Here is a 42,599-nt window from a genome sequence, read left to right as displayed (position 1 = left end):
CCGGGCGCACCGGGGGGGGCGGCGGCGGGCGGGCCCCCGGCCCCCCCCCCGGGGCGCGGCGCGGGGGGGCCCGCCCGGGCGCCCCCCCCCCGGGGGCCCCCCCGCGCGGCAGTCCTTCGCGACCCGGGGGCGGCAGAAGTACATCAGAGCACGCGCGTACCACGGCACAAGCGCATCAGGGCACACGCGCATCAGAGCCCTCATTGATTCACCCGCGCCGCACCCGATCGATCCCGTCGAATTCCTGCACAACCGCCCCAGGCGTCAGGGGAATCACTCGGCTATTCCCCGCGGAAACCCGGCCGGGTGGCCAGGGGGATCGGGGTGTCACAGTTTCGGCCAAAGAATTCACACCCGTCATCAGGTGTTCCGGGCGTGGCCGGGAGTCACACCAGCGATTTTGCGGTTCCGATTCCGGGGAGAGTTGCTTTCCGTTCAATCGCCAGGGGTTGCGAGCGGGTGACCCGCCGTGAAGACTGTTCCGCGTTCGTCGTTCCGAGCGTTCGGGCCGTCAAGGTATTGCCCGGTCCTCGCGACGGTCGTGGCAGGTTCCGCACGGTGGCTGCGGGGAGGGATCGCAGGGGGGATAGGCATGCCGGGCGCAACGATCGCGCAGGTCAGGGCCGTCGGAGCGGCCGACTGGAGCGTTCGGGATTCCTGTCCGGCCCCGCCTGCGGGGTGAGGTCATTCGGCGGTCGGCCGTTCGCCGCCCACCGTTCCCGCTCACCGTTCCCCCGTTCGCCGTTCCGGGGCGGCGTGGAATTCGGGTCGCATTCGCACCGTCCGGTCGGGGAGCGCCGAGGCGGCCGGGAACGGTTCCCCTCGGGCGGGTGCGGCGCCCTGCCGGGAGCGGTCGGGGATTCCCGTTCACACCCAGCCGGCCGTCATCGGCAGACTTCCGTCGATTCCCGTTGTTCCCGCGAGTCTTGAGTCGAGGAGCGCAGGTGGCAGGAAATTTCACGGTGTGCTCCACAGTAATCCGGAATTCATCCGCGGACGCTTGCCGCGCCCGCATCTGAGAACCAGTCAACGGGAGCGTCCGCCCATGCCGTACCCCAGCTCCGCGCCCGTCCGCGAGCGCGCGCCGTTCCTCTTACGCCGCTTACAGCGCGAACTGCAGCACCGGCTCGACACGCTCGCGCGCACCCACCGGGTGCCCGGCGCCCAGGTGGTGCTGGACACCGGCTCGGAGGTCGTGGCCCTGCACACCGGTGTGGCCGACGCCGCCACCGGTGCGCCCTTCGCCGGGGACACCGTCGTGCCGGTGGGGTCGCTCACCAAGCCCTACACGGCCGCCCTGGTGATGCTCCTGGCCGACGACGGCGACCTCGACCTCGACGACCGGGTCGCCGATCACCTGCCTGAGCTCCGCCGGATGCCAGCAGTAACGATTCGCCAACTCCTCAGCCACACCGGCGGACTGCCCACCGGGCCGGACTCCGACGCCGCCGCCCGGACCACCGCGGCGCACTACCTGTCGTCCGTGTGCACGGCCGGGGACGCGCTCTTCCCGCCCGGGACGGACTTCTCCTACTCCAACGCCGGCTACATCGCCGCCGGGCGCCTGGTGGAGACGGTGACCGGGATGCCCTGGCACGAGGCCGTGGCCGCCCTGCTGCTCGAACCGCTCGGCACCGTGCCCGTGTTCGTCGACGCGAGCGCACCCGCACGCCCGGTCGCCGCCGGACACGCGCTCAACGCCGCGACCGGCCGGGCCCGGCCGGTCCGGCAGAACCTGGCCCCGCTGGAGGCCCCGGCCGGAGCCCTGCTGGCGAGCGCCGCGGACCTCGCCGCGCTCGGCGGCGCCCTGGTCGGCCGGGCCAAGGCCCTGCCCCCCGCCGTCGCCGAGGAGATGCGCCGCCCGCAGCCCGGCGCCCGGCCGGGTGCGCTCGCGGACGGCTGGGGCCCGGGGCTCGCCCTCTACCAGCAGGACGGCCGGCTGTGGTGCGGCCACGACGGCAACGCCATGGGGACCTCCTGCCACCTGCGGGCCGACCCGGACAGCGGCGTGGTGGTCGCCTTCGCGGGCAACTCCGGCACCGCCACCGCGCTCTGGCGCGAGCTCGCGGCCGATCTGGCCGAGCTGGCGGGTGTCCGGGTGCCCGCCGCGATCGCGCCCGTGGGCGCGGGCGAGCCCGCCCCCCTGCCCGAGTGCGCGGGCACCTACCGCAACGGTTCGATCCGGTACCGCGTCGAGCCCGCGGGCGACGGATCGTCCACGCTCTCCGTGGACGGCGACCTGCCGCTGCCCCTGCGCTGTTTCGCCGACCTCTCCTACGACCTGCTCGCCCCCGACACCGGCCGCCCCGAGCCGGGCGGGCGCTTCCACCGCGATCCCGCCACGGGCGTGATCGACCGGGTGCAGGTGTCCGGGCGCACGGCGCGTCGCGCCGACCCCGCCTGAGGCGCCCGGCCTCGTCCTGGCCGCCTGCGGCCCTCCCGCCGGCGTCGCTCCACCGGGCTCACCCCCGGCTCGTTCCGTTCCCCCGGCCCGGTTCCCCGGGCCCGAGGGCCGGCCCCCGCCTGCCCCGGCGCCCGCATCGCCTCCTCCCCGTCCGGAAGGACCTTCCGCCATGACCGACCGGCCTGCCCAGCCCGTGCGTTCGTCCGCTCCGCCGCAGGCCGGCGACACCCCTGGCGCCCCGGGGACCGGTGCCGCCCGGGGGACCGATGCCGCCCCGCCGCCGGCGCACCGGACGCTCGACGCGCTGTTCGCCGCCCAGGTGGCCCGCGCGCCGCACGCGCCCGCGGTGACGGACGGCCGGCGCAGCTGGACGTACCGGGAACTGGCCGACCGGGTCGAGCGCCTGGCCCGCGACCTCGCACGGCGCGGTGCCGGGACAGACCGGACGGTGGCGCTGGTCCTGCCGCGCTCGATGGAACTGGTCGCGGCGGAGCTGGCCGTCGCCCGGACGGGCGCCGCCTTCCTGCCCGTGGATCCGGCCTACCCCGCCGGGAGACGGGCGCTGATGCTCGCCGACGCCGCCCCCGCTGTCGTCCTGGACGATCCGGCCCGGGTCCGCGCGCTGCTGGAGACGGACCGGGCCGGCGCCACGGACCGGGCCGACACCGGTCTGGCGGGCCCGACCGGTACCGCGCTGCCGGGCCCGAGCGGCATCGACCACGCGGCGTACGTGATCTACACCTCGGGCTCCACCGGGACGCCCAAGGGGGTGGTCGTCACCCACCGGGGCATCGGCGGCTTCGCGGAGGCGGCCCGCGCGCACTACGCGGTGCGCCCCGGCGACCGGGTGCTGCAGTTCTCCTCGCCCAGCTTCGACGCCTCCGTCCTCGAACTGTTCATCTCCGTCCTGGCCGGTGCCACGCTGGTGATCCCCCCGCACGGCCCCTGGCTGGGCGAGGAACTCGCCGCCGTGCTCGACGAGCACCGCATCACCCACGCCCTCATCCCGCCGGCCGCCCTGGCCACTGTGCCCGGCGGCGCGGGCCGCCACCTGCGCACGCTGATCGTCGGAGCCGAGGCCTGCCCCGCCGACCTGGTCGACCGCTGGGCGCCCGGCCGGCGCATGATCAACTCCTACGGCCCGACCGAGGCGACCATCGTCGCCACCTGGACCGGCCCGCTGACCGCCGGCAGCGGCGCACCCCCCATCGGCGGCGCGCTGCCGCACACCCGGGCGTACGTGCTCGACGCGGCCATGCGGCCCCAACCACCTGGCGTAGACGGCGAGTTGTACGTCGGCGGCGAGGGCGTGGCCCGCGGCTACCTGGGCCGCCCCGGCCTGACCGCCGGGCGCTTCGTCGCCGACCCCTTCGGCCAGCCCGGCGCCCGGCTCTACCGCACCGGCGACCGGGCCCGGTGGACGGCCGACGGGGAGCTGGAGTTCCTCGGCCGGCTCGACCGGCAGGTGAAGATCCGCGGCTTCCGGATCGAGCCGGGGGAGATCGAGGCCGCCCTGCGGGCGCACCCCGCCGTCGACCAGGCCGTCGTCGTGGTCCGGGAGGACGAACCGGGCCGCGAACGCCTGGTCGGCTACGCCACGCCCGCCGAACCGGAGCACGCCCCGGATCCGGCGGAGCTGCGCGCGGCACTGGCCGCCACCCTGCCGGCCCACCTGGTGCCGTCCGCCGTCGTCGTCCTGGCCGCGCTGCCGCTCACCCCGCAGCACAAGATCGACCAGCAGGCGCTGCCCGCGCCCGCCCGCCCCGCAGCGGCCGGACCCGTCGCCCCGCGCACCGGGCGCGAACGCGCCCTGGCCGCCATCTGGGCCGAGGTCCTCGGCCTCGACGCGGTGGGCGCGACGGACGACTTCTTCGACCTGGGCGGCGACTCGATCCTCGCCGCCCGGACCCTGGCCCGGGTCGCCGAGCGGCTGGGCGTCCGGCTCACGCTCCGGGACGTCTTCACCGCGCGGACCGTCGCCGCCCTGGCCCCGCTGGTGGACGAGCGGCACACCGCCGCGCCGCCGGACCCGATCCCGCCCGCCCCGCGCGAGGAGCCGCTGCCGCTGTCCAGCGCCCAGCGCCGCCTGTGGTTCCTCGACGACCTCACCGTCGGGGGGACGGAGTACAACACCGGCGTCGCCCTGCGGCTGCACGGAACGACGGACCCGGAGGCCCTGCGCCGGGCCCTGGGCCGACTCGCCGCCCGCCACGACTCGCTGCGCACCACCTTCGCCACCGTCGACGGGCAGCTCGTGCAGTGCGTCGCGGCGGCGGGCACCCTGCCGCTGCGCACCGCGGACGTCGGCGACCGGCCGGCCGGGGAGCGCGCCGAAGCGGCCGAACGGCTGCTGACCGAGGAGCTGAACCGGCCCTACGACCTGACGGACGGCCCGCTCGCCCGGGCGCTGCTCGTCCGGCTCGCCGCCGACGAGCACCTGCTGCTGCTGGCGCAGCACCACATCATCACCGACGGCTGGTCGGTGGGCGTCCTCACCCGCGAACTGGCCGCGCTCTACCGGGCGGAGGTCTCCGGCGAACCGGACGCGCTCGCCGCCCCCGCCCTCCAGTACCCCGACTTCGCGCGCTGGGAGCAGCGCCGGCGGACCGAGGGCGCCGGGGCGGAGGACGCGCCGGACCTCGCCTACTGGAAGCGGAACCTGGCGGAGCTGCAACCCCTGCAACTGCCCACCGACCGGCCCCGGCCCGCCCAGCGCACGACGAACGGCGCGGCGCACCGCCACCGCCTCCCGGCCGAACTGGTGGCCCGGCTGCGGCACCTCGCCGCGGGCCGCGGCACGACGCTGTTCACCCTGTTCGCGGGGGCGTCCGCGCTGCTGTTCTCGCGCTACTCCGGCCAGCGGGACGTGGCGTTCGGCACCGTCACCACCGGGCGCGACCGGCGGGAGCTGGAGGAGGTGACCGGCTTCTTCGTCAACACCGTGGTGCTGCGCGGCGACGTGGACGAGCGGGCCACCGTCGACCGGTTCGTGGAGAGCGTGCGCACCACCCTGCTGGACGCCTTCGCCCACGCGGCGGTGCCCTTCGACCGGGTGGTCGAGGAACTGGCCCCGCCCCGGGACCCGAGCCGCACCCCGCTGGTCCAGGTCATGGTCGTCCAGCAGAGCCCCACCACCCCGCCGCCCGCCGGAGGCCTGCGCTTCGAGGACCACCCGCTGCCCCGCCCGGCCGCCCGGTTCGACCTGGTGCTGGAGTTCACCCCGGAGGACACCGACGGTTGCGCGCTGACGGTGGAGTACAACACGGACCTGTTCGACGCCCGGACGGTGGCCCGGATGGCGCGCCACCTGCACCGCCTGCTGGCGGGCATGGCGGACGGCCCGCAGCGCATCCTCGCCGAACTGCCCATGCTCTCCGAGGAGGAGCAGCGCACGCTGCTCGACTCCTGGAACCCGCCCGCGCGCGGCGCCCGCGACCTCCCGGACACCGTGCTGCCCGTGCTGCCAGTGCTGCCCGCGCTGTTCGAGGCGCAGGCGGCCCGCACGCCCGGGCGGACCGCCGTCGGCTGCGGCCCGGTGCGGCGGGACTACGCGGAGGTCAACCGGCGGGCCAACCGCCTCGCCCGGCTGCTGGTCGCCCGGGGCGCGGGCCCCGAGCGGCTGGTCGCGCTGTGCCTGCCGCGCTCCGCCGACCTGCCGTCGGTGCTGTGGGCGGTGCTCAAGTCGGGTGCGGCGTACCTGCCGGTGGACCCGGGCTACCCGGCCGAGCGGATCCGCTTCATGCTGGCGGACGCCGGGCCCACGCTGGTCCTCGCCACCCGGGAGACGGCGGCCGCGCTGCCCGAGGGGTGGCCCGTCCTGCTGCTGGAGGACGGCGCCGGCCTGGTCGCCGACGCCGACCCGGAGGACGCTGATTCGGCGGACGCCGATCTCACGGACGCCGACCGCCTCCGGCCGCTGCTGCCGGAGCACCCCGCCTACGTCATCTACACCTCGGGGTCGACCGGCCGCCCCAAGGGCGTCGTGATCACCCACCGCAGCGTCGTCGCCCTCGCCCGCTGGGCGGCCGAGCGGTTCGGGCCCGGCGGGCTGGACCACGTGCTCGCCGCCACCTCGCTCAACTTCGACGTGTCGGTCTTCGAGCTGCTCTGCCCGCTGCTGGCGGGCGGCAGCGTCGAGGTGGTCGCCGACCTCGCCGCCCTCGCCGAGGAGCCGGCCCCGCGCCGCGTCGGCCTGGTCAGCGGCGTGCCCTCGGTGATCTCCCGACTGCTCGCCGGGGGCGCCGCCCCGGTCGACGCGGGCACCGTCGTGCTGGCCGGCGAGGCCCTCTCCGCCCAGGCGGTGGGCGACCTGCGGCGCGTCCTGCCCGGCAGCGCGATCGCCAACATCTACGGCCCCACCGAGGCCACCGTCTACGCCACCGCCTGGTTCGCCGGTGACCGGCTGCCGGAGCAGGCGCCGCCGATCGGCAGGCCGCTCGCGCTGACCCGGACGTACGTCCTGGACCCCGGGCTGCGCCCGCAACCGCCGGGCGTGGTCGGCGAGTTGTACCTCGGGGGCGGCGGCCTGGCGCGCGGCTATCTGGGCCGCCCCGGGCTGACCGCCGCCCGGTTCGTCGCCGACCCGTACGGCGCGCCGGGGGAGCGGATGTACCGCACCGGAGACCGGGTGCGGTGGAACGCCGACGGCGAGCTGGAGTACCTCGGCCGGATCGACCAGCAGGTCAAGGTGCGCGGCTTCCGGATCGAACTGGGCGAGGTGGAGGAGGCGCTGCGGCGCTGCGAGGGCGTGGCGGAGGCGGCCGCCACCGTCGCCGACGGCGAGGGCAACCGGCGCCTGGTCGGCTACGTGGTCCCCGTCCCGGGCGGCCGGGTGGAGCCCGAGGCCGTGCGCCGGGCGCTCGGCCTGGCCCTGCCCGACTACCTGGTGCCCTCGGTCGTCGTGCCGCTGCCCGCGCTGCCGCTCAACCCCAACGGCAAGCTCGACCGGAGCCGGCTGCCCGACCCGGGGCCGGCCGTGCCCGCCGTACGCCACGTCGCCCCCCGCACCCCCGCCGAACAGGCGCTCGCCACCATCTGGGCGGAGGTGCTGCGGCTGGAGCGGGTCGGCGCGGACGACAACTTCTTCGACCTCGGCGGCGACTCCATCCTCGGCATCCAGGTGGTGGCCCGCTCCCGGCAGGTGGGGCTGGCGGTGACCTCCGGGGACCTCTACCGGCACCAGACGGTCGCCGCGCTGGCCCGGTGCGCGGACGACGCCGAACGGCCGGCGGTGACCGCCCGGGTGGCCGCCACCGGGGCGGGCGTCCTGACCCCGATCCAGCGCTGGTGGCTCGACCGGGCCGCCGGGCGCGCCGGGCACTTCAACCAGGCGCTCTCCCTCCTGCTGGGCGCCGACGTGGACCGGGCGGCGCTGGAGGACGCCCTGAACGACGTGGTCGCCCACCACGACGCGCTGCGCTCGGCCTTCACGGCCGAGGCCGGAGAGCCCGACGCCAGCGAGCCCGATGTCGGCGAGCCCGAGGTCGGCGAGCCCGGTACCGGCCCCGGCGTGCGCTGGCGGATCGACGACCGGGCGCCCCGGATCCGCCTGGGCCGGCACACCGGCCCGGACGGCGACACCCCGCACTTCGGCCCCTTCGACCTGGGCGGCGGCGACGGCCCGCTGCTGCGCGCCGTGCTGCACGAGCGCGGTGCGGGGCTGCCGCCGGTCCTGCACCTGGCCGTCCACCACCTGGTCGTCGACGGGGTCTCCTGGCGGGTGCTGGCGGAGGACCTCGACGCGGCCTACCGCGCCCGCCGCGACGGCCGGGACGGGGCGGCGGCCCTGCCGGCGAAGTCCTCGCCGCTGCGGCAGTGGGGGCAGCGGCTCGGCGCGTACGCGGCGGCCGGCGGCTTCGAGGACGAGACGGAGTACTGGGCGCGGGCCGTCCCCGCGCAGGACGGTGACGCCCCGGCGGACCCGTTCCCGGCCGACCTCGCCGGGGCCGACACCCACGCCTCGGCCCGCTCCGTCACCGTGCGCCTCGACGCCGCCGACACCGCCGCCCTCCTGCGCACCCTGCCCGACACCTACCGCACCCAGGCCAACGACGTGCTGCTGAGCGCCCTCGGCCGGGCCCTGTGCGGGGCGAGCGGGCTGGAGCGGGTCGTGGTGGACGTCGAGGGGCACGGGCGCGAGGAGCTGTTCGCCGACCTCGACCTGAGCCGCACGGTCGGCTGGTTCACCACCCGGCACCCCGTCGCGCTGGCCGTGCCCGCCGGGGCCGACTGGGACGGCGTCCTCAAGCGGGTCAAGGAGCAGCTGCGCGCCGTCCCCCGACGGGGTCTCGGTTTCGACGCCCTGCGCCACCTGGGGCGCCCCGGCACGGCCCCCGACGCCCCGGCCGCGCGGATCAGCTTCAACTACCTCGGCCGGATGTCCTTCCCGCAGGACGCGGCCGGGCTCTACCGCGGCACGTTCCGGCCCCTGGAACTGGACGCCGACCCGCACGTCGAGCGCCCGCACGCCCTGGAGGTGGTCGGCCGGCTCGACGGCGACGCGCTGGAGTTCAGCTGGTTCTACTCCGGTGCCGTGCACCGGCGCGACACCGTCGAGGCCCTGGCCCGGCGCTTCGCCGCCGAGCTGGCCGACCTCGCGCGGTACGCGGCCCGCCCGGGCGCCGCCGGGCGCACCCCGTCCGACTTCCCGCTGGCCCGGCTCGACCAGGCGGCCGTGGACCTGATCACCGGCGACGACCCGGGCGCGGTGGAGGACGTCCTCCCGCTGACGCCGACCCAGTCCGGGATGCTCTTCCACGGCCTCGCCGAGGAGGACAGCGGCGCCTACTTCCAGCAGCTCGACTTCGTCCTGGACGGCGTGCCCGACCCGGGGCGGCTCGCCGCCGCCTGGCAGTGGGTCACCGACCGCACCCCGGTGCTGCGCTCCCACGTCCGCTGGCAGGAGGTGCCCGAGCCGCTGCTGGTGGTGCGGCGACGGGCGGCCGTGCCGGTCACCCACCTGGACTGGCGCGAGCTGCCCGAGCCCGAGCGCGGGGGCCGGCTGGCCGAGCTCCTGGACCGCGACCGGGCCCGCGGCCTGGACCTGGCCCGGGCCCCGCTCCAGCGCCTGCTGCTCATCCGCCTCTCCGACACCCGGGTGCGCGTGCTGTGGTCCTTCCACCACCTCGTCCTGGACGGCTGGAGCCTCTTCCAGGTGCTGTCCGACGTGTTCGCCGTGCACGCCGCGCTGGCCCGCTCCGGGCCGGAGGCGGGAGAAGTCCCGTCCGGCACCCTGCCATCCGGCACCGAGCCCTTCGGCACCGTCCCGTACGGCACCGTCCCGTACGGCACCGTCCCGTACGGCACCGTCCCGTACGGCACCGTCCCGTACGGCACGGTGCCGGAGCGCCGGCCCTACCGCGACTTCGTGGCCTGGCTGCGCGAGCGCGACCCGGCGGAGGCCGAGCGGCACTGGCGCGGGCGCCTGGCCGGGCTGGCCGAGCCGACGCCGCTGCCGTACGACCGCGAGCCGCGCCAGAGCCACCGCGCGGAATCCACCCGGGCCGTGCTGTTCACCCTGCCCGCCGCCGGGACCCGGGCGCTGGAAGGCCTCGCGCGCGGCTCCGGCCTGACCCTGAACACCCTGGTCCAGGGCGCCTGGGCGATCCTGCTGGGCCGTCAGGCGAACCGGGACGAGGTGGTGTTCGGCACCACCTCGTCCGGGCGGCCGCCCGAGCTGCCCGGCGTCGAGACGATGACCGGCCTGTTCATCACCACCCTGCCCACCCGGACGGCCGTGCCCGCCGACGGCACCCTGCTCGACTGGCTCCGCACGCTGCAACGGGAGCAGGGCGAGGACCGGCGCCACGGCTTCGTCCCGCTCACCCGCCTGCGGGCCGCCACCGTCCTCCCCGAGCAGACCGCCCTGTTCGACAGCATCGTCGTCTTCGAGAACTACCCGGTCGAGGACGACGCGGCCGCCGCGCACGGCCTGCGCCTGCGCGACCTGGACGGCATCGAGACCACCAACTACCCGCTCGCCCTGCTGGCCTATCCGGGGCCGGAGCTGGCCCTGCGGCTGTGCTACGACCCGCGGCTGTTCGACGAGGCCACCGTCCGGCGGATGGCCGGGCAGCTCACGGCTGTCCTGACGGGACTGCCCGGGAGCGCCGGGGGCCCGCCCGCGCGCGTGCCGCTGCTGACCGCCGGGGAGCGCCGACGGATCCTCGTCGACTGGAACGCCACCGCCGTCGGACGGACCGAGCGCGACATCGCGGACCTGTTCGCCGAGCAGGTGCGCCGCCGCCCGGACGCCGTCGCCGTGGAGGCGGGCCACGAGCGCCTCGGCTACCGCGACCTCGACGCCCGCGCCGCCGCCCTGGCCGGCCGGTTGGCCGCGCTCGGCGTCGGCGCCGAACGCCCGGTCGGCGTGCTCATGGACCGCTCCGTCGACCTGGTCGTCGCCCAGCTGGCGCTGGTCCGGACCGGCGGGGTCTACGTGCCGCTGGACGGCAGGGCGCCGCGCGAGCGGCTGCACCTGATGCTGGCCGAGGCCGGCGCGGACCTGCTGCTCACCGACGCGCACGGGGACCGGATGGCCCGCGAACTGCGGCCGGACGGGCAAGTGCTTCGCGTCGACGGGCAGACCTTCGCGGCCCGGCCGGGCCCGGCCCCGGCGCTCCACCCCGACAACGTCCAGTACCTGATGTTCACCTCGGGCTCCACCGGCACCCCCAAGGGCGTCGCGGTGCGCCGGCGCGACGTCGCCGCGCTCGCCCTGGACCGCGCCTTCACCGGCCACGACCGGGTGCTCGTGCACTCCCCGCACGCCTTCGACGCCGCCACCTACGAGCTGTGGGTGCCGCTGCTGCGCGGCGGCACCGCCGTGCTGGCCCCGCCGGAGGACCTGGACGCCGCCGCCGTCCGCCGCGCCGTCACCGAGCAGGGCGTGCAGTGCCTGTGGCTGACCGCCGGCCTGTTCCGGCTCCTCGCCCAGGAGGACCCGGGCTGCCTGCGCGGCGCCCGGGAGGTGTGGACCGGCGGTGAGGCGGTGCCCGGCGCGGTCGTGCGCCGGGTCCTGGAGGCCTGCCCCGACCTCACCGTGGTCGACGGCTACGGCCCGACCGAGACCACCACCTTCGCCACCCGCCGGGCCTTCCGCCCCGGTGACCGGCTGCCCGCCGTGCTGCCGATCGGACGCCCGCTGGACGACACCCGGGTGTACGTGCTGGACGGCGCCCTCCAGCCGCAACCGCCCGGCATCACCGGCGAGTTGTACATCGCCGGCGCCGGCGTCGCGCGCGGCTACGCGGGCCGGCCCGGCGAGACCGCCGCCCGCTACCTCGCCGACCCCTTCGGGCCGCCCGGCGGCCGGATGTACCGCACCGGCGACACCGCCCGGTGGAGCGAGGACGGTGAACTGCACTTCGTGGGCCGCGCGGACGACCAGATCAAGATCCGCGGCTTCCGCATCGAACCCGCCGAGATCGAGGCACGGCTCACCGCCCACCCGGCCGTCGCCGAGGCCGTCGTCTCGCTCCACGAGGACGCGGGGCGCAGGCGGCTGGCCGCCCACCTGGTGCCGGCCGGCGGCGCCGAGCCGCCCTCCGCCACGGCGCTGCGCGCCCACCTGGCGGCCGACCTGCCCGACTACATGCTGCCCGCGGCCTTCGTCACGGTCTCCGAACTGCCGCTGACGGCCAACGGCAAGGTGGACCGCCGGCGGCTGCCCGCCCCCGACTGGTCGGCGGCGGGCGACCGCGCCCACCGCGCCCCGACCACCGACACCGAACGCGTCCTCACCGCGATCTGGGCGGAACTGCTGGGCGTGGAGCGGGTCGGGGTCGACGACGACTTCTTCCTGCTCGGCGGCGACTCGATCCTGAGCATCCAGGTCGTCTCCCGCGCCCGCGCCGCCGGTCTCGCGCTGTCCCCCCGCGACCTGTTCCGGCACCCCACCGTCGCCGCGCTGGCCGCCGTCGCCGGCACCGCCGCCACCGTCGCCGGGACCGAACCGGTCAGCGGCGAGGTGGGCCTGACGCCCATCCAGCACTGGTTCCTCGACCCGCACCCGCCGTACGCCGCGTCCTTCGACCAGTCCGTCGTGGTGGAGGCGCCGGCCGAGGTCGACCCGCAGGCCCTGCGCCGCGCCCTGACCGCCCTGTGGGCCCACCACGACGCCCTGCGCTCCCGCTTCACCACCGGGGCGGACGGCGCCTGGCAGCAGCACTGCGCCCCCGCGGACGCCGCCGCGCCCGAGCTGCTGGAGGTCGTCGACCTCGGCGCCCTGGACCGGGCGGCGGCCGAGGCCGCCGAGGCGCGGGCCACCGAGGCCGCGCACGCCGCGTTCCGGCTGGACACCCTCCCGCTGCTCACCGCCCGCCTGTTCACCACCGACGGCACCCGGCCCGCCCGGCTGCTGCTGGCCGTCCACCACCTGGTCGTCGACGGCGTCTCCTGGCGGATCCTGCTGGAGGACCTGGAGACCGCCTACCGGCAGGCCGTGGAGGGCCGGCCGCTGCGCCTGCCCGCCCGCACCACCTCCGTGCGGGAGTGGACCCGCCGCCTGCGCGAGCACACCGCGGCCGGCGGCTTCGCGGGCCGGCGCGCCCACTGGGCGGCGGCCGCCCGGCACTGCGCGGCCGCGCTGCCGGTGGACGGCGACGGCGGCAACACCGCCGCCGACCTGCGCGCCGTCACCGTCCGGCTGGACCGCGAGCGCACCGGGGACCTGCTGCGCAAGGTCCCCGGGGTCTACCGCACCCGGATCGACGACGTCCTGCTCACCGCCCTGGGCCGGGTGCTCGCCGAGTGGACCGGACGGCGCACCGTCGCGATCGGCCTGGAGGGGCACGGCCGCGAGGACCAGCTGTTCGAGGACGTCGACCTGTCCCGCACGGTCGGCTGGTTCACCTCGCTCTTCCCCGTCGCCCTCGACGTCCCGGACGGGGACTGGGGCACCGCGCTGAAGGCCGTCAAGGAGCAGCTGCGGGCGGTGCCGGAGCGCGGCCTCGGCTACGGCGCGCTGCGCCACCTCGCCCGGGACGAACAGCTCGCCGACGCCCCGGCCCCCGGGATCAGCTTCAACTACCTGGGCCGCTTCGACTGGTCCGCCGACGGCGCCGCCCTGGTCCGCGCCGTCCCCGGCGGCCTCGGCGGCGCGGAGGCGCCCGGCACCGAGCGCCCGCACCTGCTGGACGTCGTCGCCCGGGTCGAGGGCGACCGGCTGGAGATCGGCTGGTACTACAGCGCCGGCCGGCACCACGAACGGACCGTCACCGCGCTCGCGGACGCCATGCTGCGCGCCCTGGAGGACCTCGTCGCGCACTGCGCCGAGCCCGGCGCCGGCGGCCGCACCCCCGCCGACTTCCCGCTGGCCCGGCTGGACCAGGCGGCGGTGGACCGGATCGCCGGGGACGGCCGCTCCGTCGCGGACGTGTACCCGCTGACGGCGATGCAGGCGGGCATGCTCTTCCACAGCCTGCTGGACCCGGACGCCCACACCTACGTCAACCAGGTCCAACTGGTCCTCTCCGGCGTCACCGACCCGCACGCCCTGGCCGCCGCCTGGCAGCAGACCGTGGACGCCAACGCGGTGCTGCGCACCCGGCTCGCCTGGCAGGACACCGCCGAGCCGCTCCAGGTCGTCCAGCACCGGGCCGCCGTCCCGGTGACCCACCACGACTGGACCGGCCGCCCGGCCGACCGGATCGAGCGGGACACCGCCCGGCTGCTCGCCGAGGACCGCGCGGCCGGCCTCGACCTGGCCGCCGCGCCGCTGATGCGGCTGACCCTGGTCCGGCTGTCGCCGACCCGGGTGCGGGTGGTGTGGACCTTCCACCACGTCCTGCTCGACGGGTGGAGCGCGGCCCAGGTCTTCGACGAGGTGTGCGAGCGCTACGCCGCCCTGGCCGCCGGGCGCCGGCCGAACCCGGTCGTGCGCGCCCCCTTCGCCGACTACCTGCGCTGGCTGTCCGGGCAGGACCCGGCGCGGGTCGAGCGGTACTGGCGCGACACCCTGGCCGGGTTCCCCGCCCCCACCGAACTGCCCCGCGACCGGCGCCCGGCCGAGGCGCACCGCGCCTCCTCCTCCGCCTCGGTGCGGGTGACCCTCGACAACGACCTGTCGGAGCGGCTGCGGACCACCGCCCGGCAGGCCGGGCTGACCGTCAACACCGTGCTCCAGGGCGCCTGGGCGCTGCTGCTCTCCCGCTACGGCGGCGGGGACGACGTGGTCTTCGGCACGATCGTCTCCGGCCGGCCCGCCGAACTCCCGGGCGTCACCTCGATGGTGGGGCTGTTCATCAACGCCCTGCCCACCCGGGTGCGGATCGACGCCGGCCGCTCGCTGCTGGAGTGGCTGCGGGAGCTCCAGGACGCCCAGTCGGAGGCCCGCCGGTACGACGCCGTCTCCCTGGCGCAGCTCCAGAACTGGAGCGAACTGCCGGGCGGCACAGCCCTGTTCGACAGCATCGTGGTCTTCGAGAACTACCCGTTCGACGCGCAGGCGCTGACCCGGCACGGCCTGGGCGTCGAGACCGAGCACGTCCTGGAGCCGACCAACTACCCGCTCGGCGTGGTGGTCGCCCCCGGCGACGCCATCGCGGTCAGCCTCGACCACGACCCGGCCGTCTTCGACACCGCGACCGTCGAGGCGCTCGGGGCGGGCCTGCACACCTTGCTGACGGCGATGGCGGCCGGCCTCGACCGGCCGGCGGCGCAGCTGCCGCTGCTCGACCCGCTGCGGGGGCGCGAACTCGTCGACCGCTTCGGCGGGGCGGTGGTCGAGGCGCCGCAGGACACCGTGCCCGGGGCCTTCGCCCGGCAGGCCGCCCGCACGCCCGACGCCCCGGCCGTCCGCTGCGGCGACGCGCTGCTGACCTACCGGGAGCTCGACGAACGGGCCAACCGGCTGGCCCGGCTGCTGATCGCGGCCGGCGCCGGGCCCGAGCGGTTCGTCGCGCTCGCGCTGCCCCGCACCGCCGACCTGGCCGTGGCGCTGCTGGCGGTGCTCAAGAGCGGCGCCGCCTACCTGCCGGTCGACCCCGGGTACCCGGCCGAACGGATCGCGTTCCTCTTCGCGGACGTCCGCCCCGACGCCGTGGTCACCGACACGCAGACCGCAGGGCGGCTGCCGGCGGGCCCGTTCACCCGGATCGTGCTCGACGACCCCGGGTGCGCCGGACGGCTCGCCGCCGCCCGCCCCGACACCGTGCGCGACCATGAACGGCTCGGCGCCCTGCTGCCGCAGCACCCCGCGTACGTCATCCACACCTCCGGCTCGACCGGCCGCCCCAAGGGCGTCGTGGTCGCCCACGCCTCGGTCCTGGCCCTGACCGACTGGGCCGCCGCCGAGTTCGCCGACCACGGCCTGGCCCACGTGGTGGCCGCCACCTCGCTCAACTTCGACGTGTCGGTGTTCGAGATCTTCTCGCCCCTGCTCGCCGGCGGCTGCGTGGAACTCGTCCGGGACCTGCTGGCCCTGGCCGAGCGCCCCGGGCCGTGGCGGGCCGGCCTGCTCAGCGCGGTGCCCTCCGCCCTGGGCGGCCTCCTCGCGGAGGACGCCGTGCACCTCGGCGCGGACACCGTCGTCCTGGCCGGCGAGGCCCTGCCCGCCCGCACCGTGCGCCGGCTGCGCGAGGCCGTCCCCGGCTGCCGGGTGCTGAACATCTACGGCCCCACCGAGGCCACCGTCTACGCCACCGCCTTCGCCTGCGACCCCGCCGACCCCGACCGGGACCCGCCGATCGGCCGCCCGGTCGGCGGCGCCCGGGCCTACGTCCTGGACGACCGGCTGCGCCCGGTGCCCGTCGGCGCGCCGGGGGAGCTGTACCTGGCCGGCACCGGCGTCGCCCGCGGCTACCTGCGCCGCCCGGGCCTGACCGCCGCCCGGTTCCTGCCCGACCCCTTCGGCCCGCCCGGGCGCCGGATGTACCGCACCGGGGACCTGGTGCGCTGGACGGCCGACGGCGACCTCGGCTACCTCGGCCGCGCGGACGACCAGGTCAAGGTGCGCGGCTTCCGGATCGAACTCGGCGAGGTCGAGGCCGCCCTGGCCCGCCACCCGCAGGTGTCGGCCGCCGCCGCCCGGGTCGTCGACCACGACGGCCACCGGCGCCTGGTGGGCTACGCGGTGGCCCGCGACGGCGCACTGCCCGACCCCGTCGAGTGGCGCGCCTTCCTCGGGAGCACCCTCCCCGACCACCTGGTGCCCGCGCTGGTGGTGCCGCTGGAGCGGCTGCCGCTCGGCGCCACCGGCAAACTCGACCGCCGCGCGCTGCCCGCCCCGGTGTGGGCCACCCCGGCCGCACGCGGCGACCGACCGCCGCGCACCGCGACCGAACGCACCCTCGCCGCGATCTGGCGCGAGGTGCTCGGCGTGCCCGAGGTGGGCGCGGACGACAACTACTTCGCGCTCGGCGGCGACTCGATCCTGGGCATCCAGATCGTCTCCGCGGCCCGCCGGGCCGGCCTCGCGCTCACCCCCCGGCACCTGTTCGCCCACCAGACCCTGGCCGAACTCGCCCTCGCCGCCGAAGAGTCGCCGAGCCCGGCGGTCGCCGCCGAACAGGGCGCCGTGGTCGGCGACGCCCCGCTCACCCCCGTTCAGCACTGGCTGCTGGACACCCTCGGCGGGGACACCGCCCAGTTCACCCAGTCGGTCTCCTTCACCCTCGCCCCCGACACCGAGGAGCCCCTGCTGCGGGCCGCGCTCGCCGCCGTCCTGGACCGCCACGACGCGCTGCGCCTGCGGTTCCAGCCGCTCGGCGACGGGCGGTGGCGCCAGCACGGCACCGCGCCCGGCGACCTGCCGGAGCTGCGCACGCATCAACTGCCCGCCGCCCCGGCGCAGGAGCGCGAGGCGACGCTGCGCGAGCTGGGCGAGCGCCTGGCCGCAGGCTTCGACCTGGCCGAAGGGCCGCTGCTGCGGGCCGCGCTGTGCCGCTTCGACGGCGAGCGGCACCCCGTCCTGCTGCTGGCCGCGCACCACCTGGTGGTCGACGCGGTGTCCTGGCGCGTCCTCCTGGAGGACCTGGACACCGCCCACCGCGCGCTGAGCGCGGGCGGGCGGCCCGACCTCGGCCCCAAGACCACCTCCTTCCGGGCCTGGGCCGAACGGCTCGCCGAGCACACCGCGGCCGGCGGCTTCGACGACGAGCACGCCCACTGGTACGGCCTGGAGCACGGCGCCGCGACCGCCCTGCCGACCGACCTCGACGGCGCCAACACGGCCGCCACCGAGGAGTCGCTGGACCTCGCCCTCGACGCCGAGGACACCCGCCGGCTGCTCCAGGACGTCCCGGAGGTCTACCGCACCCGGGTCAACGACGTCCTGCTCTGCGCCCTGGGCCGGGTGCTGGCCCGCTGGACCGGCCGGGACCGGGTGACGGTCGCCCTGGAGGGCCACGGCCGCGAGGAACTGTTCGACGGGGTCGACCTCTCCCGGACCGTCGGCTGGTTCACCACGCTGTACCCCGTGGCCCTGGACGTGCCCCGGGACGCCGACACCGGCACCGCCCTGAAGACCGTCAAGGAGAACCTGCGCGCCGTACCGCGCGGCGGGCTCGGCTACGGCGCCCTGCGCCACCTGCGGCCCGCCGCCGACCCCCGGCTGCCCGACCCGCCACGGCGGCTGCCCGACCTGCCACAGATCGGCTTCAACTACCTGGGCCGGCAGGACCGGACCCTTACCCCCGGCGGCCTGCTGCACGCCCCGGCCGGCCCGCTCACCGGCGGCATGGACCGGGCCGCGGACCGTCCGCACCTGCTGGACGTGCTCGGCCGGGTGAGCGACGGGAAGCTGGCGTTCACCTGGTCGTACTCCCGCGCGGTGCACCACCGCGCCACCGTCGCCCGGCTCGCCGCCGAACTGCTGGACGAGCTGCGGGAGATCGTCCGCCACTGCGCCCAACCCGGCGCGGGCGGCCGCACCCCCGCCGACTACCCGCTGGCCAACCTGGACCAGGCCGCCGTCGACCGACTGGCCGGCACCGGACGGGACGTGACGGAGATCCAGCCGCTCACCCCCACCCAGACCGGCATGGTGCTGCACGGCCTGGACGAGGCCGAACACGGCCTGTACGTCGAGCAGATCACCTTCGTGCTGGACGGCGCCCGCGACCTGCGGCCGCTGGCCGCCGCCTGGCAGCACGTCGTCGACCGCACCCCCGTGCTGCGCACCGCCGTCGTCCTGCGCGACGTGCCCGTACCCCTCCAGGTGGTCCACCGGGAGGCGACGCTGCCGGTCACCGAACACGACTGGAGCGCACTGCCGGAAGCCGAGCGCGAAGCCCGCCTGGAGCGGCTGCTCGCCGACCAGCGGGCCCGCCCGCCGGCCCTGGACCGGGCCCCGCTGCTGCGGCTCGACCTGATCCGGCTCGGCCCGGACGCGGCGCGCGTGGTGTGGACCTTCCACCACGTGCTGCTCGACGGGTGGAGCGTCTTCCACGTCCTGTCCGACGTCCTGGCCGCCCACGCCGCGCTCGCCCGCGGCGACCGGCCGGGCCTGCCCGAGCGCCGGCCCTTCGCGGACTACGTCGGCTGGCTCGCCGCCCGCGACACCGCCGCCGCCGCGGAGCACTGGCGCGGCGTCCTGGCGGACCTCACCACCACCGCGCTGCCCTACGACCGCAGGCCCGCCCAGGGCGACACGGCCCGCTCCGGCGCCTGGCTCTCGCACCGCCTGGCCGAGGCCGAGACGGACCGGCTCCAGGAGTTCGCCCGCCGGCACCGCCTCACCCTCAACACCCTGGTGCAGGGCGCCTGGGCGCTGCTGCTGTCGCGGTGGAGCGGGGAGCAGCGGGTGTGCTTCGGCACCACCGTCTCCGGGCGCCCGGCCGACCTGGCCGGCTCCGACGCCATCGTCGGCCTGTTCATCACCACCCTGCCCGCCCGCGTCACCGTCGACGGCGCCCAGCCCTGTGCCGCCTGGCTGCGCGCGCTCCAGGAGGAGCAGGCCGAGGACCGCCGCTTCGACCACCTGCCGCTGGCCGCGATGCACGGCCTGAGCGGGCTGGCGCCCGGGACGGCGCTGTTCGACAGCCTGGTGGTCTTCGAGAACTATCCGGTCGGCGACGCGACGGCGGGCGCCCACGGCCTGCTGATCCGCGAACTGGACGCCAGGGAGGCCACCAACTACCCGCTCACCGTCGTCGTCTCGCCCGGCGACCGGCTCGCCGTCGAACTCGGCCACGACCCCCGGTACATCGACCGGGACACCGCCGAGAAACTGGCCGCCCAACTGCTGCACACCCTCGCCGCGCTGGCCGGCTCGGACGGCACCGCCCGCCTGGACGACCTCGACCTGCTGCCGCCCGGGGAACGCGAGCGGCTGCTGCGCGGCCCGGCCCGCCCGGCGGGCGCCCCGGTGCCCCCGGCGGCCCTGCCCGCCCTGGTCGAGGCCGCCGTGGACCGCCGGCCGCACGCCCCGGCGCTGAGCGCCCCCGGACTGGAGCTGACCTTCGCCGAGGCCGAGGCGCACGCCAACCGCCTGGCGCACCGGCTCATCGCGCGCGGCGCCGGCCCCGGCGAGGTGGTCGCCCTCCTGCTGCCGCGCTCGGCGGACATGGTGCTCGCCCAGCTGGCGGTGGCGAAGACCGGCGCCGCGTTCCTGCCGGTCGACCCCCACTACCCCGACGAGCGCGTCGAGTTCATGCTGCGCGACGCGGCGCCCGCGCTCACCCTGGACGCCAAGGAGGTCGCGGCGCTGCTGGCCGCCCCGCCGGACGGCGCCCCCGGCCACCGCCCCGCCGACCCCGACCGGCTCCGCCCGCTCGACCTGGACGACCCCGCCTACGTCATCTACACCTCCGGCTCCACCGGCACCCCGAAGGGCGTCGTCCTCACCCACCGCGGGCTGGCCGCCTTCGCCGCCGCCGAGGCCGAGCACTACCAAGTCGCCCCGGGGGACCGGGTGCTGGCCTTCGCCACCCCCAGCTTCGACGCCTCCGTGCTCGAACTGTGCATGTCCCTGCCGCACGGCGCCCGGCTGGTGGTGCCCGCACCCGGACCGCTGCTCGGCGCCCAACTGGCCGAGGTGCTCCGGACGGAGGCGATCACCCACACCCTGCTGCCGCCGGCCGCCCTCGCCACCCTGCCCGCCGACACCCCCGGCACGCTGCCCGCGCTCAAGACCCTGGTGGTCGGCGCCGACGCGTGCGGCGCCGACCTGGTGGCCCGCTGGGCCCCGCACCACCGCATGGTCAACTCCTACGGCCCCACCGAGGCCACCGTGGTCGCCGCCTGGTCCGCGCCGCTGGCCCCGGACGGCGCCGCGCCGCCGATCGGCCGCCCGCTGCCCGGCACCGGCGCCTACGTCCTGGACGCCCGCCTGCGGCCGGTGCCCGACGGCGTCACCGGCGAACTGTGGCTGAGCGGACCGGCCCTGGCCCGCGGCTACCTCGGCCGGCCGGGCCTGACCGCCGCCCGCTTCACCGTCGACCCGTACGGGCCGCCCGGCACCCGGATGTACCGCACCGGCGACCTGGTGCGCCGCGACCACCGGGGCGAACTGCACTACCTGGGCCGCACCGACCACCAGCTCAAGCTGCGCGGCCACCGCATCGAGGCGGGCGAGGTCGAGGCCGTCCTGGTGCGCCACCCGGCCGTGCTGGACGCCGTGGTGACGGTGCGGGAGGATGAGCCCGGGCTGCCCCGCCTGGTCGCGCACCTGCTCGCGGCCCCCGGCGCCGAACCGCCGACCGGCGCCGAACTGCGCGCCCTGGCCGCCCGCTCCCTGCCCGGCCACCTCGTCCCCTCGGCCTTCGCCGTCCTCGACCGCTTCCCGCTCACCGCGAGCGGCAAGACCGACCGCGCCGCGCTGCCCGCCCCCGCACCCGAGGAGGAGCAGCGGCCCGGCCGGCTGGCGCCCCGCACGCCCACCGAGGAGGCCGTGGCCGAGATCTGGGCCGAGACCCTGCGGACGGCCGTGGGCGTGACGGACGACTTCTTCCAACTGGGCGGCGACTCCATGCGGGCCCTGCTGATCGCCTCCCGCGCCAACGATGCCTTCGGCGTCACGCTCACCCCCCGCGACGTCCTGGTCTCCCGCACCGTGGCCGCCCTGGCGGAACTGGTGGAGGACCAGGTGCTGAGCGAACTCGAAGACGCCGCGTCCGGCGGCCCGGACGATGACGAACGATGACGAACGGTGAGGATCCGACGACCATGACGCCTTCGAAGCGAGACCGCGCCGAGGCCCTGCCCGCCGACCTGCGCGAAGCGCTGCGCCTGCGGCTGGCCGGGCGCTCCGGCGGCGCCCGGGCCGCCGCCGACCGGTCCATCCCGCACGCCGACCGCAGCCGACCGCTGCCGCCCTCCTTCGTCCAGCAGCGCCTGTGGTTCCTGGACCGGCTGCGCCCCGGCGACCCCCGCTACAACAGCGCGGTCGCCGTACGGTTCACCGGCCCGCTGGACCGCGCGGCGCTCGCCGGGGCGCTGGCCGCCGTCGTGGCCCGCCACGAGGGGCTGCGGACCACCTTCGACGAGGCCGACGGCCGCCCGGTGCAGACCGTGCGGCCGGCCGGTCCGGTGCCGCTGCCCGTCCGGGAGCCGGCCGACGGGGAGAGCCTCGACGCGATCCTGCTCCAGGAGTACTCCCGCCCCTTCGACCTCCGGCAGGGTCCGCTGCTGCGCGCCCTGTTGGTGCCCGAGTCGGACCGCTCGCACGTCCTGCAGGTGACGGCGCACCACATCGTCACCGACGGCTGGTCGATGGGCGTCGTCCTGGACGAACTGTGCACCGGCTACGAGGCCCTGGCCCGCGGCGCCGCCCCGGACCTGCCCCCGGTGGCCGTCCAGTACCCGGACTTCGCGGTGTGGCAGCGCGAGCAGCTCTCCGGGGCCCGGCTGGAGGGCCAACTGGCCCACTGGAAGGCGAAGCTGGCGGGCGCGGTGCCGCCGGAGCTGCCGCTGGACCACCCGCGGCGCGGCGAGGAGGCCGGCCCCGGCGCCGTCCACGCCTTCACCGTCCCCGCGCTGCTCACCGCCCGGCTGCGCGAGCTCGCGGCCGAGCGGCACGGCACCCTGCACACCGCCCTGGTCGCCGCCACCCAGGCGCTGCTGGCCCGTTGGTCCGGCCAGCAGGACGTCACCGTCGGCTCCCTGACGCCCGGGCGCTCCCGCACCGAGCTGGAACGGGCCGTCGGCTGCTTCGTCAACACCGTCGTCCTGCGCACCCGGGTGGAGCCCGCCGGGTCCTTCCGCGACCTGCTCGCGGCCGCCACCGAGACCGGCAACGACGCGCTCGCGCACGGCGACACGCCCTTCGAACGGCTCGTCGAGGCGGTCGGCGCGCCCCGCCAGGCGGGCCGCAACCCGCTGTTCGACGTGCTGGTCCTGCTGCACCCCGCGCCGCCCGAGGCCACCACCCCGCACGGGCCGGCAGCCGCCCCGGTCGCCGTGCCCCGGCAGGCCGCCACCTTCGACCTCAGCGTCGAGTTCGTCCCGGACGGCGAGGCGCTCACCGGCCTGCTGGAGTACCGCGCCGACCTCTTCGACGCGCCCACCGCCCGCCGGATGGCCGACCAGCTCCTGCTGCTGCTGGCCGGCGCCGCCGCCGAACCCGACCGCCCGCTCGGCACCCTGCCGCTGCTCTCGCCCCGGGAGACCCGGCAGGTCACCCGGGACTGGAACGCCACCGCGCTGCCCGTCGAGGACACCGGCTACCCCGAGCTGTTCGAGCGCAGGGCCGCCCTGACCCCGCACGCCCCGGCCCTGGTCGCCGGAGCCGAACGGCTCGACTACGCGACGCTCAACACCCGCGCCAACCGGCTCGCCCACCAGCTCATCGCCCGCGGCGCCGGCCCCGAACGGCTGGTCGCGCTGCGGCTGCCGCGCACCGCCGACATGATCGTGGCGATCCTCGCCGTCTGGAAGGCCGGCGCCGGCTACCTGCCCCTGGACCCGGCCCTGCCGGCCGAGCGCCTGCGCCACCTGCTCGACGACGCCCGCCCCGCCCTCGTCCTGGACGAGCAGGCGCTCCGGGAGCTGCCCGACACCGGCCCGGACACCGACCCCGGCGACGCCGACCGGACCGCCCCGCTGGACCCCGCCAACACCGCGTACGTGCTCTACACCTCCGGCTCCACCGGCCGCCCCAAGGGCGTCGCCGTCCCGCACCGCGCGGTGGTGAACCTGCTCGCCGCCCACCGGGCGGGCTTCGTCGCCGACGCGGGCGGCGGGCCGCTGCGCGTGGCGCTGACCGCCTCGTTCTCCTTCGACACCTCCCTGGAGGGCGTGCTGCTGATGGCCGACGGCCACCCGCTGCACCTGGTCGACGAGACGACCCGGATGGACCCGGCCGCCCTGGTCGAGTACGTCGTGCGCCACCGCGTCGACTTCCTCGACCTGACGCCCTCCTACCTGCGCCAACTGCTGCCCGCCGGGCTGCTCGACGACCCGCGCCACCGCCCCCGGGTGCTGATGCTCGGCGGCGAGGCCGTCGGGCCCCGGCTCTGGCGCGAACTCGCCGGGCACCCGGACGTCGCCGCCTACAACTACTACGGCCCCACCGAGTGCACCGTCGACGCGCTCGCCTGCCGCATCGCGGGCGGTGACCGGCCCCTGGTGGGCCGCCCGCTGCCCAACCTGCGCGCCTACGTCCTCGACGACCGGCTCCAGCCGGTGCCGCCCGGGGTGAGCGGCGAACTCCACCTCGCCGGCGAGCAGGTCGCCCGCGGCTACGCCGGCCGCCCGGGGCTGACCGCCGCCCGCTTCACCGCCGACCCGTACGGGCCGCCCGGCGCCCGGATGTACCGCACCGGCGACCTGGCCCGCTGGACGGCCGACGGAAGCCTGGAGTACCTCGGGCGCGCCGACGACCAGGTCAAGGTGCGCGGCCACCGGATCGAACCCGGCGAGATCGAGGCGGCGCTGCTCGACCTGCCGCAGGTCGCCGCGGCGGCGGTCGCCGCCGTGCCCGACGCGCGCGGCCACACCCGGCTCGCGGCCTACCTGGTCTTCGCCGACGGCGCGGCCCGCCCGTCCGCCGACCTGCGCGCCGCCCTGCGGCGGGTGCTGCCGGACCACCTGGTGCCGTCCTCGTTCACCGCGCTCGACACCCTGCCGCTCACCACCAGCGGGAAGCTGGACCGCCGCGCACTGCCCGCCCCCGACCCCGAAGGCGAAGGGCGGGAAGGGGAGTTCGTCGCCCCGCGCACCCCCGAGGAGGAGACCCTCGCCGGGATTTGGGCCGAGGTGCTGGGCGTGGCGCGGGTCGGCGTCACCGACAACTTCTTCGAGCTCGGCGGCGACTCGATCCTGAGCATCCAGGCCGTCTCCCGGGCCCGCGCCGCCGGCCTGCGGATCGGCTCCCAGGACGTCTTCCGCCACCAGACCGTCGCCGACCTGGTCGCCGCCGCCCGCCCGGCCGCCGCGGCCGTCACCCGGCCGCGCCGCGCGGACGGACCGGCCCCGCTCACCCCGGTCCAGGAGTGGTTCTTCGCCGCCCACGGCCCGCTGCGCCACTTCACCATGTCGATGCTGCTCGACCTGCCGCGCGACCTCGACGAGCCGGCCCTGGACCAGGCGCTGCGGGCCGTCCTGGCGGCCCACCCGGCGCTGCGCACCCGCTTCACCCGCGCCGGGGGCACCTGGCGCCAGGAGCCGGTCGCGGACCCGGGCACCGGGCTGCTGACCAGACTCGACCCGCCCGCCCCGGGCGCCGGCACTGGCTCTGAAGCCGCCCGGGGCGAGGCCGCCGACGCCGCCCGCGCCGCCCTGGACCCGGCCACCGGCACCCTGCTGCGCGCCGTCCTGTTCCGGGCCTGCGGCGACGCCCGGCCCCAACTCGTCCTGACCGCCCACCACCTGGCCGTCGACGGCGTCTCCTGGCGGGTGCTGCTCGCCGACCTGGAACAGGCCTACCGGCAGGCGGCGGCCGGGGACGCCCCGCAACTGGAGCCCGAGCCCACCCCGTTCACCGACTGGGCCCACCACCTCGCCGAACTGGTCCGGGCCGGAGGCCTCGACGACGACCTGCCCTACTGGATCGCCGAGACCAGGGCCCCGGCCGCCCCGCTGCCCGTCGACCACCCCGGCACCCCCACGGCCGGCTCCGTGCGCACCCTGCGCACCCGGCTCGACCGCGCCACCACCGAGGCCCTGCTGCGCAGCGTCCCCGAGGCCTACCGGACCCAGGTCAACGACGTGCTGCTCAGCGCGCTGGGCCGGGCCCTCGCCGACTGGACGGGCACCGAGCGGGTGACCATCGCCCTGGAGGGCCACGGCCGCGAGGAGCTCGTCGACGGCGTCGACCTCTCCCGGACCGTCGGCTGGTTCACCACCCAGTACCCCGTCACCCTCGCCCCGGCCGGCCCGGCCGGCGCCCCGGACTGGGCCGCCACCCTCAAGCAGGTCAAGGAGCGGCTGCGCGCCGTACCCCGCCGGGGCCTGAGCTACGAGGCCCTGGCCCGGCTCGGCCCGCCCGCCGCGGGCGCCCTGAAGGGCCGTCCGCTGCCGCAGGTCTGCTTCACCTACCACGGCCAGTGGACCGCCCCCGGGACCGGCGACTTCGCGCCCGCCGGCCAGGCGCCGGGCCGGGAGCTCGCCGCCGACGAGCCCCTGGACCACCTGCTCGACGTCTCCGCCGTCGTCGCCGACGGCGAGCTGGAGCTCACCTGGCACTACAGCGACCAGGCGCACGAGACGGCCACCGTCCGCGCACTGGCGCAGGCCACGGCCTCGGCGCTGACCGGCATCGTCGAGCACTGCGCCCGCCCCGACGCCGGCGGCCGCACCCCCTCCGACTACCCACTGGCCGGACTGGACCAGGCCGGGGTGGACCGGATCGCCGGCGCCGGGCGGGACGTCGAGGACCTGCTGCCGCTCACCCCGCTCCAGGAGGGCATGCTCTTCCACCGCCTGGTCGGCGGCCCCGACGACGTCTACGTGGACCAGGCCGGCCTGCTGCTGGAGGGCGTGGGCGACCCGCACGCCTTCGCCCTGGCCTGGCAGCGGGTCGCCGACCGCACGCCCGCGCTGCGCACCTCGGTGGTGTGGGAGGGCGTCCCCGCCCCCCTCCAGGTCGTGCGCCGCGGCGTCCGGCTGCCGGTGACCCACCTGGACCTGCGGGCGGTCGACCCGGGCGGGCGCGCCGACCGGCTGGCCCGGCTGCGCGCGGACGACCTCGCCCACGGGCTGGACCTCGCCACGGCGCCGCTCACCCGGCTCACCCTGGTCCGGCTGCCCGAGGCCCGCCTGCACCTGCTGTGGACCTCCCACCACCTGATCCTGGACGGCTGGAGCCTGGCCCAGGTGCTCACCGACGTGTTCGAGGAGTACGCGGCCCTCACCACCGGGGGCGTGCCGACACCGGCGGTGCGCCGGCCCTTCGCCGACTACGTGCACTGGCTGGCCGGTCAGGACACCGCGGCCGCCCGCGCGCACTGGCGGGGCGTCCTGGACGGCTTCGCCACCGCCACCCCGCTGCCCGCCGACCGCGCCCGGCGCGAGGCCCACCGGGCCCGTTCGGCGCTCGCGCACACCGCAGGCCTGTCGCCGGAGGCCTCCGAGCGGCTGGCCCGCACCGCCCGGCGGGCCGGGCTCACTCTCGGCACCGTGGTGCAGGGCGCCTGGGCCCTGCTGCTGTCCCGCTACAGCGGCGAGCCGGACGTGCTGTTCGGGACGACCGTCTCCGGGCGCCCCGACGAACTGCCCGGCGTCGAGTCGATGATCGGCATGTTCATCAACACCCTGCCCACCAGGGTCCTGGTCGACGGCGGCCGCACCGCCGCCGACTGGCTGCGCGAACTCCAGGAGTCCCAGGCCGAGGCCCGGCGCCACGCCGCCGTGTCCCTCGCCGAACTCACCGCCTTCAGTGGCGTGCCGTCCGGCGGCACGCTGTTCGACAGCATCGTCGCCTTCGAGAACTACCCCTTCGACGACGCCCGTACGGCCGGCAGCGGAGTGCGCCTGGTGGAGGTCACCTCCCGGGACGCCACCAACTACCCGCTCGTCCTGCGCGCCTACCAGGGCGGGCACTTCGGCTTCGACCTCGCCTACGACCCGGAGCTGTTCGACGCCGCGACGGTCCGCACCCTCGCCGACCGGCTCTGCCTGCTGCTCACCGAACTGGCAGCCGGACTGGACCGGCCGCTGCGCGCCCTGGAGTGGACGACCGCGCAGGAGCGGCGGCAACTGACCGACTGGGACGGCACCGCGCACGGCCGCCCCGACCGGACCCTGGTCGACCTCTTCGAGGCGCAGGCCGCCCGCACCCCGCACGCCGAGGCCGTCACCTGCGGCGACGAGCACCTCGACTACGCCGCCCTGGACGCGCGGGCCGGCCGGCTCGCCCACCGGCTGGCCGGACTCGGCGCCGGGCCCGAGCGGTTCGTGGCCCTCGCGCTGCCCCGCACGGCCGACCTGGTCGTGGCCGTCCTCGCCGTCCTCAAGACGGGCGCGGCCTACCTGCCGCTCGACCCGGGCCTGCCGGCCGAGCGCCGAGCCCAATTGCTGGGCGACGCCGCCCCGGTGGCCCTGGTGACCCACGGACCCGGCGGGCCGCCCGAGAGCTTCGAGCACGGGGTGCCCGTCCTCTCCCTCGCCGACCCGCAACTGCGCGCCGACCTGGCCCGGGGCCCGGCCGCCCCGCTCGCCGCCCGGCACCGCCCGCTGCCCGACAGCCCCGCCTACGCCATCTTCACCTCCGGCTCCACCGGCCGCCCCAAGGGCGTCGTGGTGCCGCACGCCAACGTGGTGCGGCTGTTCGAGCAGACCGAGGACGTGTTCGGCTTCGGCGCCGAGGACGTCTGGACGCTGTTCCACTCCTACACCTTCGACTTCTCGGTCTGGGAGCTGTGGGGCCCGCTGCTGTACGGCGGCCGGCTCGTCGTCGTGCCCGAGGACACCGCCCGCTCCCCGGAGGACTTCCTGCGGCTGCTCGTGGACGAAGGCGTCACCGTCCTCAACCAGACCCCGTCCGCCTTCCACCCGCTGGCCCGCGCCGACGCCGAACACCCCGAGCTCTCCCGCCGGCTGGCGCTGCGCACGGTGGTCTTCGGCGGCGAGGCCCTGGACGCCGGCCGCCTCGCCGACTGGTACGACCGCCACCCGCAGGACGCGCCGCGCCTGGTGAACATGTACGGCATCACCGAGACGACCGTGCACGTCACCCACGCCCCGCTGGAGCGCGCGACCGCCGCCGCCGGCGGCCCCGCACCGATCGGCACCGGCCTCCCGGACCTGCGGCTGTACGTCCTCGACGCCGACCTGGCCCCGGTGCCCCCGGGCGCCGTGGGCGAGCTGTACGTGGCCGGGGAGGGCCTGGCCCGCGGCTACCTCAACCGGCCCGGCCTGACCGCCACCCGCTTCCTCGCCGACCCCTTCGGCGCCCCGGGCACCCGGATGTACCGCACCGGCGACCGGGCCGGCCGACAGGCCGACGGCACCCTGCGCTACCTGGGCCGCGCCGACCAGCAGGTCAAGATCCGCGGCTACCGGATCGAACCCGGCGAGATCGAGGCCGCCCTCCAGACCCACCCGGGCGTGGGCGCCGCCACCGTGGGCGTGTACCAGGACGCCTCCGGCACCCGCCGGCTGGTCGCCCACGTCGTCGCCGGTCCGGGCGCGGCCCACCCCCCGGCCGCCGCCGACCTGCGCGCCCACCTCGAACGGCTGCTGCCCGCCTACCTGGTGCCCGCCGCGTACGTCCCGCTGGCGGCCCTGCCGCTCACCCCCAACGGCAAGCTCGACCGGCGCGCGCTGCCCGCGCCCGGCCCGGCGGGCTTCGCCGCCGGCCGGCAGCGCACCGCGCCCCGCACCCGTGCCGAGCGGCTGGTCGCCGCGGCCTGGACGGAGGTCCTGGACACCGGGGAGATCGGCGCCGAGGACGACTTCTTCGCCCTGGGCGGCGACTCCATCCTCGCCGTCCGGGTCACCGCCCGGCTGCGCGCGGCCTTCGGGTCGGCGGAGCTCTCGCCCCGGCTGCTGTTCACCCACCCGGTGCTGGCGGACCTGGCCGAGGCCCTCGGCTCGCCCGGCTCCCTCGGCTCGCTCGGCTCGCTCGGCGAGCCGGGCGGGGCGTCCCCTGGACGAACCGTCATCCCGGCCGCGGACCCGGCGGCCGAGCCGCCGCTGTCGTACGCCCAGCAGCGGCTCTGGTTCCTCGACCGGTTCGAGCCGGGCAGCACCGAGTACACCTCGCTCTCCGTGCTGCGCCTGCGCGGAGCGCTCGACCGGGCCGCGCTGGGCACCGCCCTGGACGCCCTGGTCGCCCGGCACGAGGCGCTGCGGACCACCTTCGCCGAGCGGGACGGCCGCGCCCGGCAGGTGGTGCGCCCGCCGCAGCCGGTCGAGCTGCCGTGCGAGGACCTCGCCGGGGCGCCCCCGGCGGCCCTGGACGCGCTGCTGGAGCGGATCGCCGCCACCCCGTTCGACCTGGCCACCGGGCCCCTGCTGCGGGCCCGGCTGGTCCGGACGGCCGCGGACGAGCACGTGCTCGCGCTGGCCGTGCACCACATCGCCACCGACGGCTGGTCGATGGGCGTCCTGGGCCGTGACCTGGGCGAGCTGTACGCGGCGGCCCGCGAGGGGCGCCCGCCACGGCTGCCCGTGCTGCCCGTGCGCTACACCGACTACGCGTCCTGGCAGCGCGCGCGCACCGACCTCGCCGAGGCGGACCTCGCCCACTGGCGCCGGGCCCTGGACGGCCTGACCCCGCTGGAGCTGCCCACCGACCGGCCGCGCCCGGCCGTGCGCACCCGGGACGGCGCGCTGGTCGCCTTCACCCTGCCCGCCGGGCTGACCGCGCGGCTGCGCGAACGGGGCCGAGAGGTCGACGGCACCCTCTACACCACGCTCCTGGCGGCCTGCCAGGTCCTGCTCGCCCGCTGGTCCGGGCAGCAGGACATCGCGGTCGGCACCGTCACCTCGGGCCGCGAGCAGGGCGAACTCCACGATGTGGTCGGCATGTTCGTCAACACCCTGGTGCTGCGCGGCGCCGTCCGGCCGGAGCTGTCGTTCCGCGAACTGCTGGCCGCCGCCCACGGCACCGTCCTGGAGGCGCTCGCCCACCAGGAGGTGCCCTTCGAACGGCTGGTGGACGCCCTCCAGCCGGAGCGCGACACCAGCCGCACGCCGCTCTTCCAGGTCATGGTGGCCCTGCACAACCTCGGCGCCGAGGTGCCGAACCTGCCGGGCCTGGCGGTGGAGCCGGTCACCCCGCCCGTCCACGGCGCCACCTTCGACCTCTCCTTCGACTTCGTCGAGCGCGACGGCGGCCTGACCGGCTACCTGGAGTACAACACCGGGCTGTTCGACGCGCGGACGGCCGAGCAGCTGGCCGGCCGGCTGGGCACCCTGCTGGAGGCCGTGGCCGAGGCGCCGGAGACGGCCGTCGGGGCGCTGCCGCTGATGACGGCCGACGAACGCCGCCGGGTGCTGCGGCAGGGGCGGGGCGCGCCGCTGCCCGCGCCGGACACCACCTTCCCCGCCCTGTTCGAGGCGCAGGCCGCCCGCACCCCGGACGCCACCGCCCTGGTCGCCCGGGACGCCACGCTCGACTTCGCCGCCCTCAACGCGCGGGCCAACCGGCTCGCCCGCCACCTCGCCACCCTCGGCGCCGGCCCGGAACAGGTGGTCGCGGTCCGGCTGCCGCGCACCTCGGACCTGTTGGTCGCGCTGTTCGCGGTGCTCAAGGCGGGCGCCGCCCTGCTCTTCGTCGACCCTGACCTGCCCGAGGAGCGGGCCGCCCTCCTCCTCGACGACACCCGGCCCCGGGTGGTGCTGACCGGGCAGACCCTGCGCGAGGTGCCGTGGGCGGCGCTGCCCGCCCACGACCTGACCGACGCCGAGCGGACCGCCCCCCTGCTGCCGCAGCACACCGCCTACCTCGTCCACACCTCCGGCTCGACCGGCCGCCCCAAGGGCGTCGTCGTCGAACACCGCCAGCTGGTCAACCTCTGCCGGGACCACCAGGAAGGCCTGGTCGCGCCGCACACCGCCGACGGGACGCGGCTGCGGGCCGCGCTCAGCGCCTCCTTCTCCTTCGACACCAGCTGGGAGGGCCCGCTGCTGCTCGCACTGGGCCAGGAGCTCCACCTGATCGACGAGGACGTCCGGCTGGACCCGCAGGCGTTCTGCGCCCAGGTCGTCGACCGCCGCCTGGACCTGGTCAACGTCACCCCCTCCTTCCTGCGCGAACTCACCGCCGCCGGACTGCTCGCCCCCGGCCCGCACCACCCGCGCCTGCTGCTGGTCGGCGGCGAGGCCGTCCCCGCCGCCACCTGGCGGGAGCTGTGCGCGGCGCACGCGGACCTCGGCGTCACCGCCTACAACATGTACGGGCCCACCGAGTGCACCGTCGACGCCGCCTACGCCCGCTGCGCGGACCACCCCGAGCGCCCCGTCATCGGCCGCCCCGGCCGCAACCTGGGCGCCTACCTGCTCGACGGCGCCCTGCGGCCGGTGCCGCCCGGCATGCCGGGGGAGCTGTACCTGGCGGGGGACCAGGTCGCCCGCGGCTACCTGAACCGGCCCGGACTGACGGCCGCCCGCTTCCTCGCCGACCCCTACGGCCCGCCCGGGGCCCGGATGTACCGCACCGGCGACCTGGCCCGCTGGGACGCGAACGGGCAACTGGAGTTCCGGGGCCGCGCCGACGAACAGGTCAAGGTCCGCGGGTTCCGGATCGAGCCCGGGGAGGTGGAGGCCGCCCTGCTCGCCCACCCGGACGTCGCCGACTGCGCGGTCGCCGCGCGCGAGCACGCCGGCCGTACGGTGCTCGTCGGCTACCCGGTGCCCGCCGGCCGCCGCGTGCCGACCGCCGAGGAACTGCGGACCTGGCTGCGGCGGACGCTGCCCGACCACCTGGTGCCCGCCGCGTTCGTCCCGCTGGCCCGAATACCGCGGACCACCGGCGGCAAGACCGACCGGCGCGCGCTGCCCGCGCCGCCCGCCCAGCCCGACCGCACCACCCCGTACGTCGCGCCGCGGCCCGGTGCCGAGGAACGGCTCGCCGCGATCTGGGCCGAGGTGCTGGGCGTGGAGCGCGTCGGCACCCGGGACAACTTCTTCGCGCTCGGCGGCGACTCCATCCTCAGCATCCAGATCGTCTCCCGCGCCCGCGCCGCCGGGCTCGCCCTCACCACCAAGGACGTCTTCCGCCACCAGAACATCGCCGAACTCGCGCTGTGCGCAGGAGATCCGGCAGAGCATCAGATAGTCGGCGAAGCCGAGCCCGGCGAGGCGCCGCTCACCCCGATCCAGCACTGGTACCTCGACGGCCGCCGCCCCGGCGACGCCCTGCGCTTCACCATGACCCAGCGCCTGGAACTGGCCCCCGGCACCGATCCGGCGGCCCTGCGCCGGGCGGTGCTGGCCCTGGTGGAGCACCACGCGGCCCTGCGCACCCGCTTCCACCGCACCGAGGCCGGCTGGCGCCAGGAGGTGCTTCCCCAGGGGGCGGACGGCGTCTTCACCCGGCACGACGTCAGCCACCCGGACCTCACCGGCCATGACGTGGAGGCGCAGGTCCAGCGCGCCACCGACGAGGCCCAGCGCTCCCTCGACCCCGTCGAGGGCCGGGTGCTGCGCGCGCTGTTCTTCGACCCCGGCCCCCGGCAGCCGGGCCAACTCGTCCTCACCGTCCACCACCTGGCCGTGGACGGCGTCTCCTGGCGCATCCTGCTGGCCGACCTCGAAGCGGCGTACCGCACGGCCCGCGCCGGAGCCCCCGTCGCCCTGCCGCCGACCGGCACGTCCTACGGCCGCTGGGCCACCCGGCTGGAGCGGCACACCCGCGCCGGCGCCCTGGACGGCGACCTCGGCCACTGGACGCGCACCGGCGCGGCCCCGGCCGACCTGCCCGCCGGCCGCCCCGCCCCTGACACCGACGCCCCCAACGCCCCCGCCCCCAACACCCACGCCACCGCCGCCACCGTCCAGGTGACGCTGGACGAGCGGACCACCGAGGCGCTGCTGCGCCGTGTCCCCGAGGTCTACCGCACCCAGGTCAACGACGTCCTGCTCAGCGCCCTGGGCCGCACCCTGGCCCGCTGGTGCGGCCGGGACACCGTGCTGGTCGGAGTGGAGGGGCACGGCCGCGAGGACCTCTTCGAGGACCTGGACCTCTCCCGGACGGTGGGCTGGTTCACCGCCGAGTTCCCGCTCGCCCTGCGCGTCGACCCCGACGCCGGGTGGCACGACACCCTGCGCTCGGTCAAGGAGCAGCTGCGCGCCGTCCCGCTGCGCGGACTCAGCCACGGCGCGCTGCGCCACCTGCGGCCGGACGGCCCGCTGACCGGCGCGGCGGCGCCGCAGATCGGCTTCAACTACCACGGCCAGTGGGACACCCGCGGCGGCGCCGACGGCCTGGTCCGCGGCGCGCTGCCCCCGGCCGGTCGCGACACCGACCCCGACGAGCCCCGCCCCTACCTGCTGGACATCATCGGCGCGGTCCAGGACGGCCGCCTCGAACTGGCGTGGACCTACCCCGCCGCCGTCTACGACGAGGCGACCGTCCGCGGGCTCGCCGAGGAGATGGGCGCCGCGCTGCACGAGCTGGCCGCGCACTGCGCCCGCCCGGACGCCGGCGGCCGCACCCCGTCGGACTTCCCGCTCGCCGGCCTCGACCAGGACCGGCTGGACCGGCTCGTCGGCGACGGGCGCGAGACCGACGACGTGCTGCCGCTGACGCCGCTGCAGTCCGGCATGCTCTTCCACGGGCTCGTCGACGCCGACGGCGCCTACGTCGACCGGATCGCGGTGCGCCTGGCCGGCGTCGCCGACCCGCGGGCCTTCGCCGAGGCCTGGCAGCTGGTCGCCGACCGTACCCCGGCACTGCGTTCCAGCGTTCACTGGCGCGGCCTGCCGCACCCCGTCCAGGTGGTCGCCCGGCACGCCGCGCTGCCCGTCCGCCACCTCGACTGGCGCGACCTGGCGCCCGGGCAGCGCGCCGACCGGACGGAGCGGCTGCTCGCCGAGGAGCGCGCCGCCGGGATGGACCTCGCCACCGCGCCGCTCACCCGGCTGACCCTGGCCGCGCTGCCCGGCGACGAGGTCCTGCTGCTGTGGTCCACCCACCACCTGATCCTGGACGGCTGGAGCACCGGGCAGCTGCTCACCGAGGTGTGCGAGGAGTACGCCGCGCTGACCGGCGGCCCGCAGGCGCCCCGGCCGGTCCGACGGCCGTTCGCGGACTTCCTGGGCTGGCTGCACGACCAGGACGAGGAGGCGGCCGAGGCCCACTGGCGCGGCCTGCTGGCCGGATTCACCGGCCGGACCCCGCTGCCGTACGACCGCCCGCCGACCCGGGCCCACCGCGCCCGCTCCAGTGCCGCGGCCCACCGCGAACTGGACGAGCCGCTCTCCCGCCGGCTGCGCGAGAACGCCGCCGCTGCCGGACTGACCGTCAACACCGTGGTGGAGGGCGCCTGGGCGCTGCTGCTGGCCCGCTACAGCGGCGGCGACGACGTGGTCTTCGGCGCCACCGTGTCAGGGCGCCCGGCCGAACTGCCCGGCGTCGAGTCGATGATCGGCCTGTTCATCAACACCGTGCCGACCAGGGTCCCGATCCCCTCGGGCGGTGTGCTGCCCTGGCTGCGGGAGCTCCAGGAACGCCAGAGCGACGGCCGCCGCTTCGACCGCCTGGCCCTGCCGCGCGTCCAGGCCCTGAGCGACCTGCCCGCCGGGGAGCCGCTGTTCGACAGCATGGCGGTCTTCGAGAATTACCCCGTCGACGAGTCGGCCGCCGACCGGACCGGGGTGCGGGTGGTCGAGGTGCGCGCCGACGACGCCACCACCTTCCCCTGGTGCCTGCGCGCCCACCTGGCCGAGCGGCTCGGCTTCGACCTGGCCTACGACCCCGCGCTCTTCGACCACCGGACGGCCCACGGCGCGGCCGACCGCCTGGTCCTGCTGCTCACCGCCCTCGCCGACGGCCTCGACGGCGACCTCGCCGAGCTGGACCAGCTCACCCCCGCCGACCGGGAGCAGCTGGCCTCCTGGCACGGCACCGCCCGCCCGGCGGCGCCGCGCAGCCCGCTCCAGGTCTTCGCCGAGCAGGTCCGGCGCACCCCGGGCGCGCCCGCAGTGCGCGACGGCGACCGCGAACTGACCTACCGCCAGCTCGACGACTGGTCCGACCGCCTGGCGGCCCGGCTGCTGGCCGACGGCCTGGCCCCCGAAGGCCGGGTGGCGCTGCTGATGGACCGCTCCGCCGAACTCGTCGCCGCCCAGCTGGCCGTTCTCAAGGCGGGCGGCGCCTACCTGCCCGTCGACCTCCGGGCCCCCGAGGAACGCCGCCGAGCCCTGCTCGACCAGGTCGGCGCCGCCCTGCGGCTCACCGCCGAGCAGGTAGCCGCCGCGCGCACCGGCGCGGCCGGGCCGGTGGCGGCGGCCCTGCCGCCCGCCGACCCCGACCGGCTGGCGTACGTGATGTTCACCTCGGGCTCCACCGGGGTGCCCAAGGCGGTGGCGGTACGGCACCGCGACGTGGCCTCGCTCGCCACCGACAGCCGCTTCGCCGACGGCCGCTGCGCCCGGGTGCTGCTGCACTCGCCGGTCGCCTTCGACGCCGCCACCTTCGAGGTCTGGGCGCCGCTGCTGGGCGGCGGCTGCGTGCTCGTCGCCCCCGCCGGGCCGGTGGACGCCGCCCTGTTGCGGCGGCTCGCCGGACCGGACGGGCCGACGGCGCTGTGGCTCACCGCCGGGCTCTTCCGGCTGCTCGCCCAGGACGCGCCGGACTGCTTCGCGGGCCTGCGCACGCTGTGGACCGGCGGGGACGTGGTGCCCGCGGCCGCGGTGCGCCGCGTCCTGGCGGCCTGCCCCGGGCTGACCGTGGTGGACGGCTACGGGCCCACCGAGACCACGACCTTCGCCACCGCCCACGCCGTCGCGGAGGCGGCGGCGGTGCCCGACACCCTGCCGATCGGCCACCCCCTGGACGACCGCCGCGTGCACGTCCTCGACCGGCTCCTGCGGCCCGTCCCGCCGGGCTGCGCGGGCGAGCTGTACGTGGCCGGCGAGGGCGTGGCCCGCGGCTACCTGGGCCGGCCCGGCGAGACCGCGGCCCGCTTCCTCGCCGACCCCTCCGGACCGCCCGGCGCCCGGATGTACCGCACCGGCGACCTGGCCAGGCGGCGCCCGGACGGCACCGTCGAGTTCCTGGGCCGCGCGGACGACCAGGTGAAGATCCGCGGCTTCCGGGTCGAACCCGGCGAGGTGGAGGCCGCGCTCGCCCGCCACCCCCAGGTCACCGACGTCGCCGTGGTCACCCGCGAGGACCGGCCCGGCGCCCGGCGCCTGGTGGCCTACCTGGTCGGCCCGGCGGGCGACGAACCCGAGGAACTGCGGGCCTTCGCCGCCCGCGCGCTGCCCGACTACCTCGTCCCCGCCGCCTTCGTCCCGCTCGCCGCCCTCCCGCTGAGCCGCAACGGCAAGGTCGACCGGGCGGCCCTCCCGGCGCCGGACGAGGAGCACGGGAGCGGACGCCGCGCGCGGGTCGAGCCGCGCACCGACGCCGAACGCCGCACCGCCGAGGTCTTCGGCGACGTCCTGGGCATCCGGCCGCCCGGCGTGGAGGACGGCTTCTTCGAACTGGGCGGCGACTCCATCCTCAGCATCCGGCTCGCCGCCCGCCTGGCCGAGGCCTTCGGCGCCGACCTCACCCCCCGCGCCGTCTTCGACCACCCCACCCCGGCCGGCCTGGCCCGCCTGCTCACCGAGGAGCAGGGCCGCCCGGGCGGCCAGGGGCGCCCGCCCGTCCTCCCGGTCGCCCGCGACGGCGCCGCGCCGATGTCGTACGCCCAGCAACGCCTGTGGTTCCTGGAGGAGTTCGCGCCCGGCGGTGCCGAGTACGTCACCGCGCTCGCGCTGCGCCTGCGCGGCGCCCTGGACACCGACGCCCTCGGCGCGGCCCTGCGCGCCCTCGCGGCCCGGCACGAGTCGCTGCGCACCACCTTCGACAGCGTCGACGGCCACGGCGTCCAGCTCGTCCACCCGCCGCAGGACGTGCCGCTGCCGCTGCACGACCTGTCCGGCCTGCCGTCGCAGCCGCGGGCGGAGGCCCTGCGCGGCCTGCTCGCCGCCGAGCGGGCCCGCCCCTTCGACCTGCGCCGCGGACCGCTGCTGCGCACCGCCCTGGTGCGGCTGGCCGACGGCGACCACGTGCTGGCCCTGACCCTGCACCACATCGTCACCGACGGCTGGTCGACCGCCGTCCTGCTCACCGATCTGGCCCACCTCTACCGCGTCGAACTCGGCTCCGGGGAGAGCCGGTTGGCGCCGCTGCCGGTGCAGTATGCCGACTACGCGCACTGGCAGCGCACGGTCGGCGCCGCCGGGTCCGACCAACTCGCCTACTGGAAGGAGCAGTTGGCCGACGTCTCGACGCTGCGCCTGCCCACCGACCGGCCCCGGCCCGCCGTGCGCACCACCAACGGGGCCACCGCCCGCCTGGAGCTGCCCGCCGACACGGCCCGCCGACTGGCCCGGGTCGGCCGGGAGCGTGGCGCCACCCTGTTCACCACCCTGGTCGCCGCCGCGCAGGCCTACCTCGCCCGGCTCGGCGGCGACCAGGACATCGCCGTCGGCACCGTCACCTCCGGCCGCGAGCAGGCGGAGACCCAGCGCCTCGTCGGCTTCTTCGTCAACACCCTGGTGCTGCGCTCGCGGGTGGAACCCGGGCAGCCCTTCGGCGACTTCCTCGGCGAGGTCCGGCAGACCGTCCGGGACGCCTTCGCCCACCAGGACGTGCCGTTCGAGCGCGTGGTCGACGAGGTGCAGCCGGTGCGCGACACCAGCCGCAGCCCGCTCTTCCAGGCCCTGGTCGTCCTCCAGAACACCCCGGCCGCCGACCTCGACCTCCCGGGCCTGCACGTGACCGACGTCGAGACCGACACCACGCAGGCGGCCTTCGACCTCGCGCTGGAGTTCGCGGAGGCCGACTCCGGCGCGCTGCACGGCCTGATCACCTACAACACCGACCTGTTCGACCCGGCCACGGCCGAGCGGATGGCCGGCCAGCTCGCCACCCTGCTGACCGCCGTCGCGCAGGACCCGGATCGCGCCATCGGTGCGCTGCCGCTGGCCGGCGGCGACCAGCTGGCCGCCGAACTCGACCGGGCGCGCGGCACCTTCCGGCCCGTCCCCGAGGCGACCCTGGCCGAACTCTTCGAGCGCCAGGCCGCCCGCAACCCCGACGCGGTGGCGCTGCTCGACGGCGGTCGCGAGCTGAGCTACGCCGAGGTGGAGCGGGCGGCCAACCGGCTGGCCCACCGGCTCATCCGGCGCGGCGTGGGGCCGGAGCGGCTGGTCGCCCTCGCCCTGCCCCGCTCGGCGGCGGCGGTGGTGGCCCAGCTCGCCGTGGCCAAGGCCGGCGGCGCCTTCCTTCCGGTGGACCCGGACTACCCGGCGCCCAGGCGGGAGTTCATGGTGCGCGACGCGGGCGCCCACCTGGTGCTCGACGACCCGGCCGAGGTGTGGTCCGCCGACGGGCCGCAGACCCCGCCCACCGACGCCGACCGCGCCACCGCGCCGACCGATGCCGACCGCGACACCGCCACCGCGCCCACCGATGCCGACCGCGCCACCGCGCTCACCCCCGGACACCCGGCCTACGTCATCTACACCTCCGGATCGACCGGCACGCCCAAGGGCGTCCTGGTGACCCACGCCGGACTCGCCGCCTTCGCGGCGGCCGCCGCCGAGCAGTACACCGCCGGCCCCGGGGCCAGGGTGCTCCAGTTCGCCTCGCCCAGCTTCGACGCCTCCGTCCTGGAACTGTGCGTCTCCCTGCTCAGCGGGGCCACCCTGGTCACGGGGGAGGAGGGGCCGCTCGTCGGCGAGCGGCTGGCCGAGGTCCTGGCCGAACGGCGCATCACCCACGCCCTGATCCCCCCGGCGGCCCTGGCCACCGTGGACCCGGAGACGGCCGCGACCCTGCCCGCCCTGCGCACCCTGGTCGTCGGGGCGGAGGCCTGCCCGGCCGACCTGGTCGACACCTGGGCCCCCGGCCGCCGGATGATCAACGCCTACGGCCCCACCGAGGCCACCGTGGTCGCCACCTGGACGGGCCCGCTGTCGCCCGGCACCGGCGCACCCGCGATCGGCCGCCCCGGCGGCGCCGCCCGCAGCTACGTCCTGGACGCCGCCCTGCGGCCGGTGCCGCCCGGCGTGACCGGAGAGCTCTGGCTGGCCGGCCCCGGCCTCGCCCGCGGCTACCTCGGCCGCCCGGGGCTGACAGCCGGGCGGTTCCTCGCGGACCCCTTCGGCGCGCCGGGCGAGCGGATGTACCGCACCGGCGACCTCGCGCACCGGGACGCCGACGGCGAACTGCGCTTCGCCGGCCGCGTCGACGACCAGGTCAAGCTGCGCGGCTTCCGGATCGAACCGGGCGAGATCGAGAGCGCGCTGCGCCGCAGCCCCCTGGTGCGCGACGCCGTCGTCACCGTGCGCGCCGACGCCCCCGGGAGCGGTACGGGCTCCGGAGCCGGCCGGCTGGTCGCCTACGTCGTCCCGGCGGGCGGGGCCGTACCGGGTGGGGTCGGCGACGGTGAGGCCACTGCGGGCCTGCCCGCCGCCGAACTGCGCGCTCACCTGGCCGGGTTGCTGCCGCCGCACCTCGTCCCGTCGGTGTTCGTCCCGCTGGAACGGCTGCCGCTCACCCCGAACGGCAAGCTCGACCGCCGGGCCCTGCCCGAACCCGGGCCCGCGCAGGCCGCGGCCGGTCCGCGCCGGGAGCCGGGCACCGACACCGAACGCCGGATCGCCCGGATCTGGGCCGACGTCCTGGGCATCGAGGAGGTCGGCGCCGACGACAACTTCTTCCTGCTCGGCGGCGACTCCATCCTCAGCATGCAGGTGGTGTCCAGGCTGCGCCGGGACGGCCTGTACCTCGCCACCCGGGAGCTGTTCACCCACCAGACGGTGGCCGAACTGGCCACCGTGGTGCGCACCGCCCCCGACCGCGAGGACGACGGCCCGGTCACCGGGGACGTGCCGCTCACCCCCATCCAGGAGTGGTTCCTGACCACCCCGCGCGCCGCCCACCACCACTTCAACCAGTCGACCCTGCTCGAACTCGGCGCCGACCCCGATCCGCGGGCATTGCGGGCCGCGCTGGACGCCCTGCTCGAACACCACGACGCCCTGCGCCTGCGCTTCACCCACGACGAGACGGGCTGGCACCAGTTCAACCCGCCGCCCGCCCCCGCCGAGGACGTCCTCGTCCGGTACGACCTGATCGGGCAGAGCGCCGAGGCCGCCGACGCGGCCATGGCCAAGGCGGCCGACGAACTGCACGGCGGCTTCGACCTGGCCCGGGGCCCGCTGCTGCGGGCGGCCCTGTTCACCGGCGCCCCGGACCGCCCGGCGCTCCTGCTGCTGGTCGCCCACCACCTGGTCGTCGACGCCGTCTCCTGGCGCCTGCTGCGCGACGACCTGGAGAGCGCCTACCGCCAGGCCGCCATGGGCACGGCGATCACGCTGGGGGAGCGCGGCACCTCCTACCGGGACTGGGCGCTCCGGCTCGCGGCCCATGTCGCCGACGGCGGCCTGGACCACGAACTGCCCTACTGGGACGAGGCGGTGAGCGCCGCCGAGGCCCTGCCCGGCCGACCCGCCGAGCCCGGTGCCGCCGAGCCCGGTGCCGCCGAGACCGCGACGGTCACCGTCGAACTGGACGAGGAGGACACCGAGGCACTGCTGCGCGCGGCCCCGGCGGCCTACCGCACCCGCGTCAACGACGTGCTGCTGACCGCCCTCGCCCTGGCACTGGCCCGCTGGACCGGCCACGAGCGGATCCGGCTGGACCTGGAGGGGCACGGCCGGGAGGACGTCGTGGAGGGCGTGGACCTGTCCCGCACGGTCGGCTGGTTCACCACCATGCACCCGGTCACCTTCCACGTCCCCGACCCCGAGGACCTCGGCCCGGACCGCGACTGGCGCGCCCTGGTGAAGTCGATCCGCCGCCAGCTGCGCGCCGTGCCGGGCAACGGGCTGGGCTTCGGCGCCCTGCGCACCTTCGGCCCGCCCGAGGTCCGCGAGCGCCTCGCCGCCGGCGCGCACGGCCAGGTGGTCTTCAACTACCTCGGCCAGTGGGACGCGCGGCCCGAGACCGCCGGCGACGGCCTGGTCCGCGCCGAGCACGGCTCCTTCGGGCAGGACCACGACCCCCGCGACGGCGGCTCGCACCCGGTGGAGGTGGTGGGCGCGGCGCAGCACGGGCGCCTCGCCTTCACCTGGCACCACCGCCCCGCCCTCCACGACACGGCGACCGTGCGCCGGGCGGCCGAGGAGTTCGCCGTGGCGCTGCGGCACATCGCCCGGCACGCCCGGGGAGGACGGTGACGGCCGCCCAGCCGCCGCTGAAAAGACCACCGCCGCAAGACCACCGCCGCAAGACCACCGCTGGAAACCCGACAACGACGAAGGAGCACGACATGGACGAGAACACCCGCTACCAGGTGCTGCGCAACGACGAGGAGCAGTACTCCCTCTGGCCGGTCGACCTCGACGTGCCCGCCGGCTGGCAGCCCGTCGGCCAGGAGGGCACCGAGGCGGAGTGCACCGCCTACGTCGACGAGGTGTGGACCGACATGCGGCCGCGGAGCCTGCGCGAACGCATGGAGAACGCCGGATCCTGACCGGCCGCAGTACTTCCGTCCCACGACAACCCCGAGGAGCTGACCGTGACCCCTTCGCTGCGCACCGAACACCTGGAGTTCATCCCCTACCGGGCCGAGGACGAGGACGTCTTCGTCTCCCTCCTCCGCAACGCTGACGTGTGCAGCTGGATGGGCCAGGACCTGGTGCCCGAGCCGCAGATCCGCGCGCTGTTCCGCGCGATCCTGACCGACGTGTACCCGCAGCAGCTCTTCGACGTGTGGGGCCTGTGGCTGGACGGGAGGTACGCGGGCCATGCCGAGGTGAAGAAGACCGGGAACGTCGACGGCCACGAGCTGGTCACCGCCCTCGCCCCGGAGTTCTGGGGCCGGGGCCTGGGCACCGAGGTGGTCCGCGGCCTGATCCGGTACGCCGCCGACGAGTTGGGCCTCAAGGAGGTCTACGGCATGGTGGGCGCGGAGAACGCCCCGAGCCTGGCGATGTCCCGACGGCTGGGCTTCCGGCACCTGCGCGACGTCGTCGGGGACGACGGCTCGGTGACGAAGGTGGTGGCGCTCTCGACGACCGACCAGGCCTGACCGGGCCCGGCCGGGTATGACCGCGGCGCGGGGGGGGGGGGGTGGGGGCGGGGGGGGGGGTGGGGGGGGGGGCGCCCCCGGGGGGGGGGGGGGAGAGTGTGGGGGCCGCCGGCCCA

The 42,599-nt window shown here is 76.9% G+C and carries 5 protein-coding genes; all 5 read left to right on the top strand.

The features are described 5' to 3' along the window. Positions 1 to 1,045: 1,045 nt before the first annotated feature. Positions 1,046 to 2,404 (top strand): serine hydrolase domain-containing protein, encoded by a 1,359-nt coding sequence (locus tag ACFV6D_RS22355; RefSeq protein WP_380560912.1) that lies wholly within the window; start codon positions 1,046 to 1,048, stop codon positions 2,402 to 2,404. A gap of 169 nt (positions 2,405 to 2,573) precedes the next feature. Continuing rightward, positions 2,574 to 21,485: a non-ribosomal peptide synthase/polyketide synthase gene (locus ACFV6D_RS22350; protein WP_380560911.1), complete on the top strand. Its 18,912-nt coding sequence runs from the start codon at positions 2,574 to 2,576 to the stop codon at positions 21,483 to 21,485. 23 nt (positions 21,486 to 21,508) lie between these two features. Continuing rightward, positions 21,509 to 41,629 (top strand): non-ribosomal peptide synthase/polyketide synthase, encoded by a 20,121-nt coding sequence (locus ACFV6D_RS22345; RefSeq protein WP_380560910.1) that lies wholly within the window; start codon positions 21,509 to 21,511, stop codon positions 41,627 to 41,629. A 92-nt stretch (positions 41,630 to 41,721) separates the two neighbouring features. Further along, complete coding sequence (locus tag ACFV6D_RS22340) at positions 41,722 to 41,925, top strand: MbtH family NRPS accessory protein (protein ID WP_063350451.1); 204 nt, start codon at positions 41,722 to 41,724, stop codon at positions 41,923 to 41,925. 45 nt (positions 41,926 to 41,970) lie between these two features. After that, entirely contained in the window at positions 41,971 to 42,483 is a 513-nt protein-coding gene (locus ACFV6D_RS22335; RefSeq protein ID WP_380560909.1) for a GNAT family N-acetyltransferase, read from the top strand. The last annotated feature ends 116 nt before the right edge of the window (positions 42,484 to 42,599 follow it).

The organism is Kitasatospora sp. NPDC059812, assembly GCF_042732075.1.
In the GTDB taxonomy this organism is placed as follows: domain Bacteria; phylum Actinomycetota; class Actinomycetes; order Streptomycetales; family Streptomycetaceae; genus Kitasatospora.
This window is presented reverse-complemented; position numbering and strand designations above follow the sequence as displayed.

Coding starts and splice junctions, on each gene's coding strand:
- ACFV6D_RS22345 (WP_380560910.1), top strand. CDS start 21,509: ATGACGCCTTCGAAGCGAGACCGCGCCGAGGCCCTGCCCGCCGACCTG.
- ACFV6D_RS22355 (WP_380560912.1), top strand. CDS start 1,046: ATGCCGTACCCCAGCTCCGCGCCCGTCCGCGAGCGCGCGCCGTTCCTC.
- ACFV6D_RS22350 (WP_380560911.1), top strand. CDS start 2,574: ATGACCGACCGGCCTGCCCAGCCCGTGCGTTCGTCCGCTCCGCCGCAG.
- ACFV6D_RS22340 (WP_063350451.1), top strand. CDS start 41,722: ATGGACGAGAACACCCGCTACCAGGTGCTGCGCAACGACGAGGAGCAG.